The organism is Paenibacillus wenxiniae, assembly GCF_039822605.1.
GTDB lineage: Bacteria > Bacillota > Bacilli > Paenibacillales > Paenibacillaceae > Saccharibacillus > Saccharibacillus wenxiniae.
Genome location: NZ_JBCGUH010000008.1, coordinates 1 through 57,671, shown reverse-complemented (window position 1 = coordinate 57,671; position 57,671 = coordinate 1). Strand labels below are relative to the sequence as shown.

Annotated in this window: 48 protein-coding genes and 2 other annotated features (1 of these 50 running past the window's edge); of the genes, 38 read left to right on the top strand and 10 right to left on the bottom strand. The window is 45.0% G+C overall.

Translation table 11 applies throughout. The features are described from left to right. Together panC and panD are read left to right on the top strand one after the other, a co-directional pair. Positions 1-801, top strand: the 3' portion of a protein-coding gene (gene panC, locus AAHF22_RS15365; RefSeq protein ID WP_347325912.1) for a pantoate--beta-alanine ligase. 114 nt of this gene lie to the left of the window's left edge; only the last 801 of its 915 coding nucleotides appear in the window; its start codon lies beyond the left edge, outside the window; its stop codon occupies positions 799-801. A gap of 186 nt (positions 802-987) precedes the next feature. Beyond that, the gene (gene panD, locus AAHF22_RS15360; RefSeq protein WP_347325911.1) at positions 988-1,371 is read left to right on the top strand and encodes an aspartate 1-decarboxylase; all 384 of its coding nucleotides are present in this window, start codon (positions 988-990) and stop codon (positions 1,369-1,371) included. Positions 1,372-1,586: 215 nt separating this feature from the next. Here the strand turns inward: panD and AAHF22_RS15355 are convergent, their stop codons facing one another. Next, positions 1,587-3,185 (bottom strand): hypothetical protein, encoded by a 1,599-nt coding sequence (locus AAHF22_RS15355; protein WP_347325910.1) that lies wholly within the window; start codon positions 3,183-3,185, stop codon positions 1,587-1,589. Between the two features lie 377 nt (positions 3,186-3,562). Here AAHF22_RS15355 and AAHF22_RS15350 point away from each other — a divergent pair, with 377 nt between their 5' ends. The 8 genes from AAHF22_RS15350 (at position 3,563) to AAHF22_RS15315 (ending at position 12,778) form a co-directional block, all read left to right on the top strand. After that, positions 3,563-3,913, top strand: a complete 351-nt coding sequence (locus AAHF22_RS15350; protein ID WP_347325909.1) for a helix-turn-helix domain-containing protein — start codon at positions 3,563-3,565, stop codon at positions 3,911-3,913. Between the two features lie 109 nt (positions 3,914-4,022). Next, entirely contained in the window at positions 4,023-4,862 is an 840-nt protein-coding gene (locus tag AAHF22_RS15345) for a hypothetical protein (RefSeq protein WP_347325908.1), read from the top strand. Positions 4,863-5,107: 245 nt separating this feature from the next. Continuing rightward, entirely contained in the window at positions 5,108-7,687 is a 2,580-nt protein-coding gene (locus AAHF22_RS15340; protein WP_347325907.1) for a dynamin family protein, read from the top strand. A 15-nt stretch (positions 7,688-7,702) separates the two neighbouring features. After that, positions 7,703-8,326: a hypothetical protein gene (locus AAHF22_RS15335; protein ID WP_347325906.1), complete on the top strand. Its 624-nt coding sequence runs from the start codon at positions 7,703-7,705 to the stop codon at positions 8,324-8,326. Continuing rightward, positions 8,323-10,143 (top strand): dynamin family protein, encoded by a 1,821-nt coding sequence (locus tag AAHF22_RS15330; RefSeq protein ID WP_347325905.1) that lies wholly within the window; start codon positions 8,323-8,325, stop codon positions 10,141-10,143. The genes AAHF22_RS15335 and AAHF22_RS15330 overlap by 4 nt, the downstream gene beginning before the upstream one ends. Then, entirely contained in the window at positions 10,140-11,975 is a 1,836-nt protein-coding gene (locus AAHF22_RS15325; RefSeq protein ID WP_347325904.1) for a dynamin family protein, read from the top strand. The genes AAHF22_RS15330 and AAHF22_RS15325 overlap by 4 nt, the downstream gene beginning before the upstream one ends. Next, positions 11,968-12,453, top strand: coding sequence for a hypothetical protein (locus AAHF22_RS15320; RefSeq protein ID WP_347325903.1), 486 nt, complete (start codon positions 11,968-11,970; stop codon positions 12,451-12,453). Before AAHF22_RS15325 ends, AAHF22_RS15320 begins: the two co-directional genes overlap by 8 nt. Positions 12,454-12,457: 4 nt before the next feature. Further along, a complete protein-coding gene (locus AAHF22_RS15315; RefSeq protein WP_347325902.1) occupies positions 12,458-12,778 on the top strand; it encodes a hypothetical protein in 321 nt (106 codons plus the stop codon). Positions 12,779-13,025: 247 nt separating this feature from the next. Here the strand turns inward: AAHF22_RS15315 and AAHF22_RS15310 are convergent, their stop codons facing one another. After that, on the bottom strand, positions 13,026-14,747 hold the full coding sequence (locus AAHF22_RS15310; protein ID WP_347325901.1) for a methyl-accepting chemotaxis protein: 1,722 nt from the start codon (positions 14,745-14,747) through the stop codon (positions 13,026-13,028). A 376-nt stretch (positions 14,748-15,123) separates the two neighbouring features. On the opposite strand from AAHF22_RS15310, the gene dinG reads away from it, so the two are divergent. Genes dinG through AAHF22_RS15290 form a run of 4 tightly spaced genes read left to right on the top strand, consistent with a single transcriptional unit; the run spans position 15,124 to position 20,526 of the window. Next, entirely contained in the window at positions 15,124-18,018 is a 2,895-nt protein-coding gene (gene dinG, locus AAHF22_RS15305) for an ATP-dependent DNA helicase DinG (RefSeq protein ID WP_347325900.1), read from the top strand. After that, positions 18,015-18,674, top strand: coding sequence for a redox-sensing transcriptional repressor Rex (locus AAHF22_RS15300; protein WP_347325899.1), 660 nt, complete (start codon positions 18,015-18,017; stop codon positions 18,672-18,674). Before dinG ends, AAHF22_RS15300 begins: the two co-directional genes overlap by 4 nt. Next, a complete protein-coding gene (locus AAHF22_RS15295; RefSeq protein ID WP_347325898.1) occupies positions 18,655-19,962 on the top strand; it encodes an amidohydrolase in 1,308 nt (435 codons plus the stop codon). Before AAHF22_RS15300 ends, AAHF22_RS15295 begins: the two co-directional genes overlap by 20 nt. Positions 19,963-19,992: 30 nt before the next feature. Beyond that, the gene (locus AAHF22_RS15290) at positions 19,993-20,526 is read left to right on the top strand and encodes a cell wall elongation regulator TseB-like domain-containing protein (RefSeq protein WP_347325897.1); all 534 of its coding nucleotides are present in this window, start codon (positions 19,993-19,995) and stop codon (positions 20,524-20,526) included. Positions 20,527-21,011: 485 nt separating this feature from the next. On the opposite strand, the gene AAHF22_RS15285 is transcribed toward AAHF22_RS15290, so the two are convergent. Continuing rightward, entirely contained in the window at positions 21,012-22,562 is a 1,551-nt protein-coding gene (locus tag AAHF22_RS15285; protein ID WP_347325896.1) for a 2-isopropylmalate synthase, read from the bottom strand. A 295-nt stretch (positions 22,563-22,857) separates the two neighbouring features. Continuing rightward, positions 22,858-23,091 (bottom strand) — a binding site (T-box leader). Between the two features lie 450 nt (positions 23,092-23,541). Here AAHF22_RS15285 and AAHF22_RS15280 point away from each other — a divergent pair. The 20 genes from AAHF22_RS15280 (at position 23,542) to AAHF22_RS15185 (ending at position 44,381) form a co-directional block, all read left to right on the top strand. Further along, positions 23,542-24,030, top strand: coding sequence for a hypothetical protein (locus tag AAHF22_RS15280; protein ID WP_347325895.1), 489 nt, complete (start codon positions 23,542-23,544; stop codon positions 24,028-24,030). A 3-nt stretch (positions 24,031-24,033) separates the two neighbouring features. Further along, the gene (locus tag AAHF22_RS15275; RefSeq protein ID WP_347325894.1) at positions 24,034-24,327 is read left to right on the top strand and encodes a hypothetical protein; all 294 of its coding nucleotides are present in this window, start codon (positions 24,034-24,036) and stop codon (positions 24,325-24,327) included. Between the two features lie 528 nt (positions 24,328-24,855). After that, positions 24,856-25,383, top strand: a complete 528-nt coding sequence (locus AAHF22_RS15270) for a hypothetical protein (protein WP_347325893.1) — start codon at positions 24,856-24,858, stop codon at positions 25,381-25,383. Further along, complete coding sequence (locus AAHF22_RS15265) at positions 25,383-26,885, top strand: AAA family ATPase (RefSeq protein ID WP_347325892.1); 1,503 nt, start codon at positions 25,383-25,385, stop codon at positions 26,883-26,885. Before AAHF22_RS15270 ends, AAHF22_RS15265 begins: the two co-directional genes overlap by 1 nt. Positions 26,886-27,153: 268 nt before the next feature. Further along, the gene (locus AAHF22_RS15260) at positions 27,154-28,026 is read left to right on the top strand and encodes a 3-hydroxyacyl-CoA dehydrogenase family protein (RefSeq protein ID WP_347325891.1); all 873 of its coding nucleotides are present in this window, start codon (positions 27,154-27,156) and stop codon (positions 28,024-28,026) included. Then, positions 28,023-29,222: an acetate/propionate family kinase gene (locus tag AAHF22_RS15255; RefSeq protein ID WP_347325890.1), complete on the top strand. Its 1,200-nt coding sequence runs from the start codon at positions 28,023-28,025 to the stop codon at positions 29,220-29,222. Before AAHF22_RS15260 ends, AAHF22_RS15255 begins: the two co-directional genes overlap by 4 nt. Positions 29,223-29,260: 38 nt before the next feature. Beyond that, complete coding sequence (gene asnS / locus AAHF22_RS15250; protein ID WP_347325889.1) at positions 29,261-30,553, top strand: asparagine--tRNA ligase; 1,293 nt, start codon at positions 29,261-29,263, stop codon at positions 30,551-30,553. A 310-nt stretch (positions 30,554-30,863) separates the two neighbouring features. After that, the gene (locus AAHF22_RS15245) at positions 30,864-31,559 is read left to right on the top strand and encodes a DnaD domain-containing protein (RefSeq protein ID WP_347326062.1); all 696 of its coding nucleotides are present in this window, start codon (positions 30,864-30,866) and stop codon (positions 31,557-31,559) included. Between the two features lie 459 nt (positions 31,560-32,018). Beyond that, positions 32,019-32,573, top strand: a complete 555-nt coding sequence (locus tag AAHF22_RS15240; RefSeq protein WP_347325888.1) for a flavodoxin family protein — start codon at positions 32,019-32,021, stop codon at positions 32,571-32,573. Further along, complete coding sequence (locus AAHF22_RS15235) at positions 32,570-32,749, top strand: lysine biosynthesis protein LysW (protein WP_347325887.1); 180 nt, start codon at positions 32,570-32,572, stop codon at positions 32,747-32,749. Before AAHF22_RS15240 ends, AAHF22_RS15235 begins: the two co-directional genes overlap by 4 nt. After that, positions 32,749-33,669, top strand: a complete 921-nt coding sequence (locus AAHF22_RS15230) for an ATP-grasp domain-containing protein (RefSeq protein ID WP_347325886.1) — start codon at positions 32,749-32,751, stop codon at positions 33,667-33,669. Before AAHF22_RS15235 ends, AAHF22_RS15230 begins: the two co-directional genes overlap by 1 nt. Before the next feature lie 67 nt (positions 33,670-33,736). After that, positions 33,737-34,300, top strand: a complete 564-nt coding sequence (locus AAHF22_RS15225) for a degT/DnrJ/EryC1/StrS aminotransferase (protein WP_347325885.1) — start codon at positions 33,737-33,739, stop codon at positions 34,298-34,300. Next, positions 34,290-35,609: a DegT/DnrJ/EryC1/StrS aminotransferase family protein gene (locus tag AAHF22_RS15220; RefSeq protein ID WP_347325884.1), complete on the top strand. Its 1,320-nt coding sequence runs from the start codon at positions 34,290-34,292 to the stop codon at positions 35,607-35,609. Before AAHF22_RS15225 ends, AAHF22_RS15220 begins: the two co-directional genes overlap by 11 nt. Continuing rightward, the gene (argC, locus tag AAHF22_RS15215; protein WP_347325883.1) at positions 35,606-36,643 is read left to right on the top strand and encodes an N-acetyl-gamma-glutamyl-phosphate reductase; all 1,038 of its coding nucleotides are present in this window, start codon (positions 35,606-35,608) and stop codon (positions 36,641-36,643) included. The genes AAHF22_RS15220 and argC overlap by 4 nt, the downstream gene beginning before the upstream one ends. Beyond that, positions 36,640-38,538, top strand: coding sequence for a M20/M25/M40 family metallo-hydrolase (locus AAHF22_RS15210; RefSeq protein WP_347325882.1), 1,899 nt, complete (start codon positions 36,640-36,642; stop codon positions 38,536-38,538). The genes argC and AAHF22_RS15210 overlap by 4 nt, the downstream gene beginning before the upstream one ends. After that, on the top strand, positions 38,510-39,289 hold the full coding sequence (locus AAHF22_RS15205) for a thiamine pyrophosphate-binding protein (protein ID WP_347325881.1): 780 nt from the start codon (positions 38,510-38,512) through the stop codon (positions 39,287-39,289). Before AAHF22_RS15210 ends, AAHF22_RS15205 begins: the two co-directional genes overlap by 29 nt. Then, positions 39,286-40,224 (top strand): transketolase family protein, encoded by a 939-nt coding sequence (locus tag AAHF22_RS15200; RefSeq protein ID WP_347325880.1) that lies wholly within the window; start codon positions 39,286-39,288, stop codon positions 40,222-40,224. The genes AAHF22_RS15205 and AAHF22_RS15200 overlap by 4 nt, the downstream gene beginning before the upstream one ends. After that, positions 40,206-41,450, top strand: a complete 1,245-nt coding sequence (locus AAHF22_RS15195) for an MFS transporter (protein WP_347325879.1) — start codon at positions 40,206-40,208, stop codon at positions 41,448-41,450. The genes AAHF22_RS15200 and AAHF22_RS15195 overlap by 19 nt, the downstream gene beginning before the upstream one ends. Next, complete coding sequence (locus AAHF22_RS15190) at positions 41,432-42,673, top strand: ATP-grasp domain-containing protein (RefSeq protein WP_347325878.1); 1,242 nt, start codon at positions 41,432-41,434, stop codon at positions 42,671-42,673. Before AAHF22_RS15195 ends, AAHF22_RS15190 begins: the two co-directional genes overlap by 19 nt. Positions 42,674-43,964: 1,291 nt before the next feature. Beyond that, positions 43,965-44,381 carry a LysM peptidoglycan-binding domain-containing protein gene (locus AAHF22_RS15185; RefSeq protein ID WP_347325877.1) on the top strand — a complete coding sequence of 139 codons (417 nt, stop codon included), beginning with the start codon at positions 43,965-43,967 and terminating at the stop codon, positions 44,379-44,381. An 805-nt stretch (positions 44,382-45,186) separates the two neighbouring features. Here AAHF22_RS15185 and mtnB read toward each other — a convergent pair. The 7 genes from mtnB to AAHF22_RS15150 form a co-directional block, all read right to left on the bottom strand. Beyond that, positions 45,187-45,831 (bottom strand): methylthioribulose 1-phosphate dehydratase, encoded by a 645-nt coding sequence (gene mtnB, locus AAHF22_RS15180; protein ID WP_347325876.1) that lies wholly within the window; start codon positions 45,829-45,831, stop codon positions 45,187-45,189. Then, entirely contained in the window at positions 45,828-46,502 is a 675-nt protein-coding gene (locus AAHF22_RS15175; protein WP_347325875.1) for a 2-hydroxy-3-keto-5-methylthiopentenyl-1-phosphate phosphatase, read from the bottom strand. Before AAHF22_RS15175 ends, mtnB begins: the two co-directional genes overlap by 4 nt. Then, on the bottom strand, positions 46,499-47,713 hold the full coding sequence (locus AAHF22_RS15170; protein ID WP_347325874.1) for a 2,3-diketo-5-methylthiopentyl-1-phosphate enolase: 1,215 nt from the start codon (positions 47,711-47,713) through the stop codon (positions 46,499-46,501). Before AAHF22_RS15170 ends, AAHF22_RS15175 begins: the two co-directional genes overlap by 4 nt. Continuing rightward, on the bottom strand, positions 47,710-48,579 hold the full coding sequence (proC, locus tag AAHF22_RS15165; protein WP_347325873.1) for a pyrroline-5-carboxylate reductase: 870 nt from the start codon (positions 48,577-48,579) through the stop codon (positions 47,710-47,712). Before proC ends, AAHF22_RS15170 begins: the two co-directional genes overlap by 4 nt. Before the next feature lie 187 nt (positions 48,580-48,766). Continuing rightward, positions 48,767-50,017, bottom strand: a complete 1,251-nt coding sequence (locus AAHF22_RS15160; protein ID WP_347326061.1) for a glutamate-5-semialdehyde dehydrogenase — start codon at positions 50,015-50,017, stop codon at positions 48,767-48,769. A gap of 239 nt (positions 50,018-50,256) precedes the next feature. Then, positions 50,257-51,366, bottom strand: coding sequence for a glutamate 5-kinase (gene proB, locus AAHF22_RS15155; RefSeq protein ID WP_347325872.1), 1,110 nt, complete (start codon positions 51,364-51,366; stop codon positions 50,257-50,259). 61 nt (positions 51,367-51,427) lie between these two features. Then, positions 51,428-51,647 (bottom strand) — a binding site (T-box leader). Between the two features lie 290 nt (positions 51,648-51,937). Beyond that, positions 51,938-53,143, bottom strand: a complete 1,206-nt coding sequence (locus AAHF22_RS15150) for a pyridoxal phosphate-dependent aminotransferase (protein WP_347325871.1) — start codon at positions 53,141-53,143, stop codon at positions 51,938-51,940. Positions 53,144-53,543: 400 nt separating this feature from the next. Here AAHF22_RS15150 and AAHF22_RS15145 point away from each other — a divergent pair, with 400 nt between their 5' ends. The 4 genes from AAHF22_RS15145 (at position 53,544) to AAHF22_RS15130 (ending at position 57,504) form a co-directional block, all read left to right on the top strand. Continuing rightward, positions 53,544-54,353: a carbon-nitrogen family hydrolase gene (locus AAHF22_RS15145; RefSeq protein WP_347325870.1), complete on the top strand. Its 810-nt coding sequence runs from the start codon at positions 53,544-53,546 to the stop codon at positions 54,351-54,353. 969 nt (positions 54,354-55,322) lie between these two features. Further along, the gene (locus AAHF22_RS15140) at positions 55,323-56,261 is read left to right on the top strand and encodes a ring-cleaving dioxygenase (RefSeq protein WP_347325869.1); all 939 of its coding nucleotides are present in this window, start codon (positions 55,323-55,325) and stop codon (positions 56,259-56,261) included. Between the two features lie 123 nt (positions 56,262-56,384). After that, the gene (locus AAHF22_RS15135) at positions 56,385-56,990 is read left to right on the top strand and encodes an alpha/beta hydrolase (protein ID WP_347326060.1); all 606 of its coding nucleotides are present in this window, start codon (positions 56,385-56,387) and stop codon (positions 56,988-56,990) included. 391 nt (positions 56,991-57,381) lie between these two features. After that, positions 57,382-57,504: a putative metal homeostasis protein gene (locus tag AAHF22_RS15130; RefSeq protein WP_347325868.1), complete on the top strand. Its 123-nt coding sequence runs from the start codon at positions 57,382-57,384 to the stop codon at positions 57,502-57,504. Positions 57,505-57,671: the final 167 nt, after the last annotated feature.

Below are 57,671 nucleotides of genomic sequence, written 5' to 3'. Positions count from 1 at the left end.
TTGCATGACGGTCATGCGAGCCTGATGCGCCGCGCCAAGCAGACGAGCGATATCGTAGTCATTAGCATTTTCGTCAATCCGATTCAATTTGGACCGAACGAAGACTTTGAACGCTATCCACGTGATGAACAGCGCGACTTGGCACTGGCCGAGCGCGAAGGGGTCGATATCGTATTTATGCCAGCGGTCGAAGATATGTATCCCACTCCAACGAAAACACATGTGACGGTCGCGGAGCTGACCGATACACTATGCGGCGCTTCACGTCCGGGTCACTTTGACGGTGTATCTACTGTTGTGACGAAGCTGTTCAATATTGTAAAGCCAGACGCTGCCTTTTTTGGCGCAAAAGATGCACAGCAGGTCGCGGTCATTAAGCAAATGGTGATCGATTTGAATATGGATATCGACATTGTCGCTTGCCCGATCGTGCGTGAAGCAGACGGACTGGCATTAAGCTCGCGTAATGTGTACCTGTCCGCTGAAGAACGTTCGCAAGCGCTTGTGTTATCTCGGTCTTTGGAAATGGTCAAGCAGCGCATGATGGAGCAGCCGGCACTCACTGCGGGTGATGTACGCAATATGCTGCGCACTGAGATCGGTACTTCATCGATTGCAATTATTGATTATGCGGAGATCATGACGTTCCCGCAATTGGAGTCGCTCGAAGACGATGTGGTACTACGCGAACTTTCATCCGAAGTGATCGTAGCGCTGGCTGTGAAATTTGGTAAAACGCGCCTGATCGACAATACGATCTTCGAGCCATCGCTGACGCCGCAGACCGTTGTACATGCCTGATTATCGATGGTCGTAGCGAGATGCGAAATGGATTTTAAGGCATAATCGATACGCTGGAATGAGCATCTACAATGCTAATGTATGGAGCAGATGGAATGTTAATAACTACACGAAATTGGAATGCGTACAGGCACGGGTAGTAAATAAATGCAATAAGGATCATATAAAAGAAAGGGGTTGCCCTGCATGTTTAGAACGATGATGAAATCGAAAATTCACCGCGCGACGGTAACCGAAGCTAACCTGAACTACGTAGGTAGCATTACGATCGACGAGGATCTGATGGATGCCGCTGATCTGCTGGAAAATGAGAAAGTGCAGATCGTCAACAATAACAATGGCGCTCGTCTGGAAACATATGTGATTACAGGCCCACGCGGAAGCGGTGTGATCTGCCTGAACGGAGCTGCGGCTCGGCTCGTACAGCCAGGGGATAACGTCATTATTATCTCGTATGCGGTACTGGACAATGCGGAAGCAAAAGAACATCGTCCAACGGTTGTGTTTGTAGATGATGCGAATAAAGTCGTGATGGAAGCGCACAAGGAAGTTCACGCAACGATTGTGTAAACGAACGTTAGATTAAGATGATCAGTACGAATGAACCTGTATTATCTTATATAGAGTTTATTCCAATTATTTACATCTATTGCACAATATGTACAACGTTAATTAGCTTGAAATCATTAAACGGATTGCCTGTCTTCAGGACGAGCAATCCGTTTAGTTTTGTACTTTTGTTTGATCATTATAGTGATTTAATAAACCTCATAATGAATGAGTGACTAAAAATCATCCTCGATCATCTTTTCAATATCAACCACATTCATATCCTCAGGCTTCAAACGCATCAATTGCTTAAAGGCGTAGTCAAATTCATCAGTAAAGGTAATTAATTTGGTGGCATCAAAACCGTTACGATGACGGCCACGAAGCAGAAGTTGCTTTTTAGCCATGCGAAATTGCGAGCTTTTCGTATAACGGTGTTTACATGTATAAACTGCTTTGTACATTTTATAAAATAACGATTCAGAGTCGGAATCGGTTTCTTTCAGATGACGCAAATGATCATACATCTCTGTCGCATACATAGGTTGCGTTTTCAAATCATTTTGCCACATCGCTATTGGAATTAGTTTCTGTTTGAGCTTCTTTAACTCTAACGCTTCATTAGCATCTAACGGTTCTTCATACTTATTATTCTCGTCTAGTACAGCCGCTGTGTAAAACAATACAGTCGCGTCTTGTAATGAAGTACGCAGAAAAGAGCGTAATGCAAATTCCGCAATGAAAATAACGATCAAATATAGGGCGGGACGCCCATCTTTGGCATATTCCAAATCCAGTATTCCCCGTTCAAAAGCAGCGACCTCATCGTTCTCCTCATAAAGAGGTTCATTTTCCATCTGATAATTCACATCATTAAAAGGTAATCTGCCTGAGTGTGCTTCTGGAATTAAATTATGTAAAAGTAATTGTCGAATATCAGCACTATTCACCATTGTAAACAAAGCTGCTAAGCTGATGAGTGCTTTTTGCTTCCCTTTTCCTTCAGTAGTCGTATACGGCTCGGTGTGCAATCCAGCTTGTATAAAACGTGTGACTGCATATTCAATATAAGCGGTATTTAGCTCGGCTTCAAACGCATCTAGCTCTACTTCTACATCCAACGGTTCGCTGGAAGGAATTGTACGAAGAAGACTGTTAAACAATAACGCCTGTTGCTGAAGTCGATTGCGTCTATCATTTTCAGCAATATCGTTCGGATGGGGTTGAGTCCATCGTTTGGAATGGATGGAGCCTTTAAACATGCGCATGCTTGCACCATAGCGATGACTATATGGATTCCAGGCAGCCTCGTTCCACTGGGAGTCTACATGCTCGCTAGCAAGACCTGGATGGAATTCAAGCGCAAATGAACCAAACAGATCATGAATAATGGTACGTTTATTATTTAAAGTTAAGGAGGAGGCAAAAGGCGGCAAGCGATTCCAGATCGATTGATCAGAGCTTTGCAGCAAGATGAGTGGATTCTCAAAACATTGTAGCCATGCCTCTGGTTCACAAAAAGAAACCTTCTCCAACAGTTCACCTAGCGTATGACCCAGAATCGTATGATCATAATACATCGCCATAAGTTGTTGCTCTCGGACGGTTAAACGCGAGCGTTCCACAATGCATTGCCGTAACGCATAGCGTTTGATTGCTTGTTCTGTCTGTTCAATGTCTAGTTCCAAAAATACACACGCATTTCGCAACAAATGACCTGTATCGATGGCTGACATCATATGATCAACCGTCCACCCTTCATGAATGAACCGAAAATCAAATTCAAATCCGCATGTCCAGCGAATGAAACGTCTTAACGATTTAGGTTTCCCCATAATAAGTTGTCTCCTCTTTCTGATATTGAGCTTTTATTTACCAATAGGATGATCTATAAATGTGAACAAAATATAAAAAATACACTACATAGAATAGCTGGGATTTTGAAAAAAGTGTCCAAATTGTGAACCAGAAAATAAAATCGCTTATTTTATGCGCTAAAAAGCTCCATTCACCTCTTTTCAGAAGCAAGTTGTTTGAGCAAGAGATGCTTTAACAGGTAGTTACAATAGGCACAAGCCATTGCGATGGTCATCATCGTGACGATCGTCATGATGATCTGGAGTATAGTCTGTGGGTAAAAATTACTTCTTATTCTAAGATAAGAAATGATAAGAAGTAAATACAGAAACAAGGAGGTTGTAAGCCGAAAAGTATGGAACTGGGAGAAAACATTAGGCGCATTCGAGAAACAAAGGGCTGGACACAGGAACAATTAGCCGAAAAAGCGGAGCTTGACATTTCGTATCTTGGGCAGATTGAGCGTGGGCTAAGAACATCGCCCGGCTTGAAGATTGTTAAGAAACTGGCATACGCATTAGAAGTCGAACTGGGATACTTGCTCGATAGCCAATGTAAGGACAAGCAACTAGATGAAGCTGGAAACATAGACAATATTCCAGAATGGATGGCAGAGGAGTTGAAACGGTGTCCACTTACCGAACAAACGATTTACGCTCAAATTTTTCAATTGATCCAAAAGTTGATGGAGTATAGGCGTAAATGAATGAACTTTTGTAGCGATATTTAACGTGTTGCTATGAAAAGTACACTTTCGTAATCACGATGAGTCGCTGCGAAAGACAGAGAGTCAAATTCAGAAGGGCGGTTATAACATGAGTATCATTTTTGGGTTTTTATTAATCGGTTGTTTGTTGGCGCTGCCGGTAGGTTTGCTAAAACCGACACTCGTATTATGGTGGAGCAAAAGCATCGTAAAAACAAGGCGCAAAGTGCTTGCTATATATGGTATAGGCGTGCTGGCAAGTATGCTGCTCATCGGCATATTTGCACAGGAAACGGAACAGCGCACAAATGAAGCGGCACATGATCAAAAACCTGTAACACAACGTACCACTGACAACAACAAAACAACCGATGCTTCGGCAGGCCAAACGAAGGAAACGCAAACTGCTGTCACGGCAACTGACACGGACGCTAACCATCAGACCGCTGCTAAAGAGATGCAGCAGCCTACACAAACCGTTCCATCGACTACCGCTACGGAACCAGTAGAGAAACCAGCTGACGAAGCGTTCTCGCAGCCAGAGTGGAACAAAAGTGATCCTGATATGATGAGTAATGGCAATTTACAACTAGCAGTTTCCATGCTACAAGCGATGGAGCAGTTACCAAAAGGCACACATGCCGATGCAGAGCAAGTATTGAAAACACCGTGGAACTATTATGGCAAAGCACTCACATTTACAGGACAGGTAGCTGTAGTTGAAGATTATCCACCTAGCAGTGATACCGCTCAAATGGGTATACAATCCGATATTGTTATAGAATCGACAGACGGTACGATCGTTGAGTTTTTTTCACTCGTTCCTAGCGGTTCCATCAAAGTGGGCGACCAGACCACTATAACCGGTTATCCAATCGGGCGGACAGAAGTGGAGAACAGATTGGGCGGTAATTTTACACATTTGATGGTCGTGACGAAAAAATTATAAATATATAGTTATCTGAAGTGTAAGTTTATACAGTAATAGCTAGCAAATATTACGTCCCATCAGATATTTTGATCGGCTGTTCTAAATCATCTGATGGGAAACAGTTCAATGAAAATATTTTATGTAGCTTTATTTATAATAATAGTTAAAATGGAGTAAACAACTTAATTAGGTAAAAATTGTGTTCTTTCCTTGATTGGAATGTTAGAACTAGGGCTATTTACTACGTTATTGCAGGAGTTGCCATGAACGAGAATGAACTGATTATTGCATTGTTATCTGTTATGGAAAAAGATGATGTAACAAAACGATATTTTAGCAGTAATATCGACTGGTTGGAAGATCGTAAACAGCGTTGGAAAGATCACTACATACGTGTTGGTGTAATTGGGGTTACAAGTAGCGGTAAGTCGACTTTGCTTAATGCATTGATGGGTGAGTCACTCCTACCTACAGCAGTTAGACCAAGTTCAGGTATATTGGTGACGTGTAAAAAAGGTACGGTTAATGAAGCGAATGTATATTTTCAAAATGGAAATGTCGAACGACTCGCTGGTGCTGAATTAGCACAAATGTTAGAAACATTCGCCGATGAAAAGCATAATGGGAATAATAACAAGGCAGTGAGAATGGTGGAGCTACAAGCTGCTCAATTTCAACTTGATTCGGTTATCGAATTGATTGATAGCCCAGGGTTGGATGCGTATGGTTTGGAACATCATGAGATGTTAACGATGGAAACATTATTACCTATGATCGATATTTGCCTATTTGTCGTAACGCTAAAGGCGAATTCAGACGAATCGACTTATCGAATTGTAAAAGCGGTTCGTGATCACGATAAACCGCTAATTATTGTACAAAATATGCTTGATTCAGTAGAACCGAAGCAAGGTAGGCATGGAATAATTCATAAAACACGCGAAGAAGTCGCTATGGAACATAAAAACCGCTTGCAAAATATCATTGCTCAGGTTGAAGAGGGACTAGAAAATAAAATAAGTATTGTTCAAGTTTCAGCCAAACAGGCATTGATGGCAAAGCAATTCCCCACTGATAAGGAAAAGTATAAATCCTCTCAATTTGATCAACTGATCCATTCATTTCAAGAGGAAGTGAATCGACTACGACCTGATATCTTGAAACAAAGAATGCTTCAACTCAAACGGCATATTGCAGAAATAATATATGATGACGATGAACGGCAAATCGGATTACAACAAGCAACTCTAAATTTGAAAAAACAATACGAGCGCTTCGCAATCTATGAACGGCAAGAAGAAAAACTTTCATTAAATTACATGGAAACTTGTGAATTGTTAGCTAGTACGATTCAACAAGTAAGAGAAAAATTTAATCGAACAATTATGGATATCGGTAAGTTAGGTCAAAAGCAAGTACATGAAGCGAATCAACAGCTTCAATTATTAAAAGAACATATTGATCATGTTGAACAGCAGTTGATTCAAATTAGTAGAAGCAATGATAAGCAAATAACAAAATTGAATCAACAATTAAATATTAATGAAAACGATTATAAAAATGAATTGTTGTTAAGTAACTTACGCATATCGACACCATCTATAGTGAATAAAAAAATTGTTCAGGAGACGTACCAAGCTGAAAAAAAAGGTGCGGTGAACAAAGTTTTTCGCTGGTTCGGAAGCAAATTTGGAAAAAATCAATGGGGGTATGAGCAGCAAGAACGTGACATTGAAGTCATTGATCATATGATGCTTCGTCGGCAATTACTGATGACTCGAAACCAGGTTACCCAATCATTCTCTTCGTTTCGAGATCAATGGATGCGGCAAATGACAGTGAAATTAAAAAAAGTTGAGCAAGAAATTAAGCGGCGCAAAAAGATTCTTGATTCAGATGCGTTGTCAGTTGAAGAGACACAACATATCCAATCGGTTATGTATAATCTTCGGACGCTACTAGAGCGAGAAAATCAACTACAGAAAGTGAAAGTCAGCAAAAGAGAAAAAGCTATTCAACAATCTGAGCAGAAGCCGATCATACAGGATCATTCCATACATGAATCGGATGATCAGAAGTCTGCCACAGAAAAGCGCACTGTAATCCCTATCGATTCTGCGACGTTTACTTTATATACACTTAGCCAGCAGATGATAATAAATAGCTTTTCTCTCGCATTTGATTTTACACAGCGTCATACAACAGCGAACGATGTTGCATTCCGCATTTCTGTAATTTGGGGTTGGGATGAGACAAGTTTAATTCATTTTTGTACGCGGTTTCTCCAGCGATCTATACATGCAGATCAACTGGAGCTATTCGCTACGAATCATGGATTGCTGAATATTGTGCATGATCATCATCACTATATTGTGGTGAACGAAACCAGATTAACTAGTCATGATGAAAAGCGTTTGTTTAGTTTATTAAACGAACAACCTTATATGATTTATATGTTGGTCAATACGATTCAACAGGGAGCTGCGATCAAGCAACTTAAAGAAAGCTTGGTGTATACCAATCCATTGACGGAACAATCAGTCATTCACTGGGTTAGCCAGTCATTTACCGAATTTATAGAAGGTAACAATATAGAAGAGGGACTGCAAAGTCTTATAGAGATTAGCAAAGAAGGACCGTCTGGTATCCAGGGATTATATTTGCTTAATGATCGTAACCCGATCTATTCGTTATTGCTTGCGGAATTATCTTTGCATAAGCAGCGCACGATTGATGTCGAATCCCAGATTCAAGCTACTTTACAACGTACATTTGCCCATCTGGTTAGAGAAAAATCTGTCTGGAAACATTGTGCAGACTTGATTAGAGCTTATCCCAAATAAAGGAGAAGATAGAGTATGAGTGATTCAATTTTAATTGAAGTTGATGAGATGTCACGTCAGATTATGGAAGAATTGCAATCGCGTATAGAGGCTGGAAATTATCAATCTTTTACACAAATAAAAACAGATATTGTTACTCCAATAGAGTCGATACAGCGGACATTGAAGCAACACGCCCAATCCAATCAGCGCAGTAATGAAGATATTAAGGAACAAATTGATCTGCTGCAACATCACCTTAGCCAATTGCAACGCTACATTGGTGATATCGCACCTTCTATACATGCGGAAGTACAAGCGGCGACTACGCAGTGGCAGACATTAGTTACTCCGTTGAATGAACGCATCCATACCATCTTAACGACCATTGATCAGCTTATAGCACAAGTAGCGCCTATACCTTCATTAACAATGACCGTTCAGGAATTACAAAATCAATCTCATCACCTGGATATGCAGTTGACTCAGCAATCTGAACAGATGTCACAATTGATAATACTTTTGCATGAACAGCAACAACAACAATTGGCTGCACAGCAACTTTTATTGGAAAAGATTACAAAAGTGGAAGCAGATATCGCATGGAATGGTCGTTCCTTATTTAAAAAATGGTTTGGTGGAAGGAAGAGATACATATGAATATGGAGTCGTTAAAAAAAATTGCTCTGCAATCTGAATTGATTCATTTAGCGGATACATACATCCCTTATGCAAATGGGGAGGGTAGCAATCAAAAACATAAAGATGTATGGGAAAGCAAACTACATCATTTAGAAGATGGAGAATTTCTTATTCCCGTATTAGGTATTCAAGGAACAGGTAAAAGCAGTTTGCTTAATGCTTTATTTATGAATGATATTGTTTTGCCTGTAGATGCGGATGAGACGACATGTATTCCGGTGGAAATTAGATATGGACGGCATAACGATGGAGAAGTTCATGTTCATTTTGAAGGCAAAGACACGATCGAGCGTTTTTACGATAAATCTCGAATGGAACAATTTGTTCATCAGCGTTTCAATCCGGGCAATGAGAAACAAGTATCTCATATCGTCGTTTACAAAGATGATGAGTTATTGAGAAATCAAATTGTTTTTGTCGATTTGCCAGGTGTCGGAAGCATGACCGTTCGTAATGTGGAGCTTACGATGAACTATATTAAAAAATTGTCAGCGGCAATCTTTTTATTACGTACTGTTCCTCCTATCACGCGATCTGAACGCATGTTTCTCAAGCAAGCTTGGGCGAGCTTGTCCAGTGCCTGGTTTATTCAAAATCGCTGGAATGATGAGAGCGAGCAAGAAGCAGCTGACGGTGAAGAACACAATATGGAAATTATTCAAGACATTGCGGCGCAAACCAATATAAAAGCTCCTGAACGTATTCGTATTATTAACATTTATCAAGGGCTAAATGCCAAGTTACAACAAGATACGGTAGCCTATCAAACTTCAGGTATGCAGGAATTTCGGTCTATGCTGGAAGAAATTACAGCTAATTGGAAAATGCTTCTGATTGAACAATGTAAAGAGCAACTTCGCTATCTTCTTGTAGCGATTCACGACAAAGTAATACAACGTCAGCAAGAATTACGTTTAAGTACAGCAGAGCTTCGCGACAAATATGCAGCGGAAGAACAAGAGTTTTATGAGGCTACACGCCGCAATAAGAATCGAATTGATGGTTTTAGCAGAAAGATGGATGATCATCGTATATTAATGAGTGAGTACGCACAGACGATTAGTCAACAGCAAACCGAAAATCTCCGTAGTGAAATGCGGCGGGTCATTGGAGGAGGCGTAGTAGACGGGCAGCTGTTGAATCGTGCTTTTGTGGAGATAAGAGACTCTTTAATGATGAGTGTAATGGAAGATTTTTCTTTGAAGTTAGATGAGATCCAGCAAGAAATAGCTGTTTTAATTGAAAATTTGGAGATTCAAAAGTTTGATGAAAAGTTTGATCAAAGTAGCAACTTTCATAAAAGTGAAGCTTTAAAATTTGAAAAAGCAATACCCCTCACTACGTCAATTGGTGGTAGTTTAATAGGATTACACATTGGAGCGAAAGTCGGTACTCTAGTAGCAGGACCTATAGGAACTGTAATTGGTGGAGTTGCTGGAGCTAGCATCGCGCTTCTTTTTTCTTTTTTAGGTATTCAAGCAAAGAAAAAAGTTGTGGAATTCCGACAAAAGCTTACGCTTCAAGATTTGGAGCAACCCTTACGCGATTTTCGGCATATGCTCCAAACTCATCTGGAAACGTCATGTGACACGTTGTTTAAGCGGTTAGATCAAGAATTACGTCAATTTAAAAAGATTCAAGATGAACTATTCCGCAATGACAGGAATATGCACGATGAGGTGCTACAAAAGAGTGAAGCTGAGAATGAACAATATCGCAAGCAATTGGAACAGGATTTATCGTATATCCATCATCTGGAGGGACAACTTATATGATCGTTTCGGATAGAATACATGCACGGATGCACACGATTCGTACCCTTGCTGAACGTCTGGATTATGAACCTATTCAAATTTTAGTTCGTTTTTTGTCTGAACGCATCGCTTCTCCTGAAAGTTATGTCGTGATGTTAGGAGAAACAAGTAGCGGCAAAACAACGTTAATTAATGGTCTTTTGGGACAGGAATTACTTAAAACGAGTGCCCGACCAACAACAGGTACAATCGTAGAGCTGATGAATAATCATGATGATACACTTCAATTAGAACATGAAACGTATTATGCGATTAATAAAGATGCCACTATTGAACCTCTTGTAAAAGATACTTTTGCAGAACTTGTCATTGAGCCGGATGATGAATTGTCACGTTTACGGATCGTTGTACCTGCGTTCCCTTATTCATTGCAACATATGCATCTATTTGATACACCTGGTTATGGAAGCATAGTAGAACATCACGAAGTCGTTTTAAAAGAATTTGTTCCTAACAGCGATGTTATTATTTACGTTATTTCTTATCGTGTTGGGTTTAAACAGAATGATCATGACTTTTTGCAATATATCGGTGAGCTGATTCATGCTGATACAGAGGTTGTACTTGTTGTTAACCGTGTTCCAGAAGGTGTATACAAAGATGATGCACGTATTCAAGAAATACGAAATTATGCGCAAGATTGTTTGCATCGAAAGTTGCTCATTCATATTGTACCTAGCAGCTATACAGAGGAACAACCGGTATTGCCTCATGCAACTGAATTATGGACCGATCTTCAACATATTTTACAGCGAGAAGAACGTCAAGAAGCTCTACAACGTGCATTTCTGGCATATGAAGACGATATTTTATTAGAAATGAAAGGGTATATTGAGCAACAAATTGCGTTGGAACAAACGTCTTCAGCAGAACAACAACAGGTGATCCAGGAACTACACCTTTTACTAAATACGGAAACCACAGCCATACAACGAATTAACGAAGTTTTCGATAAATTAGACAAACAGCTAGAGAAAATGTTTAACCATTCCATGCAAAGGATTCAAACTAACATTGAATCAGAATTGGAGGATGTGAATAAATGGGTAAGCAAAGACGAATGTGTTGGTTTTGTTCAAAATCATATGCTGCCTCATCAAGTCAAACTTGAAACAAATCAGATTGCGAATTGGATACAAGATGAATTGGAAAGTTTGGATGAGCAACTTCAATCTATGCTTAATACCGCAGTTGGAGAGTTTGAGCGGAAAATACAATTAAAATCGAGTACGTTTCAGCCACTATTTGAAAATATTAGCAATCGACTAGCGCATCGAGCAGCAGGAAACGGATTAAATATCTTTTTTAAGCAATTTGGCGGTGCAGGTGGAGCAGGTGCTGGAGTAGCCAATGCAGCAAAAAAAGGTTTGAAAACGGTAGGTAAGATGTTTAACAAAACGTTTTCGAGAGATACGCATAATGCGCTGGCTTCCCTTTTGAAAAAAATCGGAGCGACTTCAACTAAAACCATTGCGACTGCTGCTGCTGTAATTGTAGAAGGCATTTTTTATATTGTGGATTCTTTGAGCTGGCAATCTATATTAAAGAAACAAATTAGAAAAGCATTACAGACATGGAAAGAGAAAACTGTGGCTATCGTGCGTAAAGACCTGGTGGAGTTAAAACAATATAATGTAAACAATATACAAAATTACTTTGATCCATATCGGGAGATTGTACCTGTACAAGAATATAAGCGGAATATAAATGTGGATCAGTTGCAAGAAATACTTGTAGAAGTTGATGCCTGTTTAAATCAAAAAATTATAATAGGAGTGGGGAAAAGTGAATAATAACAGCCATCCTAATTCTAATGGAGCATTCCCACTATCCCAAAAGCGGCGTAATGGTAAAACGGTTGATGTCGTACCTATTTCTGATCAAAATATTACCGTTATTCAACATCAGGATAACGCTGCATGGAAGCAGGAAGCTGCTTTAAAAGTGTTAGATTCTATGCCTGCTTTGTTGAATTTGGCAAGTTCATTAATTGAAATTCGAAACACAGCTGTTCAAGCTGACGCTGCGGTAAAGTTAATTCGGGAACAGGGAGAGTTTTTGCAAAAACAAGCAGATGCTTTTGTACAATCGGAACTAGCAAGAAGTCAGTCATTCATAGCTAAAAGTGAGGCTGTTCAGCGTATATTAAAAGGCTTATATGAAGCATGTCAAACTCTTCAAATGGATGATCAGACCAAGCGAGAATATATCAAAGTCGTAGATGGCGCGATTCAAAGACTTTTTGCTGATCAAAAGAATCGGTATGAGTAATAATATGCTTGGCGATATTTATATGATTTGTGAGCTGATACGAAAACATAAATACGGGGAAGCGCAGATACGTATTCAACAAGAGCAAGAGCAGTTTAGACGGCTTGAGGTTTGCGAGCGTCATCGACAGATAGATACTTTGATTCAATCTATCTTACAAATTGATCGTCAAATCCATTTAATTACTCAGCAAATGGCTAACTTGGCTGAACATGATACGAAAGAATTATATGAGAGACTCACACAATTTTTGATTGAATTAAAGATGGAAAGAACAAGGTTGTTAGTTGAAAAAAGAAAGACTTCGAAAGTGAAGTATTTGTAATCTAATCGATCGTATAATTTCATGTATACACTGAAAAGAAAGCCATCTTCTGTTATACAGAAACTGGCTTTCTTTTATTGTAGTTCTAATTTGTTAGATCTATTTTGTTAGATCTATTTTGTTAGATCTATTTTGAATAGAATCAAATTATTTTTATATTGATCTTATTTTTCTCATGTAAACTTTGATTATCTTTGTTCCGTGTATTGATTGATTTAGTTTATATTACGCTTATCGTTCTTCATCCTCACACCTTAAACCGCCCAATCAACCCATTCAAACGCTCCGACAGCTCAGCCAGATGACTCGCAGAGTGATTCACATGCTCCATTGCCGCCTGTTGTTCTTCCGCACCTTCAGTAACCTGCTCGAAGCGATGGGCAGATTGGCGGGTGATACTTTCCATTTCATCGACAGAGGCGAGCATTTGCTGGGAAATGGCTGAGATTTCAGCAGAGGATTCTGATACATGGTGAAGTTGAGTTGCCACTTCGCTCAGACGATCATGAATATGTTCGAATGATTGGCCGGCATGTTGAACGACATGCATACCGGTATGAGCTTCCGTACGATTGGTTTCCATATGACGGTGCAGCTCGCTAATTTCGCGCTGCATGGCGGTTACGATCTCAGCGACAACGGCTGCGGAGGACTGTGATTGTCCCGCTAGCTTTTGCACCTCACCGGCTACAATAGAGAAGCCGCGCCCATGTTCGCCTGCACGAGCGGCTTCAATCGAAGCGTTCAATGCGAGCAAATTCGTTTGTCCGGCAATATCATTAATAAGCTTCAAAATATCTTCGATCCGATCGGAATGCTGCTGTAGCTGTCCGGTCGCTACGGCCATAAGGTCGGACGACTGCGTAATAGCTTCCATTTGCGATACGGCTTGTCCGATGGACTGTTTCCCTTGAACGCTTTGGGCCAGCGTGTCGCCGGAACGATCGGAGACGATCGTCACCGCCTCGGCAATTCGCTGCATACCTGCGCTTACTTCGTTCATGCCATGCTGCATTTCAATCGCATGCGCCGCCTGAGTTTGCGTATCTGCCGCCGTTTCATTGATATGGCCTGCAATCGTGCGGCTCGTAGTTGCTGTTACGCGAGATTGCTCGGAAAGTCCGACAGCTGACTGTTGCAGCTCGTGTGCGCTATCTCGAATACCGACGATCACGCCATGCGTATCGTTTACAAGTCTGCCAAATGCAGCGGACAATTGACCGATTTCATCTTTACTGGTATTGGTCATCTGAACGGTAAAGTCGCCTTCATTCACACGATGAATATCATCGGTTAATCGTTTGAGCGGACGAATTAAATAACGAGCTAACCCATACACAAGCACTATGCTGACAAGCAAAATAATGACCGAGACGATGATCGTCATCCGTTTGGAATGTTGCATCAGTTGATAAATATCGGTCGCATCCAGATCGGCACCGAGTACACCGATCGTTTGTCCGGCTGCATTTTTAATAGGAACAAAGGAAGTAATAATCGCGCCATACTGATCCTGACTCAAATCGCCTACAGCAGGCTTGCCGGTATCCATAACTTGCTGCATGGCAGGATATACTTTATCTTCAATCGTACCGAGTGGAGAGAAATCATCCTGGGACGCATCCTGTGGTGCACCGTCTACGATATATACGTATTGCTCTTTTCCATTTTGTTGTACGCGATTCAGCGTATAAATGTAACGAAAGCCGTTATCCTCGCGCAATTTGTTTAGTTGCTGACGTAGCTCGGTATAATACGTCGTCTCGTCACCTTCTTTTGCAGGAATTGCTGCATATTGTAGCGGATCAATCAGCGCGGTGGCACGTAGTGCAACTTGCTCGGCTTGTTTGCCAATCGATTGAATGACAAGCGAGTTGGATGATTGATACACGGTCATACCGACGATGACAATACCGATCACGATCAGACTGGAAAAAAATAAGATCATTCTTGCAAGCAAGCTATTCAATGGACTATCCCCTTCATGGTGTACACGCTTGATTAGGTTGTTACGTATAGCGATATAGTTCTTATTAATCAATGCATATAGGTATTTATACTTACTATAATGTAGTGGTGGAAGACTGTAAATCATTGCTTGCTGTCTTTGCGGAATTTGTTGTGCATGACGGTCTGTTTACACAAACCTACTGGAACAACCGTTCGATATAAGGTATACTTAAATTATTATAACGCCGAAGCAGGGTGATACTGTGCGAGCCGATTCGCGCCCGGTATCACCTTTTATTGTGGTTGATTTTCAAAACTGTAGTCTTCTGGTATGCTGGTAGTTGACGATTTTTAGATCAGTGCAGAAGGGCTACTGAGAAAGGATTTAGACATCCATGAAATTTGCTGTACTGGATTTTGAAACAACAGGGACCCAGGCAACGGATGATATTATCCAGGTGGGCCTTGCTATTATAGATCATGATATGACGGTCAGCGAAGTATACAGCTCGATGGTCAAGCCGGGGTGCAAAATCCCGGCATTTATTACTGGACTTACAGGTATTAGCGATGCGGACGTTAAGGACGCTCCTGAGCTTGATGATGTGATGCTGGACATGATTCCGCTGCTGGAGGATGCTGTGCTGGTCGGACATAATGTCGGCTTTGATCTCGGATTTCTGCAACGCGCGCTTGATCGTACCGGCTATTTGCCGTTTACAGGCAGAGTGCTAGATACGATGGACTTGTTGCGCATTTTCTTCCCGAATTTGCCAAGCTACCAGCTCAGTATGGTGAGCAGTTCGCTTGGTTTTCAGCATGATCGTCCCCATCAGGCGGACAGTGATGCACTCGCAACCGCTTATGTATTTTTAAAATGTCTTGAAGAGCTGGATGGGCTGCCATTAATTACGGTGCAGCGATTATCCGAGTTGTTTGATAATCAGGATAGCGATCTGGGCTGGTATTTTGACGGGGTACGGATGCAGCGTGAAGCACAGCCTGTACAGGATTTGGACAGTCACCGTTTTTATCGTCAGCTGGCGCTGAAGGTAGGCGACTGGATCGATATTCCGTCCGCCGCCGATGAACGCGGTAATATGCCGCTGGAAGATACATCGTTTGAACAATTTATCGAGCAGGTGAAAGACAATCTGCGTCATTTATTACCAGATTATGAGGAGCGTACAGCGCAAAACCATATGTTTGATGAGGTTATTCGGGCGCTGACGGACGAGAAGCATTTATTGATCGAAGCGGGTACAGGTACGGGCAAATCGCTCGGTTATTTGCTGCCGTCGATCTATCATAGTGTCAAAACGAATGAACGTGTTATGCTCAGTACGCATACGATCAATTTGCAGGAACAGCTGCGTGAACGTGATGTACCGCTGTTGACGAAGGTGATTCCGTTTGCTTTTCGAGCGGCGGTATTTAAAGGAAGACAGCATTATTTGTGTCTGCGCAAATTTGAGCATAAAATAAATACAAAGGAATTTCAGAGTCCTAAAGAAGATGTGCTGATTGCAGCGCAGATGATCGTCTGGCTAACGGCGACAGAAACCGGTGATGATGAAGAACTGAACATGGGCAACCGTGGCGGCGACTTCTGGGAAACGGTAGCAAGTGATACCGATTCCTGTCTGGGACGCGCCTGTCCGTGGTTCAAGCAGTGCTACTACCACCGTGCCAAGCATGAAGCTGGCGCAGCAGATGTGGTCATTACGAATCATTCCAAATTGTTTACCGATATTAAGGCAGGGCATCAACTATTGCCTGGTTACGAACGACTTGTCATTGACGAGGCCCATCATCTGGAAGATGTGGCTGGTAAGCATCTGGGTATGCACATGAAATATTTCACATTGGTTCATCCATTGCTGCGTCTGTTCAAAGATAGCAAAAATGGACAGCTTGCTGTGCTACGTCAGCAACTTGGTTCATCCGGCAGTGAACGAGCGATGGAATGGGCGATTGCGATCGATAATTTGTATCCTGAGCTGGCGGATGTGAAGGAAGATTGGGACAAGCTGAATGAGCTGTTGTTTGCCCTTTTACCACAGCGTAGCGATGCTGGACCAGGAGAAGCAGCGCAATTTACGCTACGTCTATTACCGGATAAAAAGCCGGAAGAATGGGCACATATTACCGAACTGGAAAATCGTATCCATATCGCACTCAGCCAGATTATCCGCCAGGGTGAGCATATTATGGGTAAAATTAAAGAATCTGACGATATTGTCGATACCGATGGTCTGGTGACTGATGTGACGGGTCTGTTTAAGGATCTCGGCAGCGTGCGCGATGATCTGCGTCATTTTGTGAAGCTGGATAGCACAGATACGGTATACTGGTATGAAGCGAATGCAAGCTACCGCAGCAAATCGCTGCAAATGTATGCTGTACCGGTTGATGTGAGTGAACAGCTGAAAGAGCATTTTTTCGATAAAAAGAAAAGTATCATTTTGACATCGGCGACGTTGTCGATCGATAAAACGTTCCAGTATATGATTGACCAGCTAGGGCTGAAAGAAGCCGAGCAGCAGGGCAAGCTGAACACGGTCATGCTGGAATCGCCGTTCAATTATCGCGAGCAATCGTTAGTGCTGATCCCGCGCGACTTTCCGACTTTGAAAGGCAGCGTTGGTGACGAACATTTTGTATCGATGCTGGTGGAGTCGCTTGCCGAGTCTGCGCAGGCGACACGAGGACGCATGCTCGTATTATTTACGTCCTATCGGATGCTCAAGCAGGTGTATGAGCCGCTGAAGGCGAAATTATCTACTAGTGAGATTGCAGTTTTCGGTCAGGGAGTAGATGGCGGCAGTCGTACGAAGCTGACCCGCCGCTTTCAGGAGCATCCGGCATCGGTATTGCTCGGAACGAGCAGCTTCTGGGAAGGCGTGGATATTCCAGGCGAGGCGTTAACCTGTCTGGCTATCGTCCGCTTACCTTTCCAGCCGCCTAACCATCCGCTCGTTGAAGCGAAAAGCGAACGGCTCAAAAGAGAAAAGAAAAATCCATTTATGAAATTATCTGTGCCACAGGCAGTGATCCGGTTCAAACAGGGCTTCGGTCGACTGGTCCGGACGGCAAACGATCGAGGGATCGTGCTCATTTATGATACGCGGGTTATTGAGTCCTATTACGGCAGACACTTCCTGTATTCACTGCCAGGTCCCAAAATGGAGCATATGTATACCCGTCAGATGATTCCCCGTATTGCCGAATGGTTGAGTGACCGGCCACAGGAGACGGAAGCTGCAAATCAAGAGGGGGAGCAAGCATGAAATCCGAAAAAATATCTGAAGCCGTCGTGCGAAGATTACCTGTCTATTTAAGATATCTGAATGAGCTGCATGCTCGCGAGGTGCCTACAGTGTCCTCTCAGGAGCTGGGGCAAAAGCTGGATCTGAATCCAGCACAAATTCGTAAGGATCTGGCCTATTTTGGCGATTTTGGACGTAAAGGGATCGGTTATGACGTATCGTATCTGATCGAGAAAATTCGTCATATCCTCAAGCTGGATCAGCAGATTAATGTGGCGCTGATCGGGGCTGGTAACCTCGGTCATGCCCTTTCCAATTACAACGCCTATTTGCAGGAGACGATGAAGATTGTCGAGGTGTTTGATTCCTACGAGCCGAAAGTCGGCACGAAAATCAATACGCTAACTGTGAAGCCGATGAGCGATCTGGCAGAGACGATTCAGGCGAAAAGTATCCGTGTCGGTATTATTACCGTTCCTAATACGGAAGCGCAGCATGTTGCTGATCAACTGGTCGATGCAGGGATTGAAGCGATTTTGAATTTTGCACCGATTATTTTAAGAACACCACCGCATGTGCGTGTGCATACGGCGGATTTTACAACCGATTTGCTTAGTCTGGCTTATTATCTTGAAGACGGAAAGGAATTAGACATTAATGAACAACTCTCCGAGTAAATGGATGATTAAAAATGGTATTTTTGCCGTTCTGAACGGACCGAAGCCTGTGTTGCATGGTCATATGGTCATTGAAGATGATCTGATCACGTATATTGGTGAAGAGGAGCCTCAGGTAGACGAGGATGTCGTCGTTGTCGATGGACGTCATCAATTTTTCATTCCCGGACTTGTAAACAGTCATGGACATGCTGCGATGTCACTGCTGCGCGGCTATGGCGATGATCTGGCATTACAAGTATGGTTGCAGGAAAAAATGTGGCCGATGGAAGCGAAATTTACGAGTGACGATGTGTACATCGGAACAGCACTGTCTGTACTGGAAATGCTCAAAGGCGGTACGACTACATTCCTCGATATGTATGATCGCTCCGAGCGCGTAGCTGAAGTGGTTGAGCAATCCGGGATGAGAGCCGTATTGATGCGCGGTGTGATCGGTCTGTGCTCTGAAGAAGAACAGACACAGAAATTGAATCAGGCTACCCAATTTGTGCGTGACTGGCATGGCAAAGCAGATGGACGCATTACAACGATGATGTCTCCGCATGCACCGTATACTTGCCCGCCGCAATACATCGAACGTTTTGTACAGGCAGCGCATGATCTGGATGTGCCGCTGCATACACATATGTCGGAGACGATTGCTGAAGTCGAACTAAATGTAGCCGATTATGGTCTGCGTCCGGTTGCTCATCTGGAAAAGCTCGGCGTATTCACTCGTCCAACACTGCTTGCGCATGCGGTTCATTTGAACGATGAAGAGATTGAAGTGCTGGCGAAGCACAAAGTAACCGTTTCACATAATCCGGGAAGTAATCTTAAACTGGCAAGCGGTGTGGCACGTGTGCCGGATCTGCTCAAAGCTGGCGTAGTTGTGTCGCTTGGTACGGATGGACCGGCAAGCAACAATAACCTCGATATGTTCGAAGAAATGCGTCTGGCAGCACTTATTCATAAAGGTGTATCTGGCGATCCAACTGCGGTTCCAGCCGCAGAAGCGCTGCGTATGGGTACAGAATATGGTGCCAAATCGGTATTTCTCGATAACACAGGTAGCTTTGAAGTGGGCATGAAAGCCGATATTACATCGCTCAATATCGATCAGCCACACTTCCTGCCGTTCACAGACTTTATTTCTCACACCGTATACTCTGCGAGCGCTAAAGATGTGCTGCACGTATGGGTAGATGGCAAACAGGTAATCAAGGATGGCGTATCGCTGACGCTGGACGAGGAGAAAATTCGTCGCGAAGCGCAGTCGGCCTTTGAAGGCTTGCTCACACGCTGACTTGCAACAGATTAGAAAGGATGGCGTGTCTTGCGAAATTTGGGAACAGGCAAATGGATTGCGATCATCATTACGATCCTCGGACTGATCGTGCTGGGCGTGAATCAGTTCTACGTTCATGTGATGGCAAAGCCGTGGAGCCAGGAGCAGGCTGCACTTGAGATTGCTCAGCAAAATGCGAAGCTAGCATCGGTCACACATAGCTATAAGTCGGTGTGGAATGATACTTCGATTTACTGGGTCATTCAGGGCAGCAACGATCAAAATCAAAATGTAATGGTCTGGGTTAAATTTAATACCGATGGTACGCCAGCTACAGGTACGAATGCCGTGCATGTGGAGCCAACGGCAGGTACGATTACCGAGCAACGGGCAGCCGAACTGCTGCAAAAGGATTTGCCTGGAGCTGAAGTGGTACGCTCGGTCCCCGGTTCGTATAACGGTAAATACGCCTGGCAGGTATTTGCGAAGTCAGGCGATCATTACTACTATGTATTTTACAACTTCCGCGACGGTACGAAGCTAGGCGGCCCGATGGAGCTTCCGAATACACTTACTCCATAATTAGCGCCTAACGATGGAATGGGGAAGTGGAGTAGAGGGAAGCGACAAATGGCATTTGTCAGCAGGTGAATCCTCTACAGTAGTAAAACGAGGCTATTCGCCAAAAGCTACATTTAATAAATTAACGAATAAATAACAACCGACTGGAGAGCAAGTGATTGCTGCTTCGGTCGGTTGTTTTCATTTGGGTAGTGTGATGTGTAGAACTGTGCTCACATTCTGGATTGCTGATCAAAACATTCAGCAATGATATCAAGACATTTCGCATTGCCAGCCCGAATCATTTGACTATCTATACAGATCGCCGAGACCATTGATCGAACAATCGAACAATCGAACAATCGAACAATCGAACAATCGAACAATCGAACAATCGAACAATCGAACAATCGAACAATCGAACAATCGAACAATCGAACAATCGAACAATACGAATCAACATCGATCTAGTCTCTGTACGCTGGCTTTATTCTATTCTGAATACCTCAGACATCTACGGTCGCAGTCGATTCACTTGTAGCCAGCAGTATCGCATTAATGCCATTCAAAAATGCCAGCCCACTCGCTTTAATAATATCCGTATCCATTGCCCGTCCTGTATACAATTGTCCTTCATATTGAAGCTGAATATGCACGCGACCGATCGCTTCCTGACCGCTGGAAATGCTGTTGATTTTGTAATGCTTAAGTGTAGCTTCGACTCCGGTCAGTGAGAAAATCGCACTGTATAATGCATCGACCGGACCATCGCCAATCGCACTACCTGTATGCACGACACCGCTCTTTTTCAACTGTACGGTCGCGGTTGGTTGCAAGCCGCCGCTCACCACCTGAAAATGATCCAGCTCGTATAATGGCGAGGTGATCTGCTCCTGTTCCTCGGTATCACTCAGCAAAAAGAACAGATCATGATCATACACTTCTTTTTTACGGTCAGCCAGCTCCAGAAAACGGGCAAACCAGGTTTCCAATTGTTCGGGATCATTGGCAGTATAGCCCAGTCGTGCCATCGCATTTTTAAAGGCATGACGACCGGAACGGGCGGTCAGCACCAATTCCATCTCACCTGCGCCCACCTGCTCTGGCGACATAATTTCATACACATTTTTATCTTTGAGCAAGCCATCCTGATGAATACCGGAGGAGTGAGCAAACGCATTTTCGCCTGTAATCGCTTTGTTCACCTGTACGTCCAGACCGGTCAAATGCGTCAGCAGGCGAGACGTATTCATAATTTCCTCGGTGCGAATCCGTGTGCTGCACTGGTAACGTTCTTCACGCACTTTCAGCGCCATGACCACTTCTTCAAGCGATGTATTGCCTGCGCGTTCGCCCAATCCATTAATCGTACACTCAACTTTTTGCGCTCCGGCACGTATTGCGCTCAATGTATTAGCGGTAGCCAGTCCCAGATCGTTATGACAGTGCACACTCAGCATGACGCGATCATCCAGATTTTTCAGCCGATCATTAATTTTAGCGATCAAATGACCAAATTCCTCCGGCTCTGCATAACCGACTGTATCTGGCACATTGATGATCGTTGCACCTGCACGTACAACCGCTTCGATCGTTTGCCACAGGTATTCAAACTCCGAACGTGATGCATCTTCGGTTGAATACTGTACATCCGGCATCAGCGTGCGTGCATAGCGAACCGCATCAACGCCCATTTGCATGACAGCATCGCGGGAACGATTGAACTTTTTTTCAACATGCACATTAGAAGTGCCCAGCACGATATGAATGAATGGATGATGAGCATCACGAATGCTCTCGTACACAGCATCAATATCCGCTTTGACTGCACGTGCCAGCGCAGTAATGGACATCTGTTGTCCTGCCGTGCGAGCGATCTGCTGCACCGCTTCAAAGTCACCGCGGGAAGAAGCAGGGAAGCCGGCTTCAATCATATCTACCTGCAAACGTTCCAATTGCTTGGCAAAAGCCAGCTTCTGCTGCAAATTCATCCGTGCTCCAGGCACTTGCTCACCATCGCGTAACGTCGTATCCAATACAATAATATTTCGGCTCATCTCATATTCCTCCTAAATGTAGATTGAATGATATCGCCTGCTTGCTGGCTGCTCGTTATGGCTCGTCAGCCACAGTTTGCATAGTAAGCAGGGAAAGGTACATCAAAACTAATAAAAGGTTTTCTCAAAATAAGTCATAGGATAGGAATCAGGCCTGAATCCATAGGTTTGCGGGATCATGCGCGATGTGCTCGTATGTGTAGGTGATGTCTGGGTGTAGGGCAAATGCTGCCCGTGTATATAAAGCGAGTCTGTCCACATCCGGAATATGAACAGCAAAAAGCCCCGTCTCCATAATAGAGACGGGGCATTACCCGCGGTACCACTCTAGTTAATCGCCTACTTGCAGCGATTCAGCTCATTCGATGGCAATCACCATCTATCCCTATAACGGGGGAAACCCGGCTTGCCCTACATATCGGGCAGCTGTTCATAGACCAGTTCGGAATGATTCACACTACCGCTTTCCACCAACCAGCGGCTCTCTGTAAGGATCGTCATTCGTACTCTTTCTACTCATTACATTTATTTGTATGGGGGCTATGTAAATTTGTTACATAATGTAGCATAATCTTTAATGTGAACGCAAGCGTTTTATTTTTTTGAATAAGAGCTGTTTATATTTCCTGAATTCCATGAAGGTCATATGGATTTTAACTTTGTATCGTGTAAATGGTACAATAACGGTGTGAATAAGCATAGATTTTACAATATTTCACAAGGATAGGATTATAAAAATGGCGGACGCTTATGGATATAGATAGCTCTGGTTATATCTATGTGGAAGATCAGGGGAAGGAGCGTTCTGTCTTTTTGTCTACTCTAGCTGTGTTTATAAACGATTTGAACAGTCGAGATGATGGTTTATTTCCAGCTATTTATTTTGTGAATCATGACTGGACGATATGCCTTTGTGAAAATGGGGAGCGAGGTTCGATGAAACCGATATATCTTTATAAAGGTGAGGCTAGATGAACGTATGAACAAGCTGGAAAAAAGCATACGGGAAAAAATGAAAAAAGAATATCGTTACCCGCATGATATTGAAGCCATCGCATCAGCTATATACACATTGAAAGTCGCTAACGAAAAAGTGGCAAGTGAGTTCGATATTAAGCCGATCCTAATAGATTTCTTGCAAAGTGTAACTTGCTCTACATACAGCGATATCGTTAATATAACGTACCAATATATAAAGCAACTGGCACAACATCAAGGCAAGCTAATGGATGAAGAATATCAAAAAATCGCGCATTTGTTTGATTCTATACATATATTTGTAGAGCTGGGTATAGAGTACGATGATGGTGTTTTGGAGAAGTCAGAAAAGTTGATTTTGGACGTATTAGGTAAAAGAGGGGACGTACTACTTCCGATGTTAGACGATTCAAAGCCCTGGTGGGATGAAATATGGAAGAAGTATACAGAAGATAAGGGACGTAAAATAAAAATGGAAATGAAAAGGTGACGTATGCTTGATCTAATTAGCTTTATCGACGGAAAAATCAAACAAATGCATATTAGCGGAGCCGCACCCGACGATCTGCACAAGTTGATCCTGCTAAAAAAAGTAGCGCTACACTTAATGAAAGAGAATATATCATCCACAGTAGACGATATCGTTCAGATTGAAGATGAAGCAACTGGTTATTGTGAATATCGGATTGTAAATGATGGTGAGTCTGATGATCGATCATTATGGATGGAATATAAGGAGGGAAAAGTTAGGCTTCATCCTGGTGATTGGCTAATAAAAATGAAGTGAGACGACAGGGGTTGTTCTACTAGAACACGCCCATTCTAATGAACGGCTAGCATAAAAGGCGTAAACTTGCGCATTGCATCAGGAAAGCGGTAGTATAGTTATACAGCCTTTCCAAAACAAAGCTGTACAGACAGGATAACGTTAACGAATCATCCTATTATTAATAGGCACACAATGGATAATAAGACGTTGAATACGCATCATTACAAAAAATAAAAATCCGAAACTTTCCATTCTGCGTACAACAGAAAAGAGGGTTCGGATTTTGCTTTATCCTCATACGTATCGTTGATCGTGGTCGATGTGCACGATTGAGTCGAAAAAAGAAGGCAAACGTTCATAGACTTGCCTTAAAAATACGCAAAACCGTATGATATACTAGAATTATATGAAATTTGTGTAAAAATTTTATACAAAGCAAAAAAACCTGTCGTTTTTGTGTTACCGAAAGGTCATAGTGTGCCGAAATAAATGTATAACCTACTGTACGACATCACGAAGCATGCACACTCACAAAGGAGGACGTTTATGAAGCTCCGCGCTTTGCCTATCATTATTACAGTCGTTGCCTCAATTGCAGTATTGTTCGGGGGATTTTTCACTTATCGTCAGCTAACCTTGTACAAACCGCTGATGAATATGGTGACTGCATATCCCGGTGTAAATTCTGCTCAGATATCTATTAACCAAAAAGAAGTTGATTTGAAACTCGATTTAAAATCAAATGCAGATTTAGGTTCGATCATGGAACAATTTAACAAACAAAGTGTACCGATTGTCGGTACGCGTAAAGTGAAATTGGAAATTGAAGATCACTCCGATCAACAACTAAATAATATCTGGGAAAATGCAATGTTTCCTGTTTCCCAGGCGATGGCGAATCGCCAATATACAGATATTCCGAAAACGATGCAGCGCATAGCTGGTAATTATAGCGGTATCTCAGCCAAAGCACAGATGGATGACCGCAATGTATACGTATCAATTAGTAATGGAAAAGCTAGCAAATTTCTGATCTTGCCACTGAGTGCTGGAGCTACAGGAGGGAATGCCTAATGCCAAAATGGACCAAAGAGATTGTTGTCGGATTTGTCCCTGTGTTGCTTATCTTTCTCGCTTTTATCGGATATAACATCGTTCCGCTCGTCCTGCTTATGGCGGTAATCGGTGGTCTGCTGTTATTTATGCAAATGCGTGGTGGCCTGGCAGTAGGCGCAAGCCAGGAACGCAATCGTAAAAAGAATGGCCCAGCCAAGCTAACATTTGAACAAATTGGCGGTCAGGAAAATGCGAAGCGCGAACTGCGTGAAGCCCTTGATTTTCTCGTTCGTCATGATGAAATTAATAAATTCGGCATTCGTCCACTGAAAGGTATTTTGCTGACTGGCCCTCCGGGAACAGGGAAAACGCTAATGGCGAAAGCCGCTGCTCATTATACCAACTCTGTATTTGTGAGTGCATCGGGTAGTGAATTTGTGGAAATGTACGTCGGTGTCGGCGCCGGTCGGATTCGTGATCTGTTCAAAGATGCACGTACTCGCGCTGCCCGTGAAAATAAACAAAGTGCGATCATCTTTATCGATGAAATCGATGTGATCGGCGGTAAGCGTGAAGGTGGACAGCAGCGTGAGTATGATCAGACGCTCAACCAGCTGCTAACCGAGATGGATGGAATTTATAGCAATGAAGCGCCGCGTATTCTTATTATGGCGGCAACGAACCGGAAAGAAATGCTGGATAGCGCGCTCCTGCGTCCAGGCCGTTTTGACCGTCATATTCAGGTCGATCTGCCGGACAAAAAGGGTCGCAAACATATTTTGGAACTGCATGCAGCGAATAAGCCGATTGGCGAAGATACAAATCTCGACAAGCTGGCTGAAGAAGCTTATGGCTTTTCCGGTGCACAACTGGAAAGCGTTATGAATGAAGCAGCGATCTATGCGATGCGTCAAAATGAAGAAACGATCTCCCAGCGTCATATGTCGATGGCGATCGACAAAGTGATGATGGGTGAGAAAACAGATCGCGAATCAAGCGCAGAAGAGAAAAAGCGCGTAGCCATTCACGAGCTGGGACATGCGATTATGGCAGAGGTGGTACGCCCAGGCAGTGTAGGGCAAGTTGCACTCAGTCCGCGTGGTCAGGCACTTGGTTATGTGCGTCATAATCCGCAACAGGAACAATACCTGTATACAAAGCCATTTTTGGAACAACAGCTGATGATTGCGCTGGCAGGCTCGGTAGCGGAAGAAATGTATTACGAAGGTCGCAGCACCGGTTCACGTGGTGACTTTGATCAGGCATTGAATATCGTGCAAAATATGGTTGAAGCTGGCTTGACCGGACTGGGGATCGTGACGGTGAACATGGTGCCCAAAGAGCTGATGATGAAAGAAAGCAACGCGATTTTGGAAGAACTGGGTGAGCGTACACGCAGGCTGCTGGAAGAACGTCGCTCCATTTTTGACTATTCCCTCGATATTTTATTACGTGAAGAAGTGTTGTCTGGCGAGCAATTCCGCGAACAGTTCAAGAAAAGTTCAAATGTACCGGCTTAATTCACAAAGCCGGTACTTTTTTTTTACTTTTCGGCTGTGCTACGGTATTATTAGATGTTGGAGATTATATAGAAGCCCGGCATTATTCATTCGTTGTTTTCGCGCATCCGGTGCTCGCACGTTCATGTACAAATGACGTTTGTTGTAGCCGGTTTTGCTTTAATACAGCTTGAGAAGAATTAATGAAGATGTAAGGGCAGCATGGTATACGGCTGTAGCAAGTCACGTGCATGCCATACCAGAATATTGGAAGGGTGGAGTAGAACAGATGAATTTTAAAAAAGTCGGCGTGATCGGCGGCGGTACGATGGGTCAAGGTATCGCAGAGATGCTCGCTAAAAAAGGCATTGAGGTCATGCTCGTAGAGAAAACGCCTGAGAAGCTGGATAACGCTTGGGATATGATCGAAACAAGTCTGGACAAGCAAATGGAAAAATGGGCACTCACGCAAGCGGAGAAAAAGCTCATTCTCGGCAAAATCCAAAAGGTTACTCATTTTGCTGAACTTGGCTCTTGTGAACTCGTCATCGAGACGATCAGTGAAGATTCCGAAGCGAAAAAAGAAGTATTCGCCCAGCTGGATCAAGTGTGCTCCAGTAAAGTCATTCTGGCAAGTAACACCTCCACACTCAGCTTGACAGAGCTGGCAAGCTCGACCAAGTATCCTGAGCGTGTGATCGGCCTGCATTTCATTTATCCGGTATCGAAAATCGATCTGGTGGAAATCATTCGTGGTTTGCGCACATCGGACGATACGTTTGAACAAACGAAGCAATTCGTTGAAGAAACAGTGGAGAAAAGAGGCATTACCGTCTACGAATCTCCTGGTTTCGTAACAAGCCGCATCATCTGCCTGCTGATCAATGAGGCATTGCATGTGCTTGAAGAAGGTGTAGCTTCCGCTGAAGATATCGACGACGCGATGCGTGTCGGTTACCAGTTCCAATATGGACCACTGGAAATGGCAGACCGCTTTGGTCTGGATTCGGTCAATGCCGCACTGGAGCGTATGTTCCGCGAATACGGCGAGTTGAAATACCGCCCGGCGATCATTTTGAAAAAGATGGTTCGTGCAGGCAGTCTTGGTGTGAAAACGGGCGAAGGCTTCTTCAAGTATGACAAGGATGGTGACCGGATATGAAAGTTCTCGTAATTAACTCAGGCAGTTCCTCGCTGAAATATCAGCTGTATGATATGACGGACGAATCCGTACTGGCAAAAGGTCTGGTGGAGCGGATCGGCATGGATTCTTCCATTTTGACACACAAGCCGACTGGCAAAGACGAAGTAACCGAAGTGAGCGAAATTTTGGAGCACAACACAGCGATTCGTAAAGTTATCGACAAATTGACCGATAGCGTACACGGTGTGGTAGGTAGCGTTAGCGAGATCAATGCTGTCGGTCACCGCGTCGTACACGGTGGCGAGTTCTTTAAAGAATCCGCAATTGTAGACGAGCAAGCGAAAAAAGACATCCGTGCGCTGATCGATCTGGCACCACTGCACAATCCGGCTGCGATTATGGGTATTACGGCGTCCGAAATCAATATGCCTGGCGTACCGCAGGTAGTTGTATTTGATACTGCATTCCACCAAACGATGCCAGAGCGTTCGTATCTGTATGCGATTCCGCGTGTACTGTACAACAAGTACAAAGTACGTCGTTACGGCTTCCACGGCACGTCTCACTATTATGTGAGCCAGGCTGCGGCTGAATTTCTGGGCAAGCCAATCGAAGACCTGAAAATGATTACAGCGCATATCGGTAATGGTGGTAGTTTGACTGCCATTCAGGGCGGCGTATCGGTTGATACATCGATGGGTATGACACCACTCGAAGGTCTGATGATGGGTACACGTAGTGGTGATCTGGACCCGGCGATCGTACCGTATGTGATGAACAAAGAAGAGCTGACTGTAAGCGAAGTCAACTCCATGCTGAACAAGCATAGCGGTCTGCTCGCGATCTCCGGTATTAGCAGCGATATGCGCGAAATTACCGATGGTCTGGAAAAAGGTGATTCCCATGCGAAACTCGCATTCGAAATGTACGAATATCGTTTGCGCAAATATATCGGTTCATACGCAGCAGCGATGAACGGCGTTGATGTGCTTGTGTTCACAGCAGGTGTGGGTGAAAACTCCGCTGTCGTTCGTAAAGCCGTCTGCGACAACCTGAGCTATCTCGGAGTGGAGATTGATGAGGAACTGAACCAAATCCGTTCCGGCGATGCACGCCGCATTTCCACACCAAATTCCAAAGTTGAAGTGCTCGTTGTTCCTACTAACGAAGAGTTAGTTATCGCTCGCGATACGTACAAGCTCATCAACAAATAAGAACAGCAGCAACGCATAGACAAGGGGAGAATATAGCAATGTCCACTAAAACCGTTATTAAAAAAGTCAATGAACATGTTGGCGAATCTGTAACGATTGGAGCCTGGATTAACAACAAACGCTCCAGCGGTAAAATTCAATTTTTGCAATTGCGCGATGGAACGGGCTATATCCAGGGCGTCGTTGTTAAAAGTGAAGTAGCGGAGAGCATCTGGAATGATGCCAAAAGTCTGACTCAGGAAAGCTCCCTGTATGTGACCGGCGTCATTCGTGAAGAACCACGCAGTAAATCCGGTTACGAAATGACCGTAACGGGTATCGAGGTTATTCATATCACATCCGAATATCCAATTACCCCGAAAGAACACGGTGTCGATTTCCTAATGGATCACCGTCATCTGTGGCTGCGTTCGACAAGACAGCGCGCAGTTATGGTCATCCGTGCAGAAATTATCCGTGCGGTACAGGAATTTTTCAATACAAATGGCTTTACGAAAGTAGATCCGCCAATCCTGACGCCATCTGCGGCAGAAGATACAACTGAACTGTTCCATATCAAATACTTTGATGAGGATGCGTATCTGACGCAAAGTGGTCAGCTGTATATGGAAGCGGCAGCGATGGCACTGGGTAAAGTATATTCCTTCGGCCCAACATTCCGTGCGGAAAAATCCAAAACACGTCGTCACCTGATCGAGTTCTGGATGATCGAGCCAGAAATGGCGTTTACGAATCACGAAGAAAGTTTGGAAGTACAGGAGCAATTCGTGTCTCACGTTGTTCAATCTGTACTGAAAAACTGTCGTGCCGAGCTGGAAACGCTGGAACGCGATGTGACCAAGCTGGAAAACATTCAAGGCTCATTCCCACGCATCACGTATGATGAAGCGATTGAGTTTTTGAAAGGTAAAGGCTTTGATATTCCGTGGGGTGACGACTTTGGTGCACCGCATGAAACAGCGATTGCTGAAGCCTATGACAAACCGGTATTCATTACGCACTATCCGAAGGACATCAAGGCATTTTACATGAAGCCTGATCCGAACCGTCCAGAAGTCGTACTGTGTGCCGATATGATCGCACCGGAAGGTTATGGCGAGATCATCGGTGGTTCTCAGCGTATCGACGATCCAGAACTGATGGCAGAGCGCTTCAAAGAGCATAATCTGGGTGAAGCGTATCAATGGTATATGGATCTGCGTACGTACGGTACCGTTCCACACTCCGGTTTCGGTCTTGGTCTGGAGCGTACTGTAGCCTGGATCTGTGGTCTGGATCATGTACGCGAAACGATTGCTTTCCCTCGTATGCTGTACCGTTTGTATCCATAGGTTATCATTTTAAACTAGCGGATATACACAAAAGAGGGTTGAACCGACAAATAAGCGTGGTAATATAGAAGGACGAGTTGTATAACAGCACAAGCAATCAGAGCTGTGCATGAAGTGAACGCATTTCATTTCGTATACAGGTATCATTCTGATCAGTGTCGCTCCTTGAGGGGAGCGTTCAAGTTACAGGGCACAGATGGCTATTTCATCGTGCCCTGTAATTTTTGCTCATAAGCCATTATATAGGCTTGTTGTGCTGGATGAACAGGTTGTATCGTTCCTCGGGGGAAGCATGGAAAGGTTGATGAATATGGGTGGAGAACAATGGCAATCATGGGCACAGGGCGCAGCCTATGCCATGGGCATGCAAACGGCGAATGTTCCGTATGCATTGCTCAAATATTATCAGGCGCTTGATCTGGACGATGCGGAAGCGATGCTGTTGCTACAGCTGATCTCGTTTCGTCAGGTGGAGCACAATGAATTTCCGACGCTGGAAGAGCTGGAATGGCGCACAGGTGCTGCGCCTTCCATGATCGCTGCCCGCATTCAAAAGTTAATGAAGGCAGGCTTTATTGCGATTGAAGATGAGCAAGACCCGCTGACCGGTGTACGTTACGAACGGTATGATCTGAGTGGGTTGTATGTGAAGCTCGGTACAGTGCTTGCTTCCGAACAGCAAGAGCGCACAAAAGTGGTTCGGAAAGCGGAAGAAGCAGCGAAGACACAGGCTGCGAAAGAAGAAGATCAGCAGCGGAATCTGTTTATCATTTTCGAAAAAGAATTTGCACGTCCATTATCACCAATGGAATGCGAAACGATCTCTAGCTGGATTGATCAGGATCGCTATCCAGAGGAATTAATTCTCATGGCGCTAAAAGAATCTGTCTTTGCCGGTAAGCTGCATTTCCGGTATATCGACCGTATTTTGCTGGAATGGAATCGCAATCGCATTCGTACTGTAGACGATGCACGTGCGTATACACAGAAATTTCGCCAGCGCTAAGCGAGTGCGCGTTCATCGATCTATTGAACGAAGCAAGGCTATTTTCCGTATTGACCGGAAAATAGCCTTTTTAGCGTGTATAAAAGCCGGTATACAGGCAATAAATAAACAAAATACACATATGAAATCAAGTTCCCTGTTTATGTATAGAATATTTTAAGGAAAAAGGTGCTCCCATAGAAGGAAAAACTTTTATCTACAAAATTACATATGGGTCGACAAATAAATGAATGGCTGTCGAGTTTGCTTTTTGATGGTTTTGCTTTAAAAGTTCGTTGTTAAAAGAAGTTTGATATCGTATAAATGTTCTGCCCGAAAAGATAAAAAGTAAAATATGTTAATTGTTTACAAGAATTAATTCCAGTAATATACTGTGAATAGTCAAGATTAGAACACAAGCTTAACGACTTGACAGAGTAGTGAATAGGCATGGGCTTACATTCCATATGGAGGTGAAACATGAAGGTTTTACATCTGGACGGTAGCGCCAGAGAAGATGGCAATACGGCGACACTCGCTCGTCAATTGTTGTCCGAGCTGGATTATACCGAGATTGCACTTCGCGATCATCGAATAGAGCTGATTGATGATAAGCGACACGATGCAGAAGGCTTCCAGCCACGTCAGGACGATTACGAACAGGTGCTGAGTTCATTTTTGGAAGCTGACTATGTGGTGTTTAGCTCACCGGTATACTGGTATGGTCTATCCGCTCATTTAAAAGTGTTTATCGATCGCTGGTCAGAGTCCTTACGGATTGTGGCGGATTTCAAAGCAAAGGTGCAGCACAAGAAAATTTTTCTCGTTCTGGTCGGTGGTGATGAACCGCAGCGTAAAGCACAGCCGATCGTACAGCAATTTGAGTATATTGCGGAATTTTTAGAATTGGATTTGCAAGGACATTTGATCGGGGTTGGCAATAAGCCAGGCGATATCTGGCATGATGCCATAGCACTGGAGCAGGCACAACACATCAATAACCAATTAAAACAGGTGGAGGAGCATATACAATGAATACAATTGCCGTGAAATGCTTAACTTGTGGGGCTGAGGTAGACATCGATGAACAAACAGTAACCGGCGAAATTGTGGAATGCCAGGAATGCGGACAGGAACATGAATTTCAATGGGTTGGCGGACAACCTAATCTAGTATTTGCGCCGGAAGTAGAAGAAGATTGGGGTGAATAATGTCCAATTTGTACGCACCACCCAAATTATTGTTTTGCGTCACGAAGCTTCGTGAGGAAGAACGTCGCATATATGATTATGTGCTACAGGCAGGAATGGAAGTGGATGTGTGCACGGATAACATGCAACTGGAGCTTGCCGATATTCGTCAGTATGATCTGGCATTGATCCGCTGCATGTCTCAGAGCAAAGCGTTGGAGCGTGCGCAATATATCGAGCTTGCCGGTGTGCGCACGCTCAATCAGTATGAATCGATTCGTATATGCACGAATAAGGCATTTCAAGCGTTGCTGTTTGAGCGTCATGGCATTGCCCAGCCGGCATTTGAAATTGCGTTTACGCTGGATAAGCTGTACGACTATTTGGAACGTTTCAACGGTAATTTTGTCATTAAGCCGGTCAGTTCCTCATGGGGCCGAGGAGTAACCTGGATTAACGACCGGCTTACACTAGATGCATGGATTGCTGCTCGTGAATCGATCGATCCGCAGGGCAAGGCGCTACCTGTACTTGTGCAGCAGTATATTAACAAGTCTAATTACGATATTCGGGTGGTGATTGTTGGCGACGAACCGATTGTGGCGTTTAAACGCATTTCGCATGATAGCTGGTTAACGAATACACATCTCGGTGCTGAGGTTGAACCGATTTCTCTCAGCAAGCCAATCAAAGAAATCGTTAAACAACTTATTGATGCGATTGGAAGTGGCGTTTACGGACTTGACCTGTTTTACGATCATACCGATCATACGTACAAAGTATGCGAAGTGAACCAGAACCCGGAGTTTGCCAAATCATGGCTGATTCATCATGTGGATGTGGCGCAGGCGATTGCTGAGCTATGTGTATACACCGTCAATACTGGAACAGGAAGGAACGTGAATGATGTCGTTAACGAACATACCAGAATCACCATCTAAAGTGTCACGTAAAGACTATTTTTCAATTTCATTTGTGCTTGCCCGTGTCTTGAATAGCGGGATTATTATGAGCATCGAAAAAAACGAGAAGGAATTAAAAGGTCTGGAAGCGACACTGTCCAAATTGTCCCGTAAAACGTATGTGAATTTGTACAATAGCTTCACAGGCGCCATTCATGGCGCACTGTGGGGTCAAGATCTCGTATATGGCAGTCAAGCGTCATTGCATGCAGCAGCAACCGAACAGGAACGTCGGTTTGTTGATTGGCTCGGTATCCTTGCGGTCAGCGGATTGCATCATCCGTATATTGTGATTGAGATCGACTGGAACAATTTGCAGCAGCTCGATACATTGTTGCAGCAGCATAGTCAGGAGCAGGTCATTATCGTCAATTTTACCGGATTATCGTTCGGGCCTGTGGCAGCACTGCTCACGAATGACGAGACGCTGTATAAAAAGTCGGAACGGTTAAAAATATTCGGTGCATTTGATCTGCGCACGATGTGGACACAAACGGAACAGGAGCTGGATATCCAGCCGGGTGTGCAATTTAATTATCGCTTGAGTCCGTTAGTGGGAGCATGTGTAAAACTGGCCTTGTTACGGAGGGATAAACAGCATGAAGACTGATTTCAATCTGAATATACTGGAATTGCCACAGGAGCAATGGGCACATGATCAGCTGGCGATTGATGGCGGCAAAGCTGTACTCGCTCCAGCCGGACGCAAAACGATATTTCCGAATATTACGAAGGAAGATGTGCTGCAAATGATGATTTCGATTCAGAAGCAGCCAGACGAAGTGATTGCCGAATTTACCGAGCAGTATCGGCAATATGTCGGTGCCCATTATGCAATTGCAACTGCCAGCGGCACATCAAGTCTGCATCTGGCGCTGGTCGGGGCAGGAGTGGAGCCAGGTGATGAAGTGATAGTGCCTGCCTTTACGTTTATCGCGACCGCGCAGGCGGTAGTAGCTGCCAAAGCGATCCCGATTTTTATCGATATTGATCCCGATACGTATTGCCTGAACGTGAATGAGATCGAAAAGCTGATCACGCCACGGACGAAGGCGATTATGCCGGTTCATGTGCATGGTCTGCCTGCCAATATCCCGGCGATTCGACAACTATGCGAGCAGTATCAATTGAAGCTAGTCGAGGATGCGTCCCATGCTCATTCCGCTTCCATCGATGGACAGCTATGCGGTTCGCTTGGCGATACGGCCGGACAAAGTTTGATGGCTGACAAAAATTTCCCTGTCGGCGGCGAAGGCGGGATCGCCTTTTTCAAGCATGAAGCCGATTATGTGCGTGCCCGGCAGTTTTTGGATCGTTCCGGCATTGACTACACGATCTCATGGATTGCGGCTGCATTTGGGATCAGTCAGTTGCAGCGTTTGCCTTATTATGATGCGATTCGGCAGCGGAATGCCCATCATCTGATCGAGACCTTGCAATCCACGACCTTATTCAAAGGGCCATTTATTCCAGAAGGCTATACCCATAGTTTTAATATGTTTCGGATTCAGCTTCGTGTCGATCTGCCGCAATTTGCTGGTATTCCTCCTTATCAGGTAAAGGAAGCGATTCAAACGATTTTGATGGAGGAAGGGGTATTTGCCCGTGAGTGGCAAAATGTACCGATTCCGGGTCATTTACCGTTTATTAATCGAAAAGGCTTTGGCAATCAATATCCATTTCATTTATATGAAGGGGAAGAGTTGCCATACGGGTTGGAACATTTTCCACATACGTTGCATATGCTCAACACGACGCTCGCCATTTGCCGAGAATTGCGCTCACCTGTTGAATACGAGAAATTGCTTACGTATGAACTTGCATTTAAAAAGCTGGATCAGCATATTGATCAGATCGCGGATTATGCCCGTCAGTTGAACAGCCAGCCACCTTATGAACGGGATGCACGGCTCGGATGAGTGTATACAGAGTCGGCATATTAGGCGGAAATGGATTTGTTGGCGGCGAGCTGTATCGGCTATTGAGCGTCCATCCACAGTTTCGCGTTGAATTTGTTTCGTCCGAGTCGAAGGCAGGCACTCTGGTAGAGAAGACGCATAAGGCGTTTTTATATCGTAAAGTTAATCCGAAACTGACGTATGCGAAGCTAAGCGAGTTGGATGGGCAGTACGATTGTATCTTTTCCGCGCTGCCAACCGGTGTGTTGCCGCAGCAGCTTGAGCATGTGCTGCAACATACTAAGCGTATTTTTAACGTCAGTGGTGATTATCGTTTTACGGATAACAATGTATTAGAGCGTTATTATCCTAAATCAGTCGCTACGACCCAGCAGGCGAACAGTCATTACTTTATTCCAGAACTATCGGAAGTGAATCCGCAGGCAACGGTCGTTAATTTGCCGGGCTGTATGGCAGTCGCGTCCATATATGCGATTTATCCGTTAGTGCTGCATTCGTTAATTGAAGGTCATGTGTTTATCGATGCCAAAACCGGCTCCAGTGGTGCAGGCAAAAGCAGCGGTGAAACGCATGCCGATCGAGTAAACAATTTTAGATTGCACAAAGGGTTTGAGCATCGGCATGTGCCGGAAATCGCTCGTATTGCGCATACATATAGCTCCGATGCGCTGGATGTTTCCTTTGCCGCCTTTAGTCTGGATATTGCACGCGGCATTTTCGTGAGTGCCTATTCGGTATTGAAGCAAGGTGTGGAAGAAAGCGATGTGAAAAAAGCTTTTTTCCAGGCGTACCGCTCCAAGCCGTTTATCCGCTATTCCGGTCACGCTGCGCCCGGACCGATGCTCAAAACGGTGCATGGCACCAATTATGCGGAAGTCGGCTTTATCGTTAAAGAGGGCAAATGTCTCAGTCTTGTCTCGATTGATAATTTGCTCAAAGGGGCGGCAGGGCAGGCGATTCAAGCCGCTAATCTGTATTATGGCATTCCAGAAACGACCGGTTTAATAACAGAACAGGAGGGAATCTGGCCGTGATAAACAATCTGTATGTGATCAAGCTGGGCAGTAGCACGATCGTGAACAGCCAAACGATTTTTGCGGAAATCGCTGAATTGTCCGGTCGTGGTGCCAAAATTTTGCTGGTCGGCGGAGGCGCAGAGGCGATTGAACAAAAGTTTGCTGAGCTGAACGAGCCGCTTAAATTTGTAGAATTGGAAAATGGCGATCAGGCACGTTATTGTCCGCCAGCCGATATGGGCAAAATCATTCAGGCATATGAAGATTATATTTTGGCTCCGATTCGTCAGGCGTTGCAAGCATACGGATTATCGGTATTGGCGCAAGTTGCCGGTGCACATGGTTGGGTGCAGGGTAAGCAAGGCAAACCGCTCAAAGTTAGAAAAGACGGCAAAAAGCTGATCGTCCGTGATTCGTTATATGGCAGCTATACATCAACTCGTCATGAGCTGCTGTTACAACTTATACAGGCATATGATGTCGTATGTGTAACGCCGCCGATCTATGATCCGTTGATCGCAAACTATATTAATATTGATGCCGATATGCTCGCCGCCCATTTGGCGATAGCTACGGGCGCGAGTCATGTGCGCTTTGTGACCGGGACGGCAGGTGTATTGCGCGATGTGGCAGATGCGAAATCGACGATTCCCGATATTTACCCGCAGCAGGAGCCGATTATCGTTTCCGGACGAATGAAGCAAAAGCTGCGCGCTGCTGAGCTGGTGCTGGCGCAGGGAGTGGCGGATATTGCAATTACCGGGCCGCATACGCTGCATGGACCAGGCCAAACCTGGTTCTGGCGCGGAGTGGATGTGCCGGCAGATATGCAGCTACTGCATCAGGCGATCAGCATTGCATCCGTATCGGGTGACGAAGCGGTGCTAGCTGAATTTTTGCGTGAGCGTGTTCGTTCAGAGCAGATTACGACGACGATTGATGCCGCTGGCAATATTGTATGCAGTAAAGGCGAAGGCTCACACACATTACTGCTGCTCGGACATATGGATACCGTGCCTTATGTATGGCCCAGTACAGCGGATGCAATGCAGTTGACTGGACGAGGAAGTGTGGATGCGAAAGGCAGTCTGATCAATTTTATCGAGGTGCTGAGGCAATTGGATGTGCCACCGCCATTTCGCGTGCTGGTGATTGGGGCGGTAGAGGAAGAAATATCTTCGTCTGCCGGAGCGTTTTATGTGCGTGATCATGTGCAGGCGGATGCGGTCATTATTGGAGAGCCGAGTGGCACAAGCCATTTAACGCTCGGTTATTATGGTCTGCTGAAGCTAAAGCTGGATGTAAGGCAAAAACAACAGCATTCCGCCGGTAAAGATAGCATCAGTCCAATCGATCGTATTTATCAACTCGCCGCTCAGCTGCGTCAGCAGATCGGAGAATATGATCCTGACCATGTATCTGCCCTGATTGAGCTGAGTTCCGGTATCGATGGCGGGGAGCATTACGCTTCAGCGATATTGAATTTTCGCATATCGCCAGCGGCACAATCGGGTTATCGTGAAGCGATTGCCCAATTGGAGTCATCCCATAGCCGGATCACCATTTTACGCGATACGCCGGGTTACCAAAATTCGCGGCGCGACGAGCTGGTCAAATCATTTGTGCGGGGCGCAAGTAGTGTGCTGCCGGATCGATTAGTATTGCAAATGAAAAAAGGCACCAGCGATATGAACACACTGGCGACGACATGGACGACGATCCCGATGGTCGCTTATGGGCCGGGTGATGCCAGTCTGGATCATACCGATGAAGAATATGTGAATGTGGATGAAGTGCGGTTAAGCCGTCAGGTGTTGTTAAACAGCATTCAAACCTGGTTCTCGCTGACAACGAAGAAGGAGCTGACCACTAAGGAGGAAGTGTATGCTTTCAACAGTGAACAAGCTACATGAACAGACGATCCAGGCGCGTAAGCTTATTATCGATATGGCAGCCACAGAGGTCGGTTGTCATATCGGCGGCAGTTTGTCCGTCATCGATGTGCTATTGACCAGCTTTGCTCTGTACGGTAACGATGAGCGCAACCGCATCATTTTAAGCAAAGGACATGCGGCAGCCGCATTGTACAGTACATTGTACGTACTCGGCTGGCTACAGGACAATCCAGCAGACAGCTATGGGCAAAAGGAGTCGCTGTTTACCGGTCATCCGAACTATCTGCTGCCGCACATTCCGTTTGCCACCGGCAGTCTCGGTCATGGTCCGGCATATGGGGCAGGCTGGGCATTGTCGCAACGGCTGCGCGGCGAGCAAGGACGAAGCATTGTCATTAGCGGTGACGGCGAATTGCAGGAAGGTAGTTGCTGGGAAGCATTACAAGTAATCGCTGCCAAACAGCTGCATGCCTATACACAAATTGTCGATTATAATGGCGGACAAAATGATGGACTTGTGCAGGATATCTCTCCATTGCCCCAGCTTGCTGATCGATTTAGCTCGTTCGGCTTTGAAGTTCGCGAAATTGATGGTCATGATCTCCAGCAGATTACCGCTGCCCTGGAAGTAAAGACGAATCGTCCGCTGGCGATCATTGCGCACACGATCAAAGGCAAAGGCATTGCAGCGATGGAAGGCAACCCCGCAGCCCATTATGCCAAAATTAGCCGTGCGCAAGCTTGCAAATGGAAGGAGGCGCTGGGATGACACTGTCGGGAAGAGACGCCTATAAAGACGAATTAACACGGCTGGCACAAACGGATACACAAATTGTAGCTCTGGAGGCGGATTTGGGCGGCAAAAAGCATCCATTTGAGCAGCAATTTCCGGATCGTTTTTTCAATCTAGGCATTGCTGAAATGACGGCGGTCGATCTAAGTGCTGGGTTGGCAGAAGGAGGCTTTACCCCATTTTTCTCGACTTTTGCTCCATTTGTCGCCCTGCGTTGTGCAGAACATATCAAGCTGGCACTCGGTTATATGCGTAAAAATATCAAAATCGTCAGCTGTTATGGCGGCGTATCGGGCGGCTGGTTTGGCACGACCCATCACGCACTGGAAGATATCGGTGTGATGCAGACATTTGAAAATATTCGGATCGCCTGCCCGCATGGAGAAGAGGAGACACGCCGTGTGATCCGGGAAGCAGCCGCTTCGCCAGAGCCTTATTATATCCGTTTATCTCGCAACGATACATTTGACAGCTTGCCTTCACTGGCAGAAGACGATGAGCTGATCGTCGATAGGAATTGGAATGAGGATGCACCGATCGCGCTCGTCTCGGTCGGTGAACAGGCAACCGAGATGGCTATTCGCATCAAGCGGCAACAACCCGAATGGAATCATGTGCATCTCTGTTATGTGGATAAACAAGCGTTAATTACTAATTTGCAGCGGATTGAACAGAGTGGACAGCAGATTGTCGTGCTGGAAGAACATCGCCGTGCAGGTGGGGTTGGCTCCTATTTAAGCTTATTGCTGCCCCACAAACAAATATATGCGTTCACCCCGAATGAACGGTGGCCCAAATACGGTGGCAGTCATCAGGATGTACTGGACTATCTGGGCTTTACGGAAGAACGGCTGTACACGTTTATTCACGATATTCGGAAAGGAAGTTTGCTATGTTCGTATCCGTACTGAGAAATGCTCAGTTTCGCAACTTTCTAATTTCCGATGTCATTTCCGGTTTTGGTGTGGGGATGGCGACGATCGGGGCCAACTGGTATGTGATGACCGAAACCGGCTCCAATCAATATGTTGGCTTTTTGCTCACATTTAACGTGCTGGCAGGTTTTCTCGTTTCACCGCTGGCAGGTATTATTACCGACCGCTTTGACCGAAAAAAAGTTATTTTATGGACGTATGTGCTGCGAGCTGTGTTGCTGGCATTGCTGGCGGTATTATTTATGGTGCGAGGATTCAGTATGCCGCTCATGTACGGGTTTGCCGTCATTAACGGCATCGGTTGGACGATCTATATGGCGGCTTCGCGCAGTTTAGTGCAGGAAATTTTGCCGGAAAAGGTGCTGGTCAATGGTAATTCGTTTATTGAGATTAGCTTACAGGTAGGCATGTTTTCGGCAGGTGCTTTATCCGGGGTAATCTATAAGTTTTACGGGTTTGAAGCCATTTTGCTCATTAATATTACCGTTTTTTTAATTAGCGGTGTCGTGCTGGCAGCGATTCGTTATCCATCGATTGTGCACACGCAAACCGAAGGGAAGCAGGAAAGCTTCTGGCACAGTTTTCGTGCAGGCTTAACCTTTTTGTGGCAGCGGCAAACGATTTTGCTGCTCGGGATCATCTCGATCGTGCCGCTCGCCGTAACGATGTTATACAATGTGGTGCTGCCCGCTTATGTCAATATTAGCTTGCAAAGCGATAGTATCGTATTCGGGTTAGCGGATATGTTTTATGGCATTGGCGGCCTGATATCTGGTTTTCTCGTCTCGCTGCTGATCGTCAATCTGTCTCATAAGCAGCTGGTATATTTGTTTTTTGTGCTGGCAGTTGTCAATTTATTCGCGCTGTATGCCAATCCATATGTATGGCTCGTGTACGCCGGCAGCTTTTTGCTTGGACTTTGCAATTCTTCATTGCGCATTGTGATGAACACGCTATTGATGGAAAATGTGCAGAAGGCGTTTATGGGGCGTGCGATGGCGGTATGGACTGGATTATCGCTGTTAATTCAGGCAGGTGGTTCGTCCGGCATCGGGATCATCATTGACCGTTTTGGCGCGAATTATGGCTTTTTGATTATGAGTGCGATGATGGGAGTTGGATTGATCGGTTTTGTAGCAATCGCAGAACGTATTCACAGTTTGACCAAAAAGGAGACGACCAGATGGCCAATAAACGAATAATTTTTGTGGAACCGAGCTTTTATGGTGTTAACTTTGTGAAAGAGGCGAAAGCGCTCGGTTGCGAAGCGGTCGTAATCGTTTCTTCCAAAGACAATCCTGCTCTATACGGTTATGAAGGCTGGTATGATGATCTACTCGTCGCAGATATTCGGGATGCGGAATCAATTTATGCAGCGATTAAAAATAGTCCGTATGATGGACAATTCCAGGCGCTCATTCCGGCAACCGATTACGCTTCTGCCGTCACGGCGGAAGTGGGCGAGCGGCTGGGCATTCATGGTACATCGGCGGAGGCAGCGCTGAATGCGCGCAATAAGGATCGAGCAAGACAGGTATTTGCACAGCAACATGTGCCAAGTGCCCAATTTGCTGTCGTTAGCGAGCTGGAGGAGGCGATCGCAGCAGCAACTCGGATCGGATATCCGGTTGTGCTCAAGCCAACAAATGCCGCCAGCAGTCAGGGCGTATATTTTGTGGACAATGAAGAGGTGCTACGCCACGCATTTGCCGAGCTGAGTCAATTCAAAACGACGTATATGGATTTTAAAGTGCGCGAGGAGTATTTAATTGAGGAATATTTGACCGGTCCGGAGTTTAGTGTAGAAATTTTCCTTGATCAAGGGGAAGTGGCATTTGCCGAACTTACCGAAAAGCATACGTCTGATCTACCTTATTTTGTGGAAACGCTGCATGTGTTTCCTTCGTCCATTTATCAGGAACAACGGGAGGAGATTATTGCTGTGGCGCGGCAAGCGGTGCTGGCGCTCGGTATTCATAATGGTCCGGCCCATGTTGAGCTTAAATATACGGAAACAGGCGCGAAAATTATTGAAGTGAACGGTCGTCCAGGTGGTGACAATATTACGTCCGATCTGATCATTCATGCGTATGGCATTAATATTTTCCGCGAAACGATCCGTAAATATTTGTCCGAGCCACTTGATATTCAAAAACAGAAAGTTCATGCTTCCGCGATTGGCTATGTGCTGGCGGATCGTAAAGGAACGCTGCATTCGATTGACGGGTTGGAGCATCTGAACAATCATCAGCAAGTGAAACGGTATCATATTGGGGCGGAAGCAGGCACAACTGTTGATATTGCTCGCAGTTCAGATGATCGGCTGGGCTACATTATCGTTGAAGCGGATACACCTATCGCGGCAAGAGAGCAAGTCCAAGAGTTATTGTCCCGGATTGAAATTCGTTATGCCGAATCATTATAAATGCTAGTATAAGGAAGGGATACACAGTCGACTTCGTGTATCCCTCGTTTCATCTAAACTTAACTATTCATTTAGATAGATAGATTTATAGCCATATAGCTTCATTTATGTAGCTTGATTGCTCAGTAGAAGGCACGATTATATCCGAAAAGGAGACATCCTAACTGGTAGTCATGAACAGAAAGTCATAAGCAAAAATGTACAATCGAACGATTTTGCGTCAAAATTTGATTGATAATAAAGTGATCATAGGTCGCTTGCAGCTCATTTTATCGCCAGGGTGACATAATCATTAGTATACATAACATCGAAAATTAACATGGAAATGTATGTTGGATTAGATTATTTTCAAAAAAATTAAAGAAATATTAGCGTGTATTATTTGTTTTTTTATTAACAATAAATACAATTTATATAATAAAAAGGATGTTTGGAGAAAATGAATAAAAAACCGGATTTGTTGTATATTATGCAACGCGGTTTATATTAGCGCTTAATATAACTAAAATGACATATCTGGAATAAATCATTCAATTTTAACATGATGAGAGCAAGCGACCACTTTTGATGTCAGGTTTGTGAAAAAACGATTTGTTTTACAAACAGCAAATAAATGAACGAATGAATGGAGAAAATTGAGTAGGTGAACGTGACATGATTTTCCGAAAGAGTGAAAGAATCCAGTTATATAGCAAATAAATAGTTATGCTAATTATTATACCAAAGGTCGATTATAGACTGGATCGCTATCCAACCTAGCTTTTATGACGTGCAAATAGATCGTATGATGGGCATAGAGAGCTGCTTTTAAACAGTGAGCTAGCTTGTTTTTGATAAATTATGTCAGGAAATATTACACAAAGAAAGGATGTAACAGAATGATGAACGAAAATGTCTACCATACTGAAATGTAAACAAAATGTGAAAAATTATGCACTTTATTTCAAAAAAGAATTAAGAGGATGTAAAATGTAAGCGTTATATTTAAATGTTATATATTACCAATTAGCATGAAGAAAATCATTTTGATGCTATTATAGTCATTTCGATAGGCTTGCAATTTATTTGAAATAGGAGTAAAGTAGCTTTTGCCCTCATTAAAACAAGTACCGGATGATTAAAAAAGCTGCATAAGTTTTATATTTATACATCAGTATGATGCTTTCTACGTATCCGTATTCGTAAATACGTTACTGTCATCAACTCAGCTTTTTTACTTAAATGGCGCCGTCCTGAGACGGTGTAATAAACAACATGATATAAAAACATAACCTAAGGAGAGATTCCAATCATGAACAAGAACATTCAAAAAGTCCTATTATCTACTGCTTTAGTTGCAGGCTTCGGTGCTGTAGCTGTATCCGCTCCATTCAGCGCAAGTGCTGCTCCAGTTGAAAAGTCTAACCATGACAAACGTCAAGACAAAGAAGAGCGTATGTCGAACAACGCTGCTTTCCTGGCAGCTCAAGAAGCTCAATTCCAAGCAATGTTCGGTACGCCTGCTACTGAAGAAGCTACAAAAGAAGAAGCAGCTGCCCCTAAAGAGACAACTGCTACTGAACAAGCTAAAAAAGAAATCACTGTTGTCGTTCCACAAGGTGCCAGCCTGACTGATCTTGCTGCTCAATATGGCGTAACTGTAGACGAGCTGGTTGCTGCCAACAACCTGCTGCCTGCTGGTTACCAACTGACTGTTCCACAAAAATAAGAAGTACGTTGATCTGATCGGCCAAGAACAGATCATAGCATAACGCATACTCATGAAATCCATTGCTGCCACAATGGGTTTCGTGTGTTGTCTTTACTTCCTTTTGTGCAACAAATGCAACAAAGTCAAGTTATGTAGAGATGACGAAATGTGATCGCTTGCTTTATACGATTGAATTTAGTATACGGGTATTTGTAATAAAGGGCAATAATAAAAATTGATTTTTATACAAAAAAAGCTGACATTAAATGAGATGTCGGCTTTTTTGTGCGTTTTCACCGCTATAATGACGAATGATTAACAATATAATATGATGAATGTTCGCTTATTCCTATACCAGTGCTGTTTATTTTCCATTTTTATACAATCAATAAAGTAGTACCATTCATTTACACCGTTTACGAGGTATAGAGGATGGTAACTTCGGCGAACAGCGTATGCTCATAGTAGGGCGTTTATGTAAACTCGTATATGGATAAACAGCATTTCACTGCGGAAAGGAAATAAAGGGAAAGGACGACCTGTAGTGTTAACAATTTTCCAACAGGGGGTTCAATAAAAAAGTGGATGTTACGGAAACCAAATATTGTACATCTTCCGAGCACAGGAATCTACATTTCATTACTATGCTGTAGATTGTTATGTTAGCCGGGAGATCATCCTTATTTTTTCCCAGAGTGATATAGGTGACCACAAAAACAGCCACACAGCTATAACAAAAACAATTTGCATACATGGCCGAGTAGACAAAAAAGGTAGTCCGGTCTGATCCACAGCCGGACTACCTTCTATATAAAAGACTAGCTTATTTACGGAGCAGCAGATCACGATAAATGTACTCGAAAATAAACTCAAATGCCTCCAGATGACGTTTCGCTTCAAACGCATTTTGTCCCCACGCATAAATGCCGTGTCCACGCAGCAGGATGCCCGGTATCGCCGGATTGAGCGCATCCGGTACTAATTCCGCAATCCGTGGAATGTCCGCATAATTCGGCAACACAGGCACGGTAATCGCGGCATTTTCTTCCCAGATATTAAATGCTTTGATCAGTTCCAATCCTTGAATCGGAACCTGACCTTGCTCACCGAAATATTCGCTGACCAGATTGTTAAATACCGTATGCACATGAAACACTGCTCCACAGCCAGTTTTGCGATAAATTTCACAGTGAATCAACGTCTCGGCGCTTGGACGTAATGCCGTTGTCTCACAGGCATGACCGTTCTGATCGACGAACAGAAAGTCGGAAGGAGTGCTCACCGATTTATCTTTACCACTCGCTGTAATTGCAAAATGGAAGCTATCCGGTGTATAGTCACCCACTCGCAGTGACAGATTACCACTGGTGCCCGGAAACCAGTGACGGGCAGCAAATTGTTCTTTAATGCCGCTCAGCTCTTGCCATACCGTTTGTTTGTGCTCTAAAGGGATATTAACGAAACTCATGAATGAATCGCTCCTATTCTTTGTCGAAAGTCGGCAATGATATCGTGAAAAGTTTCAAACGGCACATGAGGTACACCCAGCTCGCGACATTTTTCGGTCAGTGTAGAACGGGAGTAGACCAGATCGGCAATTTTCGCGCCTTCAAAATCGGTCACACTGTCGCCGATCAAAATTCGCTCATAACGTTCCGGTGGGAACTCGCGCATAACGGTCGTTTTGCACATGCCGCAATCATTACTACAATGCTCATCACATGGATGCGGCCATAAAATCTCGATATGTTCACCGGAAAAGTCGGCACCATTGCAAAAGATATGTTCGTCCGGTATACCAAACGGCTCCAATAGTGGCTTCAAAAAGAAGTCGATTCCACCGCTTGTAACGTAATACGGAATCTCCTGCTGGCGTACAAAAGCGAGAAAATCGGCAAAGCCTGCACGTATGCCAGCATGCTGCATTACAAAATCGATAATTTCCTGTTTTTGCGAAGAGGGCATTAGGGCAAACATCGCGCCTACTCCATCCCGAATCGAACGCTGTTGATGAAAGACTTCATTTAATATCGTTTCATAGCCAGCAGGGGAGAAATGCTTCATAATCGCTACAATATTGTCCGAATTCGTAATCGTACCATCAAAATCACAAAAGATGACCGGTTGCTTCATGTTCATCGCTCGCCACCCCAGATCTCCAATGCCTGTGCCAGTTCGGTATGTCCTTGCGCGGCGTAATCAGCCAGTGAGGTGTGAGCCAGCGCCGCATCAATCGCCTGCTGGAATGCGCGTCCGCCTGCGCTGGCACCGCCTGGATGACCGTGAATGCCGCCGCCTGCGTTAATAATCACCTCGGTACCAAAGTCTTTTAAAATGAGCGGGACTAAACCTGGATGAATACCGGCAGACGGCACTGGGAAGCTATGCTTATATGGCAAACTGCCTGTGATTAGTTGTTGTTGAATCGCCATATTTTCCTCGCGTGGCATCGTGACTGAGCCATATGGCGAAGGGAACAGTACTAGATCAGCGCCAGCCAGACGCATCAGCTGTCCAAGCAATACGGAAGCGGAAATGCCGTAATAGGGCGATGGATAGTACGCGCCAGCCAGTGCAGGATGCGCCATGATCGGAATGGAAATATCCGAATCGGCGCTTAACTCAGCGAGTACATCGTATCCGTATGATAATACGTTGAGTAGCAGTGCACTTGCACCAGCATCAATCGCTTTTTTCGCCTGTTCACGCAAACGGAATGTCGATCCTGTCAAATTAGCAGCGTACAGCACCTTTTTACCGGTTTCGGCTTGTGCGGCTTCGGCAGCTTTACGGCATGCTTCGACACGCTTCTCGATCGGAGTTAATTCATTTTCGAACAAAATTTCGTCATCTTTGATCAGATCGACACCGCCAAGCGCTTGCGCACTGAATTGACGGGTAAGCTCATCCAGATCATGACCGATCACGGATTTGAAAATACTCATGAGCAGTGGACGCTCCGGTACGCCGAGCAGTTGCCGTACACCGGGTACACCGAACTTTGGTCCTTTAAAATGACTCAGGAAATGTTCGGAAAATGCCAGATCTGTCAGCTTAATCCGTCCGTCCATCGAAATTTTGCCAAATACGGTGACCAGCAAAGCAGGAATATCGCTGCTGAAGTTGACATCCGGGTAGGCGATGCGAATATCGGCATAGCGCTCGCCTGTTGCGGAACGTGCTTCATCGACAGCAATCACTTCGCCCAGATGTTTCTTCATCGAAGCTTGTTTGGCAGCAGGCAGCTCGGTCCAGCTACCAACCGTCATGCCAACTGCGATGGAAGTCGCTTTTTTGTGAAAATCGGCCTGTTCATCGTAGCAACGATACGTTGCGATGCAATAGCTCATGAAAGTTCCTCCTTTAATGCTGCCCCCATTTCGCGGGAGCGTTCTGCACAACGTTCAATACCTTGTATGATCGTCTGCTTCATCTCGTGCTCGTCGAATACTTTGATCGCAGCAGCCGTCGCGCCATTGGGCGAAGTAACTTTAGCACGCAGCTCCGCAGGTTCTTCTCCGGTTTGTTGTACCATATGTGCCGCACCGATCGCCGTTTGGATCGTCAACTCACGTGCTTGCTCATGCGAAAGACCATTCTGTACACCTGCTGCAATCATCGCTTCCATCATATAGTATATATAAGCCGGGCCGCTGCCGGAAATACCGGTTAAGGTTTCCATTTGCTGCTCAGCGATTTCGGTTACCGTTCCTACCGCTTCAAACAGGCGGCGAACCGTTGTGCGTTGCTCGGCAGACACTTCATCCGAATAGACGATGCCGGTGGCGGCAAGTCCAATCGTGCTGGATGTGTTAGGCATCGTCCGTGCGATCGGTTGTGACTTACCAAGCAAGTGCTGGATCGTTTGAATTTCCAGGCCGGCAATAACAGATACGAGCAATTGCTCCGGTTTCAGCAATGGACTGAGCTGACGAAGCGCAGCCGCCGCATCGACCGGCTTCATCGCAAGCACGATAATGCCAGCCTGCTGCAATGCCCCGTCACGATCCGTCTCATTGCTAACGACCGTCACGCCGTAGCGCTGAATCAAATAGTTCAGACGATCTTGATTGTTACGATTGAGCATCGTCACCTGACCCGGAATGACGACCGAGCGATTGACCAGCCCGCGTAAAATAGCTTCTGCCATTGAGCCTGCTCCGTAGAAGCAGATCGATTGTTCAATTAATGCGTGTTGTGTTGAAGGATGACTCATCATTATCTTTCCTTTCTATTAAAGAAGAGCTGTCGATCTATCTGGCTAAAGAAGAGCTTTCGATCTATCTGGAAAATGAACTTTCCGTTTGGCGCATACTTTAAAGACGAATGTCAGATGCACTACTAACATACAGATCATTCTATGTCACAGATCGGTTCGGAATGATGTGCAGTTGCTGATGGAGTTAGCTGCGAATTTGACCGGTGCCGTAGATTTTGTATTTGGTTGAAGTGAGGGATGGTAATCCCATTGGGCCGCGGGCGTGCAGTTTTTGCGTACTGATGCCGATTTCGGCGCCGAATCCGAATTCGAAGCCGTCGGTGAAGCGAGTGGAAGCGTTATGGTAGACGGCGGCGGCGTCAACTTCTTGCATGAAGCGTGCAGCATGGGACGCATTCTCGGTTACGATACATTCCGAATGTTTCGTGCTATACGTAGCGATATGCTGTAAGGCTTCACCCAGTGAATCGACGATTTTCACATTTAAAATGTAATCATTATATTCGGTTGCATAGTCCTGCTCGGTTGCCAGCGTTGCCCACGGCAGACGCTCTAATGTAGCGGAACAGCCGCGAATTTCCACTTTATACTGTTCGCGCAGTTGCTCGGCAAGCTGTACGAATGCGGCTACATCATAATCGGCGTGTACGAGCAACGTTTCCATCGAGTTGCAGACGGATGGACGCTGAACTTTGGCATTGATCGCGATCTCGTTGACCATTTGCGTTAGAGCGGAAGCATCGACAAATGTATGACAAATACCAGCGCCTGTCTCGATAACAGGTACGGTGGAGTTTTGTACGACATTTTGAATGAGTGAACTGCCGCCACGTGGAATGATCACATCGATCAGTCCGTTCAGACGCATCAGTTCATTAACGGATGCGCGGTCGGAATCTTCGATCAGTTGCAGTGCATCGGCAGGAATCGCAGATTGCTCCAACGCGGAATGCAGCACTTCAACGATTTTACGATTGGACGCCAGTGCTGCGGAGCCGCCGCGTAATACGATGGCATTGCCGGTTTTTAACGCAAGTCCTGCGGCATCAACGGTCACGTTAGGACGGGCTTCGTAAATCATCCCGATCACACCGATCGGTACGCGGATTTTCTCGATATGCAGTCCATTTGGACGTTCGATCACTTCCAGCAATTCACCGATTGGATCATTTAATTCGACGATCTGGCGCAAGCCTGCGGCGATATCGCCGACACGTTTCGTATCCAAACGTAAACGATCCAGCAGCGATTCAGATGTACCGTTAGCACGCCCATTTTCAATATCTTCACTGTTAGCAGTTATGATAACGTCTGCTTGCTCGACGAGTGCATCTGCCATCATAAGTAGTGCTTTGTTTTTATCTTCGGTCGTAATGCTGGCAAGGGGAGATGCGGCTTTGCTCGCCAGTGTTGCTTTTTGTACAACTTCACTCATTTCAGTCATTGTGTATACCTCCTGACGCCCTGGGGCGGAATAATGATCGTGTGTATATTTATCATTTATGCTCAGCGTTATTTACCCTACAACGTATGCGTACAGAGCAGTTGCTACCACAGCATAGTCATATTAGCAGTAGAGTCATGGCAATGATCTACAATGATCTACATTATAATTCATTTGAAGAAGCACCCGTGCCAGCGGATAGGATTGGAGCAGCTAAACGTACCTGCAATTTACAATGTAATCCACTCATCACGGTGGATCGCTTCCAAATGCTGAATATAATCGAGACCCAGTGTTGTCGCGATGCGGCTGCTTGGCAATCCGGCAATCTGCTGTAATTGATCGTGATCATAGTTAACGATTCCGCGTCCGAGTGTCTCGCGTTGCAGATTGTGCACTTCGACGACATCGCCGGCATGAAATTGTCCTTCGATCTGACGAATGCCGACCGGTAATAAACTGCGTCCATTATCGATCAATGCTTTTTCCGCGCCTTCGTCCACAACGAGTGTGCCAAGCGGAACGCTGAGGAAGCCGAGCCATTGCTTTTTCATCGGCAGCGAAGCGCTATGAGTGGCAAAATACGAACCTTTACCGACACCGCGTGCTGCTGCCAGCAGATCGCCCGTTTCGGTTACACGTCCAACGAACACGGGAATACCGCCACGGGTAGCGATTTTGGCTGCATCGACTTTAGAGCGCATGCCGCCTGTTCCTACCGCCGAACCCGCACCGCCTGCGACTGCATAAATTTCGTCCGTAATTTCATCAATTCGATCATAACGAACCGCATCGGGATCTTTGCTCGGATTTGCACTGTACAATCCATCCACATCGGTCAAAATGAGCAAATGCGATGCGCGTGCCAGATTAGCTACGAGTGCAGATAATGTATCGTTATCGCCGAATTTGAGTTCGTCGACAGAGACGGTATCATTTTCATTAATGACCGGGATGACATCTTGCTTAAGCAGTTCTTCGATCGTCATGCTCGCATTAGAAGCACGCTTACGGTGTGTAAAGTCACCTCGTGTGAGCAAAATTTGTGCGCTGACCAAACCATGTGTGGCAAATGCTTGCTGGTAATCACGCATGAGTAATGCTTGTCCGACCGAAGCGGCCGCTTGCTTTTCATGCAATAGCTTCGGTCTGGTCACATAGCCGATCTCGCGGAATCCGGCAGCGACTGCACCGGAGGTGACGAGCAATACCGAATGTCCATGTTGCTGCAATGCAGCGATTTCTGAGGCAAAAAAGGCAACCGTCTCATGATTTAATCCGCCCTGTGGGCCGGTCAGCGAGCTGCTGCCGATTTTCACGACAATACGCTGATGTTCCATGTTGATTCACTCCTTTGGCATAACAACAAAAAAGACTTCCGTCCACGTATTCATATTGAATACAAAGGACGAAAGTCTGAACTTCCGCGGTACCACCTTTATTGACAGCCCAGAGCTGTCCGGCTTCGTGCCCGGATAACGGTGGGAAGACCGTCCGACGTTTGGCGCCGGAAGCTCGGGGGCAGGTTCGGCAGGAGCTGGCGGTGAATCCTTTCAGCCTCCGGAATTCACTCTCTATACACGCCGCTTGATTTGCTTACTATTCCCGTCATTGCATTAATTGTTGTTGCTGATTAGGATAGCACGGACTTGGACTTTTGCCAAGTACCGCGCCAGCGTTCAATAGAAATTTAATAATTGTACATGCGATATATACTTTAGATTTTATAGTAGTAGCCTTCTCTGTTGTAGGTCCCCGTCACGTCTACCGCGATGTTTAGATGTTTAAACCAAAGCGCTGTCTGTTGGGGTAAAATCATCGATTGTCATCACTTGCAACTTTACGTTTAAGCGAAAGCTACTTTTGGGCAAGCGGCTTGATCACGTCAACAGAACCAGTACCGCTGCTCACTCAGGCAAATAAGTTCAGTTTACCAATTCGCTGCACCGCTTCACGCAGACGTTCTTCTGAGGTGAGCAGACCGATGCGCACGTACCCTTCGCCACCTTCGCCAAAGCCGATACCTGGTGCGACCGCCACATGCGCTTGTTCCAGCACAATCGTCGCAAATTCACGTGAGGTCATTCCTTCAGGCACAGGCAGCCAGCAGAAGAAGGAGCCTTTTGGCACTTCGGCTGACCAGCCGATCTTCTCCAATTCTTCAAAAAAGGCGTTTCGACGCGACTCATAACGTGCCACCAGATCGGTTACACATTGCTGATCATCGGTTAACGCCCGTGCTGCCGCCGCTTGAATACCGCCAAACAGACTTACATACACATGATCCTGCATCAGATTGATCAAACGAATGATCTCGCGATTACCGAGGGCAAAGGCAACGCGCCAGCCAGCCATATTGTACGTTTTGGATAGCGTATAAAACTCGACGCCCACTTCTTTCGCGCCGGGAACTTGCAGAAAGCTGACTGGCTTTTGTCCATCAAATCCGATCGCTCCGTAAGCAAAGTCGCTCGCAACGACAATCTCATGCGCTCTAGCAAAAGCGACCGTTTCCTCGTAAAACGAGAGCGGAGCGGTAGCCGAAGTCGGATTGTTCGGATAGTTGAGGAACATCAATTTAGCACGTTCCAGCACATCTGGTGCGATCGCGCTATAGTTTGGCAAATACGCCTGCTGTTCGGTAAGTGGCATAAAGCTCATCTCTGCACCTGCCAGCGCTACACCAGACCAGTAATCGGGATAACCTGGATCAGGCACAAGACATACGTCGCCCTGTTGCAGCATAATCTGGCTAATTTCGATCAAGCCTGTTTTGCCGCCAAATAAAATGGCGACTTCGGTTTCCGGGTCAAGCTCTACCTCATAATCTTGCTGATATCGTTGCACAATCGCTTCTTTCAAAAAGGCATAACCGCTAAACGGAGAATATTTGTGATATTGCGGATTACTAGCCGCTTCGCGTAGCTCTTCCACGATATGAGGTGGGGTCGGCTGGTCTGGATTACCCTGACCGAGATTGATCACGTCATGACCTGCGGCAATTTGCCGATTCACATCCTGCACCAGCTTGGCGAAAAATTGCTCTGGCAGCTCATTCATCATCGCGGCAGGGCGAATCGGAAAGGCGGACACGCCAGCTTCGTTTACATTGGACATCGTATTCATCACTCCGGTTCGTTCAATTTTGAATGGTCGACTTTTGATGCTTCTACATAGTTATCCTAATCTATCACGATTTTTCCGATTGGCATAGAGAGTGGAGGGGAAAAGGTGAAGGCATATATAAGTGAAAGGATAGAAGTATTGCTTTTTCACAGGTGTGAAGGCTATGATAATCAAAATATAATGTTCACTCTATACGTTGATCTGTACGAGCAGATGACGAATCGGTTGAGCGATTATACAATGAGGGCGGTTCTTGAATGAGGATGTTTCTTTAAGTAAGAATGGTTATCTAATGAAGAGCCGTTATCAAGAATGTACTACGTGCTACCTCATCTACGATAGTAATGGATCATCAATCAATTCATTTAGGATACGCAAGGAGCGATGAACGATGGCTTCACAACAATACCATATTAGTTTGCTGCAAATGGATATCCGTCTCGCTGATCCGCAGCATAATCAGCAACGTGCTGGGGAATGGATCGCTAAAGCGATGAAGGCTCAGCCCAAGCCGGATGTGATCATATTGCCTGAAATGTGGAATACGGGCTATGCGCTTGATCGGCTAGATGGAATCGCCGAACCGGAAAATGGTGCCATTTGTCGCTGGTTAAGCGAGACGGCAGCTCATTATGAAATTACGATTGTAGGTGGCTCGATCTCAGAACAGCGCAGTAGCGGATTTTACAATACATTATATGCGTATGGACCTGACGGCAGTCAGCTGACGCGTTATGACAAAATCCATCTGTTCAAGCTGATGGACGAGGAGAAATTTATGCAGCCCGGTGAGCAACTGGCATTGTTTCCGCTGGGAGAGGTTACCGCAGCCGCGTCGATCTGCTACGATATTCGTTTCCCTGAGCTGGCGCGTACACTTGCGTTGGCAGGGGCAAAAGTATGGTTTGTACCGGCAGAGTGGCCGAATCCGCGTCTGCACCACTGGCGCACCTTGCTTACCGCACGAGCGATTGAAAATCAGATGTATGTGATTGCCTGTAATCGTGTTGGACGGGATGAGAAAAGTGAATTTTTCGGACATTCAATGATTATCGATCCGTGGGGCGAGATTATCGCTGAAGGCGGGGAAGAGGAAGGCATCGTGAGTGCAACGATTGATCTGGAGCTATCTGATGATGTGCGTGGGCGCATTCCTGTCTTTGCTGATCGTCGTCCAGAGTTGTACAAGCATGAAGACTAATCTAGTAGGTAGTTAGGCTATTCAATTAGGGGGTTAGGGTGTGTATGCAAACGGTTTGTACTGGGCATCAACTACTGTGGGAAGGAATAAGCTCGGCATCGACCACTGCGATAAGGAATAAAGTGACGGACTCTGGTATTGTACAGGAATCTACGGAGTAGAAGATCATTGTAGATTCCTGTGCTCGTGCTCAGAGTACCAAAACTATGATGGCTGCAAAGTAGACTATGGCGGTGACTGAACTCAGACCTAGAACCCGAACCCGAACCCGAACCCGAACCCGAACCCGAACCCGAACCCGAACCCGAACCCGAACCCGAACCCGAACCCGAACCCGAACCCGAACCCGAACCCTACCTGCTTGCTACGAGGAAGCCAGTACGATCAGTGAAGCTGATGGCTGGCTTTTTTGTATTTGGATTTTGCATTAAGATAAGCTGTAAAGTAGACTGTCAGATTAAAACGCAGCAGACGCTGTGCGTCAACTAGACGTAACAGCTAGTCTTAACAGCCAGCTGTACAGCAAATAGTCAGGTTAAAACCTTTATCAAAACTTACTAAAAGTTAGTTAGTTGTACTTTCACGAGAGATTTGCTGATATGACTTTCTTTTACAAATAAATTGGCTATAATAAGAACTAGATAATATCTATAATTAAAGATATTTAAAATCAGGCGGTTATGTAAACGCCGTTAAGCCATTCAAAAGTATAGCTATATGTTTATGTTCAAATATCCGGTTTATAGGATATGAAGTTAATCATGACAAGGATTGCGTGCAAAGAATGGCATGCTCTTCCACAAGCGCAGAATATGAATTTACAATCTTACACTGATTAATAGTCACCTGATTTATAGTTAATAATTAACATTTAACAGCAAAATGAAATGTAGACATAGGAAGGCATCGACCCATCTTTACATCCTAACAAACGATACTATCATTCATCTAAAAAAGGAGCTGAACATCATGCAACTTCGTACAGCAGGTATTCACCATATTACGTCTTTTGTTACTGATCCACAGCGCAATGTCGATTTTTATGCCGGTATTCTAGGTTTACGGATGGTGAAAAAAACGATTAATTTTGACGCACCGGATGTGTATCATCTTTATTTTGGCAATGAAGCAGGGGCGCCAGGCACGATTGTTACTTTTTTCCCGCAGCCAGGTGCACGTCGTGGTGCTGTAGGTAGCGGTCAACTGGGAATTACGGTATTCGCTGTTCCAACGGGTTCACTTCCATTTTGGGAAGCACGGTTGAACAGACTCGGTGTTCATGTGGAAAAGGTTAGCCGTTTCGGTGAAGAACTGCTTCGTTTTGCAGATTACGATGGATTGCGAATTGAGCTGGCAGAGCGGGCAGAAGGCGCAGTAAGTAGCTGGCAATGGGAAGACATTACCGCAGATCAGGCGATTAAAGGTTTTGGCGGTGGTGTGCTGTTCAGTGCAAGACCAGAGCGCACATTGCATACGGTCGAGCATGTACTCGGTCTGGAACGTATAGCAGAAGAAGATGGATATGTACGGTTCCGTGCCACTGGCGATATCGGTAATATCATTGATGTAAATTCGCGCGAGTTGCCACGCGGCATCGGCGGCGCAGGAACCGTTCACCATATCGCATGGCGTGCGACTGATTTTGAGCAGCATGAACAATGGCGTACGCAAGTTGCAAATGCAGGCTTCCAGCCGACACCGGTGATCGACCGCCAATATTTTAACGCTGTCTATTTCCGTGAAGACGGGGGCATTCTGTTTGAGATTGCGACCGATCCACCAGGCTTTGCCAATGATGAATCAGCCGAGGCACTCGGTGGCAAACTGATGCTGCCAGCATGGTATGAGCCACAGCGCGACTTGATCGAAAGCAATCTGCTGCCGATTGAAGTTCGTTCGCTGTCATAATCAGTAATAGCGGTCATATAAATGGCGAGAGCTATCATATAACTACGGCATAGGATATACAACGTATTTACGTCCGACTAGGATTGGATCAATATAAAGGAGGCTATTAGGATGACAACAACGATGCAACATGTATTCAAACAAGGTACAGACCCGAATCAACCGGTATTGCTACTATTGCATGGCACAGGAGGAAATGAGCGTGATCTGTTGCCACTCGCTGAGCTGATTGCACCATCGGCTTCGGTGCTAGGTGTACGCGGAAATGTATCGGAGAACGGCATGCCCCGCTTTTTCCGTCGCCTTGCTGAAGGGGTATTTGACGAGCCAGATCTGATTGCTCGTACCCACGAACTGAATGCGTTTCTGGATGCAGCAGCAACGGAATATGGGTTTGATCGTCGTAATATCGTAGCTGTTGGTTATTCAAACGGTGCGAACATCGCGGCAAGCCTGCTGTTTCATGATAAACAATCTCTGCGCGGAGCGATTTTGCATCATGCGATGGTTCCACTTCGCAGCATTGAACTGCCTGATCTGACAGGTACGCCGGTATTTATGGCATCAGGCACTAATGATCCTATCGTACCGCGTGCTGAAAGTGAAGAACTGGGTCATCTGTTATCCGGTGCTGGAGCGAATGTGGAATTGCACTGGGAAAATAACGGACACCAGCTGACTGCATCTGAAGTACATGCAGCGGCAGCGTGGTTTAAAGTTAACTTTTGATGATATGAAAATACCTGTATACGGTGCTAGTTACCGATACAGGTATTTTATTGTTCAAGCCTGTATGCGAGACGAGCATACAGCATGAAGCCTATAGTGAGTAGTATGGATGGAAGTCAATCTATACAGTCAGTCTATTGAATGATCGGAAAGTAATAGCGAAATACGCAAATATAATATAAATACATTTAATAGTGTAGATAGAGAGTATGACATTGTGCAAATTGAAGTGGGGGAAATGTAATCGATTGAGCTTGCATAGTTGACAGTGAGAATAGTTATCATTTAAAATGTAAATTAATCGTAATAATTACTAATAATAAATAGAAGTAGATCATTTGAATTTTTACTGATCTGCTCATCTTTCCAAATCGAATGGAGGTCGCTAACTATGGCAAAAACAGATACAGCTACCGCTTACCGCCAATTGAAAAGTCCCAATAAAGTCACACGCGCTCGCGCACTGCGGATTATCAAGGAGGCGAAAAAGCAAAAGCTACAAAAACAAAGCTAATGGATGAGCTGCACACGTAAATCTGTGAGTATAGAAATATCTGAAAAGCTAAAGGTGAAAAAGTGGATAACTAAAAAGTGAAAAGCCAGCTGGTATTATCCCCTTTAAGTAGACATTCGAAAAAAGACATCTGTTAAGATGAACTTAATCATGTCAACAAAGGGGAT

Excerpts from the sequence above, each read along its gene's own strand:
- AAHF22_RS15225 (WP_347325885.1), top strand. The coding sequence starts at position 33,737 with ATGAGCATCGAAAAAAACGAGAAGGAATTAAAAGGTCTGGAAGCGACA.
- AAHF22_RS15260 (WP_347325891.1), top strand. The coding sequence starts at position 27,154 with ATGAATTTTAAAAAAGTCGGCGTGATCGGCGGCGGTACGATGGGTCAA.
- AAHF22_RS15190 (WP_347325878.1), top strand. The coding sequence starts at position 41,432 with ATGGCCAATAAACGAATAATTTTTGTGGAACCGAGCTTTTATGGTGTT.
- panD (WP_347325911.1), top strand. The coding sequence starts at position 988 with ATGTTTAGAACGATGATGAAATCGAAAATTCACCGCGCGACGGTAACC.
- AAHF22_RS15230 (WP_347325886.1), top strand. The coding sequence starts at position 32,749 with ATGTCCAATTTGTACGCACCACCCAAATTATTGTTTTGCGTCACGAAG.
- argC (WP_347325883.1), top strand. The coding sequence starts at position 35,606 with ATGAGTGTATACAGAGTCGGCATATTAGGCGGAAATGGATTTGTTGGC.
- AAHF22_RS15220 (WP_347325884.1), top strand. The coding sequence starts at position 34,290 with ATGAAGACTGATTTCAATCTGAATATACTGGAATTGCCACAGGAGCAA.
- AAHF22_RS15145 (WP_347325870.1), top strand. The coding sequence starts at position 53,544 with ATGGCTTCACAACAATACCATATTAGTTTGCTGCAAATGGATATCCGT.
- AAHF22_RS15325 (WP_347325904.1), top strand. The coding sequence starts at position 10,140 with ATGATCGTTTCGGATAGAATACATGCACGGATGCACACGATTCGTACC.
- AAHF22_RS15350 (WP_347325909.1), top strand. The coding sequence starts at position 3,563 with ATGGAACTGGGAGAAAACATTAGGCGCATTCGAGAAACAAAGGGCTGG.
- AAHF22_RS15240 (WP_347325888.1), top strand. The coding sequence starts at position 32,019 with ATGAAGGTTTTACATCTGGACGGTAGCGCCAGAGAAGATGGCAATACG.
- asnS (WP_347325889.1), top strand. The coding sequence starts at position 29,261 with ATGTCCACTAAAACCGTTATTAAAAAAGTCAATGAACATGTTGGCGAA.
- AAHF22_RS15200 (WP_347325880.1), top strand. The coding sequence starts at position 39,286 with ATGACACTGTCGGGAAGAGACGCCTATAAAGACGAATTAACACGGCTG.
- AAHF22_RS15255 (WP_347325890.1), top strand. The coding sequence starts at position 28,023 with ATGAAAGTTCTCGTAATTAACTCAGGCAGTTCCTCGCTGAAATATCAG.
- AAHF22_RS15330 (WP_347325905.1), top strand. The coding sequence starts at position 8,323 with ATGAATATGGAGTCGTTAAAAAAAATTGCTCTGCAATCTGAATTGATT.
- AAHF22_RS15345 (WP_347325908.1), top strand. The coding sequence starts at position 4,023 with ATGAGTATCATTTTTGGGTTTTTATTAATCGGTTGTTTGTTGGCGCTG.
- AAHF22_RS15185 (WP_347325877.1), top strand. The coding sequence starts at position 43,965 with ATGAACAAGAACATTCAAAAAGTCCTATTATCTACTGCTTTAGTTGCA.
- AAHF22_RS15270 (WP_347325893.1), top strand. The coding sequence starts at position 24,856 with ATGAAGCTCCGCGCTTTGCCTATCATTATTACAGTCGTTGCCTCAATT.
- AAHF22_RS15160 (WP_347326061.1), bottom strand. The coding sequence starts at position 50,017 with ATGAGTGAAGTTGTACAAAAAGCAACACTGGCGAGCAAAGCCGCATCT.
- AAHF22_RS15315 (WP_347325902.1), top strand. The coding sequence starts at position 12,458 with ATGCTTGGCGATATTTATATGATTTGTGAGCTGATACGAAAACATAAA.
- proB (WP_347325872.1), bottom strand. The coding sequence starts at position 51,366 with ATGGAACATCAGCGTATTGTCGTGAAAATCGGCAGCAGCTCGCTGACC.
- mtnB (WP_347325876.1), bottom strand. The coding sequence starts at position 45,831 with ATGAGTTTCGTTAATATCCCTTTAGAGCACAAACAAACGGTATGGCAA.
- AAHF22_RS15140 (WP_347325869.1), top strand. The coding sequence starts at position 55,323 with ATGCAACTTCGTACAGCAGGTATTCACCATATTACGTCTTTTGTTACT.
- AAHF22_RS15280 (WP_347325895.1), top strand. The coding sequence starts at position 23,542 with ATGAACAAGCTGGAAAAAAGCATACGGGAAAAAATGAAAAAAGAATAT.
- proC (WP_347325873.1), bottom strand. The coding sequence starts at position 48,579 with ATGAGTCATCCTTCAACACAACACGCATTAATTGAACAATCGATCTGC.
- AAHF22_RS15195 (WP_347325879.1), top strand. The coding sequence starts at position 40,206 with ATGTTCGTATCCGTACTGAGAAATGCTCAGTTTCGCAACTTTCTAATT.
- AAHF22_RS15275 (WP_347325894.1), top strand. The coding sequence starts at position 24,034 with ATGCTTGATCTAATTAGCTTTATCGACGGAAAAATCAAACAAATGCAT.
- AAHF22_RS15245 (WP_347326062.1), top strand. The coding sequence starts at position 30,864 with ATGGGTGGAGAACAATGGCAATCATGGGCACAGGGCGCAGCCTATGCC.
- AAHF22_RS15235 (WP_347325887.1), top strand. The coding sequence starts at position 32,570 with ATGAATACAATTGCCGTGAAATGCTTAACTTGTGGGGCTGAGGTAGAC.
- AAHF22_RS15135 (WP_347326060.1), top strand. The coding sequence starts at position 56,385 with ATGCAACATGTATTCAAACAAGGTACAGACCCGAATCAACCGGTATTG.
- AAHF22_RS15300 (WP_347325899.1), top strand. The coding sequence starts at position 18,015 with ATGAAATCCGAAAAAATATCTGAAGCCGTCGTGCGAAGATTACCTGTC.
- AAHF22_RS15335 (WP_347325906.1), top strand. The coding sequence starts at position 7,703 with ATGAGTGATTCAATTTTAATTGAAGTTGATGAGATGTCACGTCAGATT.
- AAHF22_RS15170 (WP_347325874.1), bottom strand. The coding sequence starts at position 47,713 with ATGAGCTATTGCATCGCAACGTATCGTTGCTACGATGAACAGGCCGAT.
- dinG (WP_347325900.1), top strand. The coding sequence starts at position 15,124 with ATGAAATTTGCTGTACTGGATTTTGAAACAACAGGGACCCAGGCAACG.
- AAHF22_RS15340 (WP_347325907.1), top strand. The coding sequence starts at position 5,108 with ATGAACGAGAATGAACTGATTATTGCATTGTTATCTGTTATGGAAAAA.
- AAHF22_RS15130 (WP_347325868.1), top strand. The coding sequence starts at position 57,382 with ATGGCAAAAACAGATACAGCTACCGCTTACCGCCAATTGAAAAGTCCC.
- AAHF22_RS15285 (WP_347325896.1), bottom strand. The coding sequence starts at position 22,562 with ATGAGCCGAAATATTATTGTATTGGATACGACGTTACGCGATGGTGAG.
- AAHF22_RS15205 (WP_347325881.1), top strand. The coding sequence starts at position 38,510 with ATGCTTTCAACAGTGAACAAGCTACATGAACAGACGATCCAGGCGCGT.
- AAHF22_RS15265 (WP_347325892.1), top strand. The coding sequence starts at position 25,383 with ATGCCAAAATGGACCAAAGAGATTGTTGTCGGATTTGTCCCTGTGTTG.
- AAHF22_RS15295 (WP_347325898.1), top strand. The coding sequence starts at position 18,655 with ATGAACAACTCTCCGAGTAAATGGATGATTAAAAATGGTATTTTTGCC.
- AAHF22_RS15355 (WP_347325910.1), bottom strand. The coding sequence starts at position 3,185 with ATGGGGAAACCTAAATCGTTAAGACGTTTCATTCGCTGGACATGCGGA.
- AAHF22_RS15175 (WP_347325875.1), bottom strand. The coding sequence starts at position 46,502 with ATGAACATGAAGCAACCGGTCATCTTTTGTGATTTTGATGGTACGATT.
- AAHF22_RS15150 (WP_347325871.1), bottom strand. The coding sequence starts at position 53,143 with ATGTCCAATGTAAACGAAGCTGGCGTGTCCGCCTTTCCGATTCGCCCT.